Raw genomic sequence first — 53,608 nt, forward strand, 5'->3', positions numbered from 1 at the left:
GCGCGCGCAATGTCGAATTCGGCGGCGTCGGCCACGTGGCGCTCGGCAGCCATCCGGGCGTGCTGGCCGAGGTGATGGGCGAGATCGGCGCGCTCGCCCGCACCGGCGAGCCCGAGCCCGGGCCGTGATACAGTCGCGGTTTGCCGATTCCCGGGGGGCGCAGTGGCCGCACGCATTCTCATCATCGACGACGATACTGACCAAGCCGCGCAGATGGAGGCGCTGCTGCGCAATGCCGGCCACGCGGTGTGCCGCGCACGCGACCTGACCGGCGCGCTGCAGGCGGCGCGCGAGCAGGCGCCGGACCTGGTCGTGTGCGATCCCGTCCCCGTCGCTGGCCTGGCCGTGCCGCTGCGTGCGAGCGCGGCGCTGTCCGGCGTGCCGCTGCTGGCAGCTCCCGGCCCCGGCAGCGCGTCCACCGCATTGCTGGCCGCAGGCTTTGACGGTTATATCGCCAAGCCGATCGAGCCTGACAGCTTTGTGGCCGAGATCGAGGCGTTCCTGCCGCCGGCGCCAACGCTGCTGGTGGTCGATGACGACCGCTTCATGCTCGACCTGCTGGCCGACATGCTGGCGTCGACCGGTTGGCGTATCCTGCTCGCGCAATCGGGCGACGAGGCGCTGGCCCGGCTGGCCGGCAACGACGTGCAGGTCATGCTGTCCGACCAGTGCATGCCGGGCATGAGCGGGGACGAGCTGGCCGCGCATGTGCGACGCCAGTATCCGCACATTTGGCGCATCATCCTGTCCGCTCAGAAGGAGGAGGGGGCGATCGGGGCGGCATTGGCGAGCGGCGCGGCCGACCAGTACCTGGCCAAGCCATGGAACGCCGCCGCGCTGCGCGCTGCGCTGCACTCGGCGTTCCGGCAACAGCGCCTGCGCTCAGGTTCCGGACCGGCTGTTTAGCGGCGCGATACGCTGCCAGCCGCGTTGGCGGGCCGCCCCTGCCGGTGTCGCCAAAGGAGTGTTGGTGTTATGCTTGAGGATGACCAGATAACCGCCGTCATCCATGCTACAAAAAGCTCCCCGCCGAACCCGTGAACGCATCCTTGAACTGTCGCTCCGGCTGTTCAACGAATTCGGCGAGCCGAACATCACGACGACCGTCATCGCGGAAGAGATGAACATCTCGCCCGGGAACCTGTACTACCACTTCCGCAACAAGGACGACATCGTCAATTCGCTGTTCGCCCAGTTCGAGGCGGAGATCGAACGCATGCTGACCGTGCCGGCCGGGCGCCGCTCGAACATGGAAGACGTGTGGCTGTACCTGCACCTGATGTTCGAGCTGATCTGGCGCTACCGCTTTTTCTACCGCGACCTGAACGACCTGCTGTCGCGTAACCGCAAGCTCGAACTGCACTTCAAGGCCATCCTCGCCCACAAGATCAAGGTCGCGCGCCAGCTGTGCGAGGACCTGCGCAGCGAGCAGTCGCTCGAGGCCACCGACCAGCAGATCGGCGCGATGGCCACCAACATGGTGGTGGTCGCGACCTATTGGCTGTCGTATGAATACGTGCGCAATCCGCGCCGCTACAGCGAGCAGCAGGCGATCGCCGATGCGCTGGCGCGCGGCTGCTACCAGGTGCTGTCGATGCTCGGTCCCTACCTGCGCGGCGACACCCGCGTGCTGTTCGAGAAGCTGTCCGGCGAGTTCCTGAAAAAGCTCTCCGACGAAGGGCGCGGCGCCCTCGAGTTCCTGTAACGTCATTTTCCAAGGATTTCATGAAATCGATCGCAGTCTATTGCGGCGCCTCGCTGGGCGCCAAACCCCTGTACGCAGAAGGCGCGCGCCTGCTGGCGCGTGCCCTGGTCGAACATAACATCGGTCTGGTCTACGGCGGCGGCAAGGTCGGCCTGATGGGCGTGATCGCGGACGAAGTCCTGCGCCTGGGCGGCGAGGCCACCGGCGTGATTCCGCGCGCGCTGCTCGAACGCGAGGTCGGGCACGAAGGCCTGACCCGGATGTTCGTGGTCAAGGATATGCACGAGCGTAAGGCGATGATGTCGGACCTGGCCGAAGGCTTCATCGCTATGCCGGGCGGGATGGGCACGCTCGAGGAGCTGTTCGAGATGGTGACCTGGTCGCAGCTGGGCATCCATGCCAAGCCGATTGGCCTGTTCAACGTGAACGGCTTTTACGAGGGCCTGGTGTCCTTCGTGGGCCACCTGCAAGAGGAAGGTTTCGTGCGGCCGCAGCACGCGGCCATGCTGCATGTGGAGCGCGATCCCGACGTGCTGGTACGGCGCCTGGTCGATGCCGCGGTGCCGGTGCTCGATGCCGGCTTGAGGCCCTGATCCCGACGTTGTCGCGCCAAAGCGACATTGTTAGCGCAACCGTGTCTGCTATTTCTCAACCTCATCCACATTCTCTTGTGCCAAGATAACAGGTCAGTACGCCCTCGCTGGGTGCAGATGAGGACCAGACGAATGGAAAGACGGACCTGTCATGGATGTATCGACCATCCCCCTGCCGCCGGTGCGCACCGATGAGCGTCTGGTCGTGCGTGATCGGCAGACGGATGAGCCGCTGCCGAACGTGCGGTATGTAGCCCACTTGAACGATGGCCGCAGGTTCGATGGCGTCACCGACGAACATGGCTGCACGGCGCTGATCGTGAGCGACAAGGAGGAGCCGGTGTATTTCGTCTTCTTTCATGATGGCCAGTTGGACTGAGCGCACCCCGCCGGCTACTTCAGTCTGGGCGCAAAAAAACGGGCCTGAGCATGCGCCCGGCCCGCGCTGAACTGGTAGAAGGTTTTGCTTATTGGGTGACAGGGGAAAATGCCGGATGATGGCGCCAGCACGGCCTTATTCTTCCTTGCCGCCCTGGCGGCTGCCCTTGGCCGCCGCTGCAGCCGCTGCTGCGGCCCGGTGAGCCGACTGCCGGCTCTCGCCGCCTTTGCGGCCGATGTCGGCCATGTGTGCACGGTTGCGGCTGACTGCCTCGCCGCCTTTTTGTCCCGCACGGCGTGCTTCTTCCGAATCGAATTCGTGTGCCGTTCCTTTTTGGTGTGCAGCCTGGCCGCCCTTGCTGGCGATCTCGCGCTGCTGGTTCTGGTCCATCGCAGCGAAGCCGCGCTTGGCCGGAGTCTTTTGTGCGGGGCCGCCCGGACCGGCCGCGCCGGCCGCGCCTTTGCCGCTTTCCTTACCTGTCGCCATATCGATCTCCTTGTGTGCCCATGGTGTCAAAGTTGGACGCTGCGAGCGCAGCACTAATGCGCTCGTGGGTTAGAGAGGCCGCCATTTCAATAGTTCCGCCGCCTAGTTGGGCGGGCGCGGCGAGCGCCGCGAGCCGCCGTGCGGTTCGAACGTCTCGATCGAGGCGGGCGAGGACAGGTCTTCCTCCAGCTGCTCGCGGCGCGCCGTGAGCAGCAACGCGAGGGCCGCCAGGTCGATGCCCGCGGCACGTGCCGCCGCGAACATCTCGCCTTCCTCCTTGTCGATGTGGTGGGCGATTTCCTCGCCCAGCACAACCACGGTGGCGTCGAAGTGATCGTCGCCCGGGTACATCACTTCGAGCTGGCTGATCAGCTCGCGCGCGCCCGCATGCTCGACGTCGGCCTCGTCCATCATGTCGGCATCCAATTGCGCCGCGCGCAGCGCCGGATAAAAGATTTCTTCTTCCAGCATCGTGTGCAGCGTCAGCTCGTAACAGATTTCATCCACCAGCTCAGCCTTGCGTTCGTCCTCGTCCTCGATGGCGCGCAGTTCCTCGAATTGGCGCAACAGGGCGCGCACCTTCTCGTGTTCGGTCCGCAGCAGCTCGAGCGCGTCCATGGCGCTACGGCGCCGTTCGGGTCTGACCATCGGCGCCCCCTGTCAACCGGCGTTGCGCGCGGCGCTGCCGGCGGCGTTTTCGGCCGCGGTGGCCGAGGCGGAGGCGCTGCGCACCATCTGGTCGGCCATGGCGCTGGCGCTGCGGCTCGCTTCCGAAATGCTGGTCTCGGCACTCCTGGTCAAGTCCACCTGCGCGCCCGCCAGCACGCCCATGAGCTGCTGCTGGTAGGTGCGCAGGTGTTCGGTCGCCGGCTGCAGCCCGTTCATCGCCGTCGAGGTCATCTGGAACGGGTCGGAGCACTGCATCATCGAGCGCCCCATGTTCATCGAGTCTTCGATCATCTGCTGGGCCAGGTGCATGTTCAGTTCGCTCAACTTGCGCATCGAGTCGTAAGTTTTTTGCGTCAGCTCGGACAGGAAATTGACCTGTGATTCGAGGTGCCCCCTCAGGGCAGGGTTGTTCGGGTAGGCTTGCATGTTTTCCTCTAGGTAAAATTCATTGGACACCCCTTTCTGCGGCCTGCGCTCGCGAAAGAGCTTGCGATAGGACGTTGTTTGATGCCCCAAGTTCGCCGAATTTGCGGGGTACGCAGGTTCAGTCAAGTGGCAGGGGCGCCGCCTGGCGGGCGGGCCAGCCGGTGACCCGTTGGTATGAATGGATGATTTCGCCATCCCGTGCGACAATAGCCGGCTAGCCCGACCAACCACCTGAGTGATCCATGACGTATCCGGAGTACATCCTGACCCTGTCGTGCCTGGACCGGCGCGGTATCGTCCATCGCGTGTCCGGCTTTTTGGCCGAACACGGCTGCAACATCATCGATTCGGCGCAGTTCGGCGACAGCGAAACCGGCATGTTCTTCATGCGGGTGCATTTCGCGCTCGAACACGAGGCGATCGGCGACGCTGTGTTGCGCGCCGGTTTTGCCGCACTGTGCCGCGAGGCGGGGATGCAGGGCCAGCTGCACGACGCGCATAAAAAGCCGCGCGTGCTGATCATGGTCTCGAAGATCGGCCACTGCCTGAACGACCTGCTGTTTCGGTACAAGAGTGGCCTGCTGCCGGTCGAGATACCGGCGATCGTGTCGAACCACATGGATTTCTACCAGCTCGCGGCAAGCTACAACATTCCGTTCCACCACCTGCCGCTGGCCAGCGGCGCAAGCGAAGAAGCCAAGCTGGCCCAGGAGGCGCGCTTGCTGGAGCTGCTCGACACCCACCAGGTCGACCTGGTGGTGCTGGCGCGCTACATGCAAATCCTGTCGCCACAGCTGTGCGAAGCGCTCAAGGGCAGGGCGATCAACATCCACCACTCGTTCCTGCCCAGCTTCAAGGGTGCGCGTCCCTACGCACAGGCGCACCGGCGCGGCGTCAAGCTGATCGGCGCCACCGCGCACTTCGTGACCGGCGACCTGGACGAAGGGCCGATCATCGAACAGGACGTCGAACGGGTCGACCACGCGATGGAGGTCGAGGAACTGACCGCCATCGGGCGCGACGTCGAGTGCGTGGTGCTGGCGCGCGCGGTCAAGTGGTTCGTCGAGCACCGCATCCTGCAAAACGGCGACAAGACCGTCGTCTTCAAGTAACCAAGGAAAGCAGCATCAATGGCCCTCAAGGCAACCATCTACAAGGCAGACCTGCAGATCGCGGACATGGACCGCAACTACTACCAGGAACACGCGCTGACGATCGCGCGCCATCCGTCGGAAACCGACGAGCGCGTGATGATCCGCGTGCTCGCGTTCGCATTGCACGCCGACCCGGCGCTGACCTACACCAAGGACCTGTTCGACGTCGACGAGCCGGCCCTGTGGCAGAAGGACCTGACCGGCGCGATCCAAACCTGGATCGAGGTCGGCCAGCCGGACGACAAGCGCCTCATGAAAGCCTGCGGGCGCTCCGAACATGTGTTCGTGTACAGCTACAGCGCCACCAGCCACATCTGGTTCAAGCAGCTCGCCGGCAAGGTCGATCGCGCGAAAAACCTGACCATCGTGAACATCCCGTCCGAAGCAAGCCAGCAGCTGGAGAAGATGGCCAAGCGCACAATGCAGCTACAATGCACAATCCAGGACGGCCAGGTATGGCTGACCGACGGCACGGAAACGGTATTAATCGAACGCGAAATCCTCAAGGGCGGCAAGTAGGAGGCTATAATCAAAAACATGAAACCGACGAAGATTGTTGCGCTGGCTGCGGCCGCGCTGTTTTCAAGCGCCGCACTGGCCCAGGTTGTGGTGACCGACCCCTGGGTGCGCGCGACGGTGCCGGCCCAAAAGGTCTCGGGTGCCTTCATGCAGTTGCGCTCGCCTACCGACGCGCGCGTGGTGGGCGTGCGCTCGCCGGTGGCGGGCAACGCCGAGCTGCACAAGATGGAGATGCAGGGGCAGTCGATGAAGATGCGCGCCGTGGACGCGATCGACCTGCCTGCCGGGCAGACCGTGACCCTGGGACCGGGCGGCTACCACGTGATGCTGTTCGACCTGAAGCAGCAGCTCAAGGAAGGCGAGACGGTACCGCTCACGCTGGTGGTGGAAGACCGCCAGCACAAGCGGCAGGAGGTGCAAGTCGAGGCGCCGGTCAAGCCGCTGGGATACGTTGCGCCGGGGGGGCGCTAGTAGTACTGAACCGTAGGGTGTGCAGCTTTGCTGCGCACGCGGATTGCGAGCACCGCCAACGGTTCAGCCGACAGGCTCCCGAGACGTGATCGCCGAGCGCATGCGCACACGGTTCGCGAGCGCCGCGTAACGAAGCTGCAACCGCAGGTCAGCACGCGGTGACCGCGTGCGCAGCAAAGCTGCACACCCTACGGTGTACGCTGGCGCCTGCGTTTTTCCTTTTACCGCGGCGCGTCGCCGAGCCGCTTCACATCCCCCGACCCCGCCACCGACCTGCTCAGCGCCGGATCGCCGTAGTACTTGATGTCGCCCGATCCGGCGATTTTCACCGCCAGCGTCTTGGTCGCCCACGCCGTGGTGTCGCCCGAACCGGCTACCTTGACGCTGACGTCTTCCGCCTTCACCCGGCCCACGTCCACATTGCCCGATCCGGCAATCTTCACCGACACTTGCCGTGCGTTGCCGCTGCCGGTCACTAGCGCGCCGCTGCCACCCAGGTTGATCACCAGCGCGTCAGTGTCCACGCCCTTGACACTGATGTTGCCCGAGCCGCCGATGTGAAGGTCCAACTTGGGCGCGCGCAGCGCGTCCGCACTGACCGAGCCCGAACCGGCCACGTTGAGACGGTCGATCGTGCGCGCCTGCACCACGATCCTGAGCGTGCGCGTGTTCAGGTTCAGGTTGCGCCGCGACGGGCGGATCTTCAGCATGCCGTCCTCGACCACCGTTTCCACCAGCGGCTGCAGGTTGTCGTCGGTCTCGACGGTCACGCTTTCCGAATTCCCGATGCGCAGCTCGACATTGCCCGGCACGTCCAGCGACAGGCCCTGGAAGTGGCCGACCTCGCGCGCTTGCGTGATCACGCGGCCGCTGCCCTGGACTTTTTCGCCCCAAAACGAGAACGCCAGCGCTTGCGGCACCGGCGCGGCGAGGGCGACGGCGCAGGCGGCCAGCAGCAGGCTGCGGCGTCGTTGGGTGAAAGTATTGTTCATGTTGTTCTCCCCTGTACGAAATGAATGGATCAGCAAGTGCTGGTAGCAACATCTTAGCCAAAGCGATCCCGGCAGTGCCGCCAAATTGCGACAAATTGCAGCAATGGCGCGCCAGGATGCGCATTGGCGGGGTTGTTTGGTGCTGCCTGTTTCATTTGCCTTCCTGCATCATTGTGCTGCTTGTACTACAATCCTCCACTTTTTTTGGGTGAAAGCTCGGTTCTGCCGAGCCAAGAAAGTGCAATGAATCTGGTTTTGTTGTTGATGGCGTTTTGTGTGGGTGTCGCGTTTTCGGTGCAGGCAGCGGTGAACAGCCAGCTGGCCATGGCGATCGGCGCCAACTCGGTAGGTGCGGCGCTGGTGTCGTTTTTGTGTGGGACGGTGGTGCTGGCGGCGGTGGCGACCGCGCGCGGCGGTGTGGGCGAGGCCGTCTCGGCAGCGTTCAGCCAGCCGTTCTGGAAGCTGTGCGGTGGTTTTCTCGGCGCGTCGTTCGTGTTTGGTACGGTTTTCCTGGCCCCACGCATCGGCATGCTCAATTTGGTGGTGCTGGTGATCGCCGGCCAGCTCCTCATGTCGATGGCCATCGATAACTTCGGCCTGGTCAGCATGGCCGTGCGCAAGGTGTCGGGCTTGCGCATGCTGGGGGCGCTGGTGATGGTGGGCGGCGTCGCGCTGACCCTGTTCGGCGACCGGATCAGCGCCGCGCTGTCGCGCTGACCGGCGTTTGCCCGCCGGCGATGCGCACCGGCTGGTTGTCGACCAGCGAGTCAGGCGGATTGACGATGATCTCGTCGCCCGGACTGACCCCGCTTACTACCTCGATCTCGGTCCCGAAGTCGCGTCCCGGCTGGATCGGGCGCAGCCTGGCGCGGTTGTCCGCGCCGACGGTGGCGACGAACAGTCCGCTCCCGCGAAAAATGAACGCACTGGACGGAATCCGCGGTGTTCCCGATACGCCCGGCAGGCTGAAGTGGACATCTGCATAGGAACCAGGCAGCAGTTCACCCTGCGCATTGTCGACCTGTAGCTCGGTTTGCAGGGTGCGCGTGGCCGGGTCGAGCGCGTCGGCCGTGCGCACCACGGTGGCGGGCCAGCGGCCAGGCTTGTCGGCAAACTGCATTTCGCCCATCAGGCCCGGCTGCATGCTGCGGGCGAACGGCTGCGGCACCTGCACATAGATGCGCAGCCGGCGCGCATCGGCGATGCTGAACAGCGGCGCATTACTGGTGATGAGGTGGCCGATATCGGTGCTGCGCGCCGTGATCGTGCCGTCGAACGGCGCCACCACGCGCTGGAAGTCGCGCAGGTCGCGCAGCCGCAGCAGGTTGGCCCTGGCCGACGCGGTGAGCGCGTGCTTAGCCGCGAAGTCGCCCGCCTTTTCGTCGGCGTCCTGGCGCGAGACGGCCTGGGTCGCCAGCAGGCTGCGCCAGCGCTCGTTGGTGGTGTGGGCCAGGCGCTCGTTGGCCTCGGCGGTGGCCAGGTCTGCCTGCGCCTGCCTCAGCTCCTGGTCCACTTCCGGCGTGTCGATCTCGGCCAGCAGCTGTCCTTCCCTTACCCTGGCGCCGATGTCGACGTACCAGCGTTTGAGATAACCAGTGGTGCGCGCATAGACCGGCGCGTCGGCATACGCCTGCACGGTCCCCGGCAGCACCAGGTTATCGCCGCCGGTGCCGGCACGCACCCGGGTCACGGCGACCAGCGTCACGCCGGTCTCTTGCGCCCGCTTTTCCAATGCGGCGCGCGCGTGCAGCCGGACCGCGATGCCCCATGCGGCAATCACGGCAAACAGCAGCACCAATGCGGCGAGGAGCCGCTTGAGTCCCTTCGGCACATGCTTTGCACTCGTCTGCGCCGGGTTATCCACGGGCGTCTCCCGCGCCGCCGCGGCGCTTGGCGCGCCAGCCGTGGATGATGGCGAACACGGCGGGGACGAACAGCAGCGTGGACACGGTGGCGAACAGCAGCCCGCCGATGACGGCGCGGCCGAGCGGCGCGTTTTGTTCGCCGCCTTCGCCCAGGCCCAGCGCGAGCGGGAACATCCCGATGATCATCGCCAGCGCCGTCATCAGCACGGGCCGAAAGCGCGTGTAGCCGGCGCTGTGGGCGGCAGTGACGGGGTCAATGCCGTGCTCCATGCGCTCGCGCGCAAAGCTCACCAGCAGGATGCTGTTGGCGGTGGCCACACCCATGCACATGATGGCGCCGGTCAGCGCCGGCACGCTGATCGGCGTGCCGGTTGCGAACAGCATCCAGACGATGCCGGCCAGCGCCGCCGGCAGCACGGTAATGATAATCAAGGGATCGAGCCAGGACTGGAAGTTCACCACGATCAGCAGGTAGATCAGCACCACCGCGGCCGCGAGCCCCAGCTGCAGGCCGGTGAACGAGGCGTTCATCGTCTCGACCTGGCCACGCACCACCAGCTCGCTGCCGCGCGGCAGGCCCTTGCGCGACTGGTCGACCACCTGCTGCACCGCGTTTGCCACCGAACCCAGGTCGCTGTCCTCGACCCGGGCGAAGAGGTCGATGGTCGGCTTGACGTTGTAGTGGCTGATCACCGCCGGCCCGACGCCGCGCGACACGGTGGACAGGTTGGCCAGCAGTTGCGAGGTGCCCGAGCCGGGATCAAGGGAGGTGATCGGCGTCGAGCGCAGGTCCTGCAGCGTGGTCAGCCGATACTGCGGGGCCTGGACCGCGACGTTGTACTGCACGCCGGTCTTGGGATCGGCCCAGAAGCTGGGCGAAGTCTGGAAGCTGCCGGACAGCGAGACCAGCAAGTCGGTCGCCACGTCGCGCTGGGTCAGCCCCACTTCGGCCGCCTTGCTGCGGTTGACCTCGACGTCCAGCTCGGGGTAGTCGAGCGCCTGCTGGATGCGCAGGTCGGCCAGTCCCGGTATCTTGCGCAGCTGCTGGTACAGCCGGTTCGCGAACGCGCGGTTCGCCTCTTGGTCGAAGCCGACCACCTGCACGTCGATCGGGGAGGGCAGGCCGAAGTTCAGGATCTGGGTCACGATGTCGGCCGGCAGGAAGGCGAAGGTCACCGAGGGAAAGGACTCGTTCAGTTTGCGGCGCAGCAGGCGTTCGTAGTCGTGCGTGCTGTGGTGGTCAGCGCTCAGCGAGATCAGGACGTCCGCGTCGCCCGGCCCGACCGGCGCTGAATTACTGGAGGCGAGGTTGATCGCACTGTTCGGCAGGCCGATGTTGTCGACCATGTTGGCCAGTTCGTTGGCGGGAATGACCTGGCGGATCACTCGCTCGACCCGGTCGCACAGCGCGGCGGTTTCTTCGATCCGGGTGCCGGTGGGCGCGCGCAGGTGCAGCTTGATCTGGCCGGCGTCCACCGACGGGAAAAAGTCGCGCCCGAGCCAGGGCAGCAGCAGGAACGAGAGCGCCACAAAGCCGAGAAAGGCAAGCACGAAGCCCCGGCGCCACGCCAGCACCAGTCCCAGCGTGTTCTGATAGCGATCGCGCAGCGATTCGAAGCCGTGTCCGATGCGCTCTTGAGCCCGCGCGAACACGTTCCCGCGCGGCGCAGCCTGCTCCTGCGGCTTGTGCGCGCGCAGCCAGTATTTGGCGAGCGTTGGCACCAGCGTGCGCGACAGCCCGTACGACGCGAGCATGGCGAAGATCACGGCTTCGGCCATCGGCACGAACAAAAAGCGCGGCACGCCCTTCAGGAAGAACATCGGCACGAACACGATGCAGATCGCCAGCGTCGCCACCAGCGCCGGCACAGCGATCTGCTGCGCGCCGTCCAGGATCGCCTGCTCGACCTCCTTGCCCTGTTCCAGGTTCCAGTTGATGTTCTCAATCGCGACCGTCGCGTCGTCGACCAGCACCCCGACCGCCAGCGCCAGGCCGCCCAGCGTCATCAGGTTGATGGTCTCGCCCAGCGCCGACAGGCAGATGAGCGAGACCAGCACCGACAGCGGAATCGAGATCGTGATGATCAGGGCGCTGCGCCAGGACGCCAGGAGCAGCAGGATCATGAGCCCGGTGAGGGCGGCGGCGATAGTCGCCTCGCGCACCAGGCTGCTCACCGCGGCGCGCACGAACAGCGACTGGTCGCCGGTGGTGGTGATGTTCAGCGCCGGCGGCATGCTGGCCCGGATGCCTGGCAGCAGCCGATGGATGCTGTCGACCACGTCGAGGGTGGACGCGGTGCCGGTCTTGACCACGCTCATCAGCACCGCGCGCTGGCCGTTCACGCGCACCATGTTGGTCTGGGGCGCCGATCCGTCGTGCACATGCGCCACGTCGCGCACAAAAGTGATGGCGTTGCCGCTGGAGCGCACCGGCAGATTGTTCAGTTCCTCGATCTGGAGCGGGCTCGAATTGAGCTTGATGTTGTATTCGAAGTCGCCAATTTTCTGGGTCCCGGCCGGCACGATCAGGTTCTGCGCATTGATCGCGGCCACCACGTCCTGCGCCGACAGGTTCCTGGCGCGCAGGGCTGGCGGATCCAGGTCGACCTGGACCTGGCGCTGGCGGCCGCCGTACGGAAACGGCAGCGAGGCGCCCTGCACGGTCGAGAGGGCCGTGCGGATGAAGGTGTTCCCAAGGTCGAACATCTGCGCCTCGGACAGCTCGCCGCTGGTCAGCGCGAGCTGGAGGATGGGTACGCTCGACGCGTTATACGTGATGATGATCGGCGGGTTGGTGCCGGGAGGCGTAAAGCGCAGCTGGGTCTGCGAGATTCCGGTGATCTGCGACAGGGCGAGGTCGAGGTTGACGTTGGGCCGGAAGTAGTACTTCACCAGCGCCGTGCCGGACAGGTTTTGCGACTCCGTGCGCTCGACGTCATTGACCACCGTTTGCGCGCCGCGCTCCGAGAACGAGACGATGCGGTTGGCCATGTCTTCCGGCGGCAGGCCGGTGTAGGTCCAGATCACGTTGACGATCGGGATCCGGATCTCGGGAAAGATATCGGTCGCGGTGCGCAGGATGGCGAAGGTGCCAGCCAACACGATCAGCAGCGCAAGCACGATGAACGTGTACGGCCGGCGCAGCGCAACCCGAACAATCCACATGGCCTTTCTCCTGGCCCGGCTGGCGGGCCGAACCGGCATCACTCAGGCTGGCCCTCGCGCCATCCGTCAGGGTATTGTAGTTTTTTGCGCGAGTTCGACGCGTGCTTCACGCGCGGTGGGCCGGGACTGCTGGCCGATGCAGAGCAAAAATTATCTTGCGGATATGCAATTTTAGGCGATGCAGGTCTTATAATGCTGACATCAATCGCTCATCGCCAGAGAACAGATGGAATATCACCAGTCCTCGCAGATCCGTACCCTGTCGTACATCGAAAATGAAGACCACCCGGTGTTTGGCACCCTGGTCGAGCAGATCCTGCACCTGCTCAATTCGCGGCTGGTGTTCTCGGACATCATCATCCACCAGAACAGTCCGCTCATGCTGCGCCAGCCGAAGGGGCTGGTGGCGGTGACCGATTCGCCGATCACCAAGGAAGAACTGGAAGAATTCTTCGACGTCATCGAGCCGAACTGGGCCGAGCGCATCGCCCTGCGCGCGTTCGACCGTTCGATCGACCTGCACACCGCGCGCATCCGCGCCAACTGCTTCAGCTTCCAGGGCAAGAAGCGGCTCGGTTGCGTGATCCGGCGCTTTCCCAAGGAGCCGCTGCCGCTGGCCGACCTGGGGCTGCACCCGGACGAGCAAGACTTCGCGCGCCTGACCAGCGGGCTGGTGCTGATCCTCGGCGACACCTGCCACGGCAAGTCGACCACGATCGCGTCGATGATCGATGAGATCAACAAACACCGCTCGGGCCACATCATCACGATCGAAGACCCGGTCGAGACCCTGATCCCGCAGCGCATGTCGATCATCACCCAGCGCGAGGTGGGCGAGGACGGCGACGTTGAAAGCTACTACCGCGGCGCGCTGGACGCGCTGCGCGAGCGGCCGGACGTGATCGTGATCGGCGAAATCCGCGACGCCCAGACCGCGCAGGAGGCGCTGGCGCTGGCCGAGTCGGGGCCGCTGGTGCTGGCCTCGCTGCACGCGCGCTCGACCGAGCTTGGCTTGCAGAAGATGCTGCGCCTGCTTGGTAATTCGGAGGCGCAGGCGCAAGCCCTGGCGCACGCGCTGCGCGGGGTGCTGTGCCAGGCGCTGCTCCCATCGCTGGAAGGTAACCGCTACCACCTGGCCACCGAGTGCCTGACGCCGAGCCCGGCGGTGATGCGTATGCTCGAGGCGGGCGATATCGGGGCGATCCGCGCGCACATGAATAGCGGGCGCGATGCGGGTTGCCATACCATGAATCAGATGCTCGAATCGTTGCTGGCGGCGCACAAGGTCAGCGTGGACGATGCGCGCAATGCGTCGACCGACCGGGTCGGGTTTGCGGAGATGGTGTGAAGCGGTTGCGTTCGCTGCAAGCGGGACGGTAAAAGTCAACGCCAACACTGCGCGAATGTCCGCGTGCGCACGGGTGCGCACCCTACGGCACCTGCCGAAGCCATTGTAGGGTGCGCACCTGTGCGCACGCGGAACTTTGATCTGTGGCGGCGCCGCCGCAAATCGGACCGGCTCCGTTATCGGTTGCCTTTCTTTGAGGACTGCTTGCTTGCGCCGTGATGCGCGGACTGCTTGGTCTCCCCATGCTGCGCGCGCTGCTTGTTCACGATCCGCGCCGCGACTTCTTTCTCGCGGCCGGGGTAGCGATGTTCCTTCTCGAACTTGTTTTCCAGTTCCTTGTACTCGCGTTCACGTTTGGGGCTGGCTCCTGTTGGCATGGCAGTCTCCTTGTTCCAACTGAGAAAAGCCAAGCTTAGTCCTTCGCACCGCGCGGATTCCGTTAAACAACGCACGGTCCGCAATCATCTGCTCAGCCTTCCGGCACGTCCCGGTAACGGTTGACCTGCGTCGCCGACACAGCGCCGGCCTGGTGGCCCCAACTGGTGCGCAGATAGGTGACCACCGCCGCCACTTCGTCGTCATTCATCAGATGCCGATACGGCGGCATGCCATACGGCCGCGGATTGCCTTGCGTGCCGGGCGGAAAACCGCCGTTGAGCACCATGCGGATCGCGTTCACCGGCGAGTCCATCGCCAGCGCGCGGTTGCCGGCCAGCGGCGGGTAGCTTGGCGCCGCGCCCTTGCCATCGTCACCGTGGCAATCGGCGCAGTGCTGGCGGTACAGCTTGTGTCCGCGCTCGGCGACCTGTTTCGTGTTGTCGTCAAGCGGCGCCGGGCGCCGGGCGGCCGGCGCGGCGGGCAATGATTTCAGGTAGTCCGCCATCGCCGCCACGTCGTCGTCCGACAGGTGCTGCAGGCTGCGCGACACCACCTCGGCCATCGGCCCGAACACGGCCGCGCGCGGCGACACACCGGTCTTGAGCAACTGGACCAAATGCGCCTTTTCCCAATCGTCCAGGCCCGCTGGCGCGCCGGACGTGAGCGGCGGCGCGTACCAGCCGAGCATCGGTATCGTGCCGCCCGCCAGTTGCCCTTCGGTCGCGCCCAGCCCGTTGCGGCTGCTGTGGCAGGCGCTGCAGTGGCCGAGCCCCTCGACCAGGTAGGCGCCACGGTTCCACGCCGCATCGCGCCGCGTGTCGGGCGCATGCACGCCCGGCTTGAAGTACAGCAGCCGCCAGCCGGCCAGCATCACCTGCTGGTTGTACGGAAAGCGCAGCGCGTGCGGCCGGTTTTGCTGCCGGTGCGCGGGCAGGCTGCGCAGGTAGGCGAACAGGGCGTCGGCGTCCTCGCGCGTGACCCGGGTGTAGTTGGGGTAGGGGAAGGCAGGGTAGAGCAGGCGGCCGTCGCGCGACTTGCCGTTGTGCAGCGCGCGCCAGAAATCGTCCGCATTCCATTGGCCGATGCCGGTGTCCGGATCCGGCGTGATGTTCGGTGCGTACACCCGGCCAAAGGGCGTGTCGAGCGCCCGTCCGCCGGCGTAGGCGACGCCGCCGCGTTCGGTGTGGCAGGCCATGCAGTCGCCGGCGCGGGCCAGGTAGGCGCCGCGCGCGATGTTATCGGGCGTGATGGCGAATGCCTGCGGCGAGGTTGCAGCCACAAACTGTTCGCGTGGCCAGGCAACCAGCAGCAGGGCGAGCAGGAGGGCGGCAGCGGCCGCGAGCGGGTACAGGAGCGCTTTTTTCATGGCTGGTCCGGGAAGCTGCCGCAGGACAGGGGGAGCGGGCGGGCAATGGTGTCAAGGGGGCGCGGGTCGGCCGGCATCGGCTGGGATGCGATCCAGTTCGAGATTGCCGACACGTCGGCCAGGCTCAGGCGCGCGGAGATTGCCGCCATGCAGTCGGGAGCGTGGGCGCGGCGCTGCTGATTGCGCCAGGCGCCGAACTGGGCGTTGATGTAGTCGCGCGGCAGGCCGGCCAGGCCCGGAATCGTCGGCAGGACGCCGGTCAGCTTCTCGCCATGGCAGGCAATGCAGGCTGGCACCTTGAGGCTCGGATCGCCGCGCGTGACCAACTGGCGGCCGCGATCGAGCACGGCTTGCGGCACGCTGGCTGGCGCCGGGGCCGGCGCGGGCAAATGCTCGGCAGCAAAGTAACCCGCGATCTCGTGCAGGTAGGCATCCGGCAGGTGGCTGACCATGTAGTTCATCATCGGGTACTGGCGCCTCCCGTCGCGGAAATTGACGAGCTGGTTGTACAGGTAGCCGGCCGGCTTGCCGGAGATGCGCGGGAAGTACTGGTCGTTGATGGCGACGCCCTGCGCATCCTTACGTGCGTGGCACGCGGTGCAGGCGACCAGGCGTTGGGCGAGGGTATCGGGTACAGCTTGTGGGCCGGCGCTGGCGGACAGGGTGGCGGCGCAGCTGAGTGCGAACAACGCGATACGGTGGAACTTTACGAAAAGCGGCATGGATGATTTCGAAAGTAAGTTCAACTCGAAATCATAACTTGTTCTGTTGGAAATTGTTCGTAGGGTGCTCAGGGGCGCCGAGGACCAGCTTTGTAGGGTGCGCACCTGTGCGCACGCGGTACGTTCGAATGCCGTTGGCTCCTGCACACGCACGTACCGCGTGCGCACGGGGTGCGCACCCTACGACGCCTCCGATACGCCGTGTGACTCGAGCCAATGGCGATAGATGCGCAGCGCCACATGCGCATCGTCAGCCGCGTACAGGATCTGCTTTTCGGTCAGCTTTGGCAGCGACCAGTTGGTGGTGGTGATGCGTTTGGATTTTTGCAGGTGCCGGCCAAAAAAGCGCGCCACCGCGGCTTTCGCGCCCACGGTGTTGCGCTCGCCTCGGCGCAGCGCGCGCGACAGGTCAAGCACGTTTTGCGGTTCGATGCCGAGCTTGGCGCGAATCCGCTTGAGGTCGTCGGACAGCCCGAACCCGACCTTCAAGATCTGCTGCGATTCGAGCACGGTCCTGAGCACCTCCAGCCCGGGCACGGCCTGCCGCATGGCGCCGATCTGGAACAGGTAGGCCAGTTCGTCGGTCGCGAGCTGCACCAGGTGCGGCCCGGTCGACACCTCACCTTTGGCAAAGGTCGGCTTCGATTCGGTGTCGAAGCCCAGCACGTCGGCCGCGGAAAGGGCGGCCAGCGCGCTGGCCGCCTCGATTTCGGTGGTGACGATGCGTACGTCGGCCAGCAGGATGCCGTCGTAGGGCGGCAGCTCCGGTGCCGGCGCCGATGGCATCGGGCTCAGTTGCGCGAGAACTTGGATGCCAGCTGCTGCAGCTTTTGCTGGCGCACGCGTGCGGCTTCCTCGGCGGCGGCGGCCTCGCGCTCGGCCTTCTTGCGTTCGGCTTCCTTCTTGAAACGCTGCTGCAGCATTTCCTTGGCGTGCTTGCGGTGGGTGTCGGTCACCTCGGCGCCGGGGTTGCCGTCCAGGTCGTAGCGCACGGTCGCTTTTTCCATCGCGCGCAGGTAGCGCAGCGAGCCGGTGTGGATGCCCAGGGCGGCGCGCATGGTCTTGCGGTCCAGGCCCGGCATGCGCGCGAGCAGTTGCTTGTCGATGCCGATCGCCAGCGGCAGGCAGTTGCCGAAGGCCGGATACTGTTGCTGCAATTGCTTGAGCAGCGCGCGTGCCGACAGCGGCTGGACGGTGCCCGCAGGCGCCGGCGTTTGCGCAGCGTTTGCGGCCTCGGCAGGGGCCTGGTCGGGATTGGCGACGGGAATGTCGGCGGACTCAACGACAGAACTGGTGGTATTCATTGACTTCATAGTAAGAACAGGAACCCGAAGGATAGCATGGCGGCCCGCTCAACGTGTGCGTGTAAAGGCTTGACATGTTGTTTTGCCATGGTTGTGACCGAAACTCGCCAGCAGGCACGGCAGGCGCGGCGCCGAGAAATCGTGTATGATCCGCCCCTTGCCTTGCGTACGGCTTGCGCCTGCGCAGATGGGCGGAAGGGTGGAAAGCCAGGAGATTACCCCTACTATGCGCGATGCTTATATCCAGTATTGGATATTTGAATTATCGCCAACACTTGCTTTGGGGTATTATCCGGCCTGTCTCCTCTATTCTTCCTTTGAAAAATAGATTCAAGCCCGTTTTCATCCGACGGGCTTTTTTTCGTTCCGACATGCACACCGCGATTTCAATGCCAGACCGTCCCATTTCTGCCAGCCGCCTGCGCCTCGATGCGCGGCCGAGCCAGACCAGGAGCCCCGGCGCTTGATTTCCGGCCAGTCTGCCCCTAGCTAGGGCCACTTGTCATCCCCCAAACCCACGGAGCCCGACTCGCCGGCTCAGGTGGATTTTTGACTTCGCAGGCGCGCAACTCGCCTCGATTGGAGAGTTATTTATGAAAAACACCGCCAAGACATTGACACTGACAGCGAAGAAGGCGCCGGCAAAAAGCGCCGCCGCGCTGACGGTGCCGAAAACTGCGACCGCCTACTATCTCGAGACGGAAGCTGCGGCAAAGGTGACGGTGGTCAAGAGGGGTTCGCGCCTGGCGGCCTTGAAGGCGCAGGCGGAACAGCAGTCCGAACCGGCTGGGCAGGCGACGGTGGAAACGGCCGCCGAACCGGCAGCGCCGGTACAGCAGGCCGCGCCGGGTGAGGCTCATACCGAGGCCCAGGCGCCCCAGGCTGAGTCGCCGGCGGAGGAAATTGTAGCTGCAAACCCGACAAGCGTGGCGCCCGCTCCGGTAATCGTGCGCAAGCGTGTGTCGAAACTGGCGGCGTTGAAAGCAGAGCAAGAGCAGCAGGCGCCGGCGGCGCCGGAACCGGTCGCACAGGCAGAAGCGGCAGCGCCGGTCGCGCGCGTGGTGCGCACCCGCACCGCGGCGCGCCGCATCGAGCCGCAAGTGCCTGTCGCGGCGACCGCGGCCGGCGCCGTCAGCAAGACCACCGATGCCGCCGTGCTCGCTTCGATCGATACCTCGGGCTACCAGCTGCCGGGCGTGAAAGTGCCGGGCCGCCGCGGCCGCAAGCCGAGCGAGTTCGTGCCCGAGAATGATGAGATCGCGGCGCTGAACGCGGTCGAGCGCGCCGAACTGAAGGCGGTGTCGAAGGCGCGCGAGCGCAAGGCCAAGGGCCTGCCGGGCGTGCTGGGCAGCGAGACCGGCTTTTCGGAAGCGGAGCTGGAAAAGCGCCGCCAGCAGCTCAAGAGCCTGATCAACATGGGCAAGGAGCGCGGCTACCTGACCCATGCCGAGATCAATGACCACCTGCCGGAAAACATCATCGATCCGGAAGCGATCGAGGGCATCATCCAGACCTTCAACGACATGGGCATCGCGGTCTACGAGCGCGCCCCGGCCGAGGAAATGATGCTGCTGTCGGACAACGTGGTCACGGCGACCAGCGAGGACGAGGTCGAGGCCGCCGCCGCAACCGCGCTCTCGACCGTCGATTCCGACTTCGGCCGCACCACCGACCCGGTGCGTATGTACATGCGCGAGATGGGCGCGGTATCGCTGCTCACCCGCGAAGGCGAGATCGAGATTGCCAAGCGCATCGAGGAAGGCCTGAAAGACATGGTGCAGGCGATCTCGGCCTGCCCGACCACGATCTCCGAGATTATCGCGCTGTCGCACAAGATCGCGAACGACGAGATGAAGATCGACGACGTGGTGGACGGCCTGATCGATCCGGACGAAGCTTCGGCGGCGCCGGCCAGCCCGGCAGCGGCGGCTGACGAGGACGAGATTGATGACATCGAGGACGTCGAGGAAGGGGAAGAAGGCGACGCCGGCGGCGGCGCGGCCGGCTACTCGGCCGAGCAGCTGGCGCAGCTCAAGAAAGGTTCGCTCGACAAGTTCGGCGTGATCGAAAAGCAGTTCGACCTGATGGGCCACGCGTTCAAGACCGACGGCTACGGTTCGCCGGCCTACGAGAAGGCGCAGGAAATCATCTCGAACGAACTGCTGGGCATCCGCTTCACCGCCAAGGTGGTCGAGAAGCTGTGCGACACGCTGCGCGGCCAGATGGACGAAGTGCGCTCGATCGAGCGCGCGGTGCTGGACATCTGCGTGAACCGCTGCGGCATGCCGCGCGCGCACTTCATCAAGGTCTTCCCTGGCAACGAGACCGACCTGGAATGGGGCGACCGCGAAGTGGACTGCGCGTATCCGTACAGCGCAGTGCTGAGCCGTAACCTGCCGGCGATCAAGGAGCTGCAGCAGCGCATGATCGACCTGCAGGCACGCGTGGCGCTGCCGCTGGCCGACCTGCGCAAGATCAACCGCCAGATGTCGGCCGGCGAAAAGCGCGCCCGCCACGCCAAGCGCGAAATGACGGTGGCCAACCTGCGCCTGGTGATCTCGATCGCGAAGAAGTACATCAACCGCGGCCTGCAGTTCCTCGACCTGATCCAGGAGGGCAACATCGGCCTGCTGAAGGCGGTGGACAAGTTCGAATACCGTCGCGGCTACAAGTTCTCGACCTATGCAACGTGGTGGATCCGCCAGGCGATCACGCGCTCGATCGCGGACATGGCGCGCACTATCCGCGTGCCGGTGCACATGATCGAGACGATCAACAAGATGAACCGCATCTCGCGCCAGATCATGCAGGAAACCGGCAGCGAGCCGGACATGGCGACGCTGGCAGCGAAGATGGACATGCCGGAATCGAAGGTGCGCGAGATCATGAAGATCGCGAAAGAGCCGATCTCGATGGAAACGCCGATGGGCGAGGACGGCGATTCGCAGCTGGGCGACTTCATCGAGGACAACACGACGCTGGCGCCGCTGGATGCCGCGCTGCACGCGTCGATGCGCAACGTGATCAAGGAAGTGCTGGACTCGCTGACCCCGCGCGAAGCGAAGGTGTTGCGCATGCGTTACGGCGTCGAGATGTCGAACGACCACACGCTGGAAGAAGTGGGCAAGCAGTTCGACGTGACGCGCGAGCGCATCCGCCAGATCGAAGCCAAGGCCATGAGCAAACTGCGCCAGCCTTCGCGTTCGGACAAGCTCAAGACCTTCCTGCAGAACCAGTAAGGCGCGCGACCCCGACAAAAAAACTCCCCGGACCGGAAACGGCCGGGGAGTTTTTTTTAGGCTATGTCACCGGTAAGTATGGGCTCACGCGCGCCGTAGGGTGCGCACCTGTGCGCACGCGGTACGTGTGTGTACCGGAGCCAACGGCGTGCAACTGTACCGCGTGCGCACTGGTGCGCACCCTACGCCTTAGCTAAGCACGGTTCCACACTTAATGGGGACATAGCTTTTTTTATGCGCTGTCACCGTTCTTCGTCGTTCCCGCCTGCGCGGGAACGACGGTTTTTTCGCGCATCGCCTGTGCCGGCGAGGCGTTTGCATGATGTCATGCCGGCCGGACTTGGTGCGCGCACGCTTGGACGGGTCATGTTCTCCATCTTGGCTTGATCGTTCTAGAATGCTGTAAATTGAGGCAGTCAGCCATCCGTTGCGAATCAAGGTGCCTGCAAATAAGGCCCGGATACAACAGTCGCTGGCGCTGATGCGCACTCGCGGACGAATCCGCGCGGAGGTGGGCGCACATGACACTACTACAGGCAATCAATGATCCGGCCGAACTTCGCCGGCTCAAGCCGGAGCAGTTGAATTTGCTGGCAGAGGAGTTGCGCCAGTTCCTGCTCGAGTCGGTCTCGCGCAGTGGCGGGCACTTGTCGTCGAACCTGGGCACGGTGGAACTGACGATCGCGCTGCATTACGTGTTCGATACGCCGCGCGACCGGCTGGTCTGGGATGTGGGACACCAGACCTACGGCCACAAGGTGCTGACCGGGCGGCGCGAGCGCATGCACACGCTGCGCCAGTGGCAGGGCATCTCGGGCTTTCCGCGACGCTCGGAAAGCCCGTACGACACGTTCGGCACGGCGCACTCGTCGACCTCGATTTCGGCGGCGCTGGGCATGGCCCGGGCGGCCAGGCTCAAGGGCGAAAACTGGCGCACGATCGCGGTGATCGGCGACGGCGCGATGAGCGCCGGCATGGCGTTCGAAGCGTTGAACAATGCGGGAGTGCAGCAGGACGTCAACCTGCTGGTGATCCTGAACGACAACGACATGTCGATCTCGCCGCCGGTCGGCGCGCTCAACCGCTACCTGGCGCGCTTGATGTCCGGGCGCTTTTATGCCGCCGCCAAGGACGTCGGCAATTCGATGCTGCCCGGCCCTGTGCGCGCGCTGGCGCGGCGCCTGACCGAGCACGCCAAGGGCTTCGTGGTGCCGCCGGCGACCATGTTCGAGGAGTTTGGATTTAACTACGTCGGCCCGATCGACGGCCACGATCTCGACTCGCTGATCCCGACGCTGGAGAACCTGCGCGAGCTCAAGGGCCCGCAGTTCCTGCATGTGGTGACCAGGAAGGGCCAGGGCTACAAGCTGGCCGAGGCCGATCCCATCCTGTACCACGGCACCGGCAAGTTCGATCCGGCCGAAGGCATCCTGCCGGCCGTGGCCAAGACCACTTACACCGAGGTATTCGGCAACTGGCTGTGCGACATGGCGGCGATCGACGAGCGCCTGGTCGGTATTACGCCAGCGATGCGCGAAGGCTCGGGCCTGGTGCGCTTCGAGCAGATGTTCCCGGAGCGCTATTTCGACGTCGGCATCGCCGAGCAGCATGCGGTGACCTTCGGGGCCGGGCTCGCCACCGAGGGGATGAAGCCGGTGGTGGCGATCTATTCCACCTTTTTGCAGCGCGCCTACGACCAGTTGATCCACGACGTGGCGCTGCAGAACCTGGACGTGACGTTTGCGCTCGACCGTGCCGGGCTGGTGGGCGCGGATGGCGCGACCCACGCGGGCAATTACGACATCGCGTTCGTGCGCTGCATTCCGAACATGGTGCTGATGGCGGCCTCGGACGAAAACGAATGCCGCCGCATGCTCACCACCGCCTACCGCTATCCGGGGCCGGCGGCGGTGCGCTATCCGCGTGGCGCGGGTCCCGGCGTGGCGATCGAGCCGGCCCTTTCCACGGTTCCGTTCGGCAAGGGCGAGATCAGGCGCCAGGGCAAGGGTCTGGCGATCCTGGCGTTCGGCCCGATGGTTGCGCCCAGCGTGGCGGCGGGGGCCGAACTGGGGGCGACCGTGGCGAACATGCGCTTTATCAAGCCGCTCGACGTCGAGCTGGTGACGCAGCTCGCACGCGAGCACGACCAGCTGGTTACAGTGGAAGAGGGCAGCGTGATGGGCGGTGCCGGGGCGGCCGTGGCCGAAGCGCTGGCCGCGGCCGGGATCGTCAAGCCGCTGCTGATGCTCGGCCTGCCCGACGTGTTCATCCAGCATGGCGACCCGGCCCTGCTGCTGTCTTCCGTGGGCCTGGACGCCAAGGGCATTGCGGCCTCGATCCGCCGCTGCTTCGGCGCCGCCGAGCCGCGCCTGGTCGTCAACAACAGCTAGATTGAAACCGCTCACCACAAACAGCAAGGTGGTTGCGATGTGTTCCGACACCCTTATCTCGCCTGACACCGTTCCCGCTGCCGCGCATCCGGCGTCCCGCAGCTCGTTCTACGTGGCGATGCGCGTGCTGCCCGCGGCGCAGCGCGCGGCGATGTTCGGCATTTACGCGTTTTGCCGCGCAGTCGACGACATCGCCGACAGCGACGCGCCAGCGCGCGAACGGCGCGCCGGCCTCGAAAGGTGGCGGCGCGCCGTCGACGCCTGCTACGACGGGCAAGACCTGGCCAGGCTCCCGGACCTGCGGCGGCATATCGAGGCGTTTGGCCTGGCGCGCGCCGACTTCCATTCGGTCATCGACGGCATGATGATGGACGCGGGAACCAGCGCCCTGTGCGCGCCGGATGCCGCCACCCTCGACCTGTATTGCGACCGGGTGGCAAGCAGCGTGGGGCGGCTGTCGGTGCGCGTGTTCGGCATGGAGCGCGACGATGGCCTCGCGCTTGCGCATCACCTGGGCCGCGCGCTGCAGCTGACGAACATCCTGCGCGACATCGATGACGATGCGGAGAATGGCCGCATGTACCTGCCGCGCGAGGCGTTGCAGGATGCCGGAGTTGAACTTGGCAGTACTGCTTCAATCGCGGCCCATCCAGCATTGCCGCGCGCCTGTGACGGCGTCGCTGCGCAAGCGCACGCGCATTTTGACCAGGCCGAGGCCATCGCCCGCCGCAGCCGGGCGCGGGCGGTGCGCGCGCCGCGCATCATGAGTGCGGCGTACCAGGCGCTGCTCGCGCGGCTGGCAGCACGCGGCTGGAATTATCCGCGCCAGCCGGTAACGGTACCCACGCTGCAGCGTGCCGCAATCCTGCTGCGCCACGCCTTCCTCTGACTAGCCGGCGCCTGCCGCGCCTGAACGATCATGGGACATTCCAACTTCTCATGCCTGCCAAACGCACCGGCTGACCTGCCGCCGTCGCTGGTGGAAGAGGCCATCGGCCGCGCGATGGACGCGGTGCTGGCCGAACAGCGGCCGGACGGGCACTGGGTGTACGAGCTGGAGGCCGACGCCACCATCCCCGCCGAATACGTGCTGATGGTGCACTACCTGGGCGAGCCGGCCGACCTGCTGCTTGAAGCCGGAATCGGGCGCTACCTGCGCCGCATCCAGGGCCAGGACGGAGGCTGGCCGCTGTTCCATGGCGGCGCGCTTGATGTCAGCGCCAGCGTGAAGGCCTATTTTGCGCTGAAGATGATCGGCGATGCGCCCCACGCGCCGCACATGGCCCGGGCGCGCGCGGCGATCCTGGCGCACGGCGGGGCCGAGTGCAGCAACGTGTTCACGCGCCTGCTGCTGGCGCTGTTCGGCCAGGTGCCTTGGTGCGCGGTCCCGCACATGCCGGCGGAGATCGCACTGCTGCCGTACTGGTCGCCGTTCCACCTGTCGAAGGTCTCATATTGGACCCGCACGGTGGTGATGCCGCTGCTGGTGCTGACCACGCTCAAGCCGCGCGCCAAAAATCCGCGCGGGGTACGGATCGACGAGCTGTTCATCGAGGCGCCCGGCCGGCTTGGCATGGCGACCAAGGCGCCGCACCAGAGCGCCGCCTGGTTCGCGCTGTTTCGCTCGCTCGACGCCCACCTGCGCACATTCGATAAGCGCACTCCCAGGTCGCTGCGCCGGCGCGCGATCGAGCGCGCGGCAAGCTTCGTGCGCGAACGGCTCAACGGCGAGGACGGGCTGGGCGCGATCTTTCCCGCCATGGTCAACGCGGTGCAGATGCTCGATGCGCTCGGTGTGCCGCGCGACAGCCAGGAAGCCATGACCGCGCGGCGCGCGATCGACAAGCTGCTCGTGCGCAGGCTTGATGAGTGCTACTGCCAGCCCTGCCTGTCGCCCGTATGGGATACCGCGCTGATGTGCCACGCGCTGCTCGAGTGCGGCCAGCCGGCGGCACTGGAGGCGACGTGCCGCGCGCTGAACTGGCTCAAGCCGCTGCAGGTCCTCGATATCCGCGGCGACTGGTGCGTGCGGCGGCCGACGCTGCGCCCCGGCGGCTGGGCCTTCCAGTACGCTAATCCGCACTATCCGGACGTGGACGACACGGCGGTCGTGGCCATGGCCATGCATCGCGCCGGCATGCTGGCGCCAATGCTCGATTTCGGCGACGCGCTGGCACGCGCGACCGAATGGGTGGTCGGGATGCAGGGCCGCGGCGGCGGGTGGGGCGCGTTCGAACCCGAGAACACCCACCTATACCTGAACAATATCCCGTTCTCCGACCATGGCGCGCTGCTCGACCCGCCGACCGCCGACGTGTCCGCGCGCTGCCTGTCGATGCTGGCCCAGTTGCAGGGAAAGCCCGGCAAGCATTCCCCGGCGGCGCGCGCGCTGGGCTACCTGCTGCGCGAGCAGGAGAAGGACGGCAGCTGGTACGGCCGCTGGGGCATGAACTACATCTACGGCACCTGGAGCGCGCTGTGCGCCCTGAACGCTGCCGGCGTGGCCCACGATGCCGCGCCGGTCAGCCGCGCTTGCGCATGGCTGGCCGGGGTCCAGAACCTGGACGGCGGCTGGGGCGAGGACGGCACCAGCTACCGGCTCGGGTATGACGGTTACGAACCGGCGGCCAGCACGCCGTCGCAAACGGCCTGGGCGCTGCTGGGACTGATGGCGGCGGGCGCGACCGGGCATCCGGCGGTGGCGCGAGGAATACGGTGGCTGGTCGAGCGGCAGCGGCCGGACGGGCTGTGGGATGAAGCGCATTACACCGCCACCGGCTTTCCGCGCGTGTTCTACCTGCGCTACCACGGCTACGCGCGCTACTTCCCGCTGTGGGCGCTGGCGCGTTACCGCAACCTCCGGGGCCAGGGCAGCCGCAGGGTGGCCTTTGGGATGTGATGGATCACCGGCCGCTGATCGCGGTGTGCGGCCTGCCGTTCGAGGCGGCGATCGCGCACGGGCCGGGCGTGGTGACGGTGTGCGCGACCGGCGGGGCAGTGGCTGCGAGGCTCGCGGCGCTGCTCGATGATGCGCCGGGTTGTTGCGGCATCATCAGCTTCGGCTGCGCGGGCGGGCTCGACCCGGCGTTGCGGCCGGGTGACTGCGTGTTGGCGGAAGCGGTGGTGACGGAGACCGGGAGCATGCACGCACATCGCGGCTGGGTGGACGCGCTGCAGGCCCGCCTGCCACGCGCACGGCGCGGCGTGCTCGCTGGCGCGACCGCGCCGGTGGCCGACGCGGCGGCAAAGGCCCGGCTGTGGCGGGACGATGGCATGTGCGCGGTGGACATGGAGTCGCACCATGCGGCGCTGGCGGCGCAAGCGCATGGGGTGCCGTTTGCGGCGTGCCGGGTGGTGCTCGATCCCGCGCATCGTGCGCTGCCTTGCTGCGCCACGGCGGGGCTGCGCGAGGATGGGACGACGGCGCTGCTGCCGCTGCTGCGGGCACTGGCGTCGTTACCTGGCGAGGTGCCTGCGCTGGCCATGCTGGCGGCCGACCTATGGTCAGCCCGGCGCGCGTTACGCGGCGTGCGTGATGACGCCGGACCGCTGTTCGGTGTTCAGGACATTAGCGGAGGATCGTAGGGTGCGCACCTGTGCGCACGCGGTCATCACATGCTGACTTGCGGCTACTGCTTCGCTACGCGACGTTCGCGAACCGCGTGCGCACAGGTGCGCACCCTACGATCCTCCGCTAATGTCCTGAACACCGAACAGCGGTCCGGCGTCATCACGCACGCCGCGTAACGCGCGCCGGGCTGACCATAGGTCGGCCGCCAGCATGGCCAGCGCAGGCACCTCGCCAGGTAACGACGCCAGTGCCCGCAGCAGCGGCAGCAGCGCCGTCGTCCCATCCTCGCGCAGCCCCGCCGTGGCGCAGCAAGGCAGCGCACGATGCGCGGGATCGAGCACCACCCGGCACGCCGCAAACGGCACCCCATGCGCTTGCGCCGCCAGCGCCGCATGGTGCGACTCCATGTCCACCGCGCACATGCCATCGTCCCGCCACAGCCGGGCCTTTGCCGCCGCGTCGGCCACCGGCGCGGTCGCGCCAGCGAGCACGCCGCGCCGTGCGCGTGGCAGGCGGGCCTGCAGCGCGTCCACCCAGCCGCGATGTGCGTGCATGCTCCCGGTCTCCGTCACCACCGCTTCCGCCAACACGCAGTCACCCGGCCGCAACGCCGGGTCGAGCCCGCCCGCGCAGCCGAAGCTGATGATGCCGCAACAACCCGGCGCATCATCGAGCAGCGCCGCGAGCCTCGCAGCCACTGCCCCGCCGGTCGCGCACACCGTCACCACGCCCGGCCCGTGCGCGATCGCCGCCTCGAACGGCAGGCCGCACACCGCGATCAGCGGCCGGTGATCCATCACATCCCAAAGGCCACCCTGCGGCTGCCCTGGCCCCGGAGGTTGCGGTAACGCGCCAGCGCCCACAGCGGGAAGTAGCGCGCGTAGCCGTGGTAGCGCAGGTAGAACACGCGCGGAAAGCCGGTGGCGGTGTAATGCGCTTCATCCCACAGCCCGTCCGGCCGCTGCCGCTCGACCAGCCACCGTATTCCTCGCGCCACCGCCGGATGCCCGGTCGCGCCCGCCGCCATCAGTCCCAGCAGCGCCCAGGCCGTTTGCGACGGCGTGCTGGCCGCCGGTTCGTAACCGTCATACCCGAGCCGGTAGCTGGTGCCGTCCTCGCCCCAGCCGCCGTCCAGGTTCTGGACCCCGGCCAGCCATGCGCAAGCGCGGCTGACCGGCGCGGCATCGTGGGCCACGCCGGCAGCGTTCAGGGCGCACAGCGCGCTCCAGGTGCCGTAGATGTAGTTCATGCCCCAGCGGCCGTACCAGCTGCCGTCCTTCTCCTGCTCGCGCAGCAGGTAGCCCAGCGCGCGCGCCGCCGGGGAATGCTTGCCGGGCTTTCCCTGCAACTGGGCCAGCATCGACAGGCAGCGCGCGGACACGTCGGCGGTCGGCGGGTCGAGCAGCGCGCCATGGTCGGAGAACGGGATATTGTTCAGGTATAGGTGGGTGTTCTCGGGTTCGAACGCGCCCCACCCGCCGCCGCGGCCCTGCATCCCGACCACCCATTCGGTCGCGCGTGCCAGCGCGTCGCCGAAATCGAGCATTGGCGCCAGCATGCCGGCGCGATGCATGGCCATGGCCACGACCGCCGTGTCGTCCACGTCCGGATAGTGCGGATTAGCGTACTGGAAGGCCCAGCCGCCGGGGCGCAGCGTCGGCCGCCGCACGCACCAGTCGCCGCGGATATCGAGGACCTGCAGCGGCTTGAGCCAGTTCAGCGCGCGGCACGTCGCCTCCAGTGCCGCCGGCTGGCCGCACTCGAGCAGCGCGTGGCACATCAGCGCGGTATCCCATACGGGCGACAGGCAGGGCTGGCAGTAGCACTCATCAAGCCTGCGCACGAGCAGCTTGTCGATCGCGCGCCGCGCGGTCATGGCTTCCTGGCTGTCGCGCGGCACACCGAGCGCATCGAGCATCTGCACCGCGTTGACCATGGCGGGAAAGATCGCGCCCAGCCCGTCCTCGCCGTTGAGCCGTTCGCGCACGAAGCTTGCCGCGCGCTCGATCGCGCGCCGGCGCAGCGACCTGGGAGTGCGCTTATCGAATGTGCGCAGGTGGGCGTCGAGCGAGCGAAACAGCGCGAACCAGGCGGCGCTCTGGTGCGGCGCCTTGGTCGCCATGCCAAGCCGGCCGGGCGCCTCGATGAACAGCTCGTCGATCCGTACCCCGCGCGGATTTTTGGCGCGCGGCTTGAGCGTGGTCAGCACCAGCAGCGGCATCACCACCGTGCGGGTCCAATATGAGACCTTCGACAGGTGGAACGGCGACCAGTACGGCAGCAGTGCGATCTCCGCCGGCATGTGCGGGACCGCGCACCAAGGCACCTGGCCGAACAGCGCCAGCAGCAGGCGCGTGAACACGTTGCTGCACTCGGCCCCGCCGTGCGCCAGGATCGCCGCGCGCGCCCGGGCCATGTGCGGCGCGTGGGGCGCATCGCCGATCATCTTCAGCGCAAAATAGGCCTTCACGCTGGCGCTGACATCAAGCGCGCCGCCATGGAACAGCGGCCAGCCTCCGTCCTGGCCCTGGATGCGGCGCAGGTAGCGCCCGATTCCGGCTTCAAGCAGCAGGTCGGCCGGCTCGCCCAGGTAGTGCACCATCAGCACGTATTCGGCGGGGATGGTGGCGTCGGCCTCCAGCTCGTACACCCAGTGCCCGTCCGGCCGCTGTTCGGCCAGCACCGCGTCCATCGCGCGGCCGATGGCCTCTTCCACCAGCGACGGCGGCAGGTCAGCCGGTGCGTTTGGCAGGCATGAGAAGTTGGAATGTCCCATGATCGTTCAGGCGCGGCAGGCGCCGGCTAGTCAGAGGAAGGCGTGGCGCAGCAGGATTGCGGCACGCTGCAGCGTGGGTACCGTTACCGGCTGGCGCGGATAATTCCAGCCGCGTGCTGCCAGCCGCGCGAGCAGCGCCTGGTACGCCGCACTCATGATGCGCGGCGCGCGCACCGCCCGCGCCCGGCTGCGGCGGGCGATGGCCTCGGCCTGGTCAAAATGCGCGTGCGCTTGCGCAGCGACGCCGTCACAGGCGCGCGGCAATGCTGGATGGGCCGCGATTGAAGCAGTACTGCCAAGTTCAACTCCGGCATCCTGCAACGCCTCGCGCGGCAGGTACATGCGGCCATTCTCCGCATCGTCATCGATGTCGCGCAGGATGTTCGTCAGCTGCAGCGCGCGGCCCAGGTGATGCGCAAGCGCGAGGCCATCGTCGCGCTCCATGCCGAACACGCGCACCGACAGCCGCCCCACGCTGCTTGCCACCCGGTCGCAATACAGGTCGAGGGTGGCGGCATCCGGCGCGCACAGGGCGCTGGTTCCCGCGTCCATCATCATGCCGTCGATGACCGAATGGAAGTCGGCGCGCGCCAGGCCAAACGCCTCGATATGCCGCCGCAGGTCCGGGAGCCTGGCCAGGTCTTGCCCGTCGTAGCAGGCGTCGACGGCGCGCCGCCACCTTTCGAGGCCGGCGCGCCGTTCGCGCGCTGGCGCGTCGCTGTCGGCGATGTCGTCGACTGCGCGGCAAAACGCGTAAATGCCGAACATCGCCGCGCGCTGCGCCGCGGGCAGCACGCGCATCGCCACGTAGAACGAGCTGCGGGACGCCGGATGCGCGGCAGCGGGAACGGTGTCAGGCGAGATAAGGGTGTCGGAACACATCGCAACCACCTTGCTGTTTGTGGTGAGCGGTTTCAATCTAGCTGTTGTTGACGACCAGGCGCGGCTCGGCGGCGCCGAAGCAGCGGCGGATCGAGGCCGCAATGCCCTTGGCGTCCAGGCCCACGGAAGACAGCAGCAGGGCCGGGTCGCCATGCTGGATGAACACGTCGGGCAGGCCGAGCATCAGCAGCGGCTTGACGATCCCGGCCGCGGCCAGCGCTTCGGCCACGGCCGCCCCGGCACCGCCCATCACGCTGCCCTCTTCCACTGTAACCAGCTGGTCGTGCTCGCGTGCGAGCTGCGTCACCAGCTCGACGTCGAGCGGCTTGATAAAGCGCATGTTCGCCACGGTCGCCCCCAGTTCGGCCCCCGCCGCCACGCTGGGCGCAACCATCGGGCCGAACGCCAGGATCGCCAGACCCTTGCCCTGGCGCCTGATCTCGCCCTTGCCGAACGGAACCGTGGAAAGGGCCGGCTCGATCGCCACGCCGGGACCCGCGCCACGCGGATAGCGCACCGCCGCCGGCCCCGGATAGCGGTAGGCGGTGGTGAGCATGCGGCGGCATTCGTTTTCGTCCGAGGCCGCCATCAGCACCATGTTCGGAATGCAGCGCACGAACGCGATGTCGTAATTGCCCGCGTGGGTCGCGCCATCCGCGCCCACCAGCCCGGCACGGTCGAGCGCAAACGTCACGTCCAGGTTCTGCAGCGCCACGTCGTGGATCAACTGGTCGTAGGCGCGCTGCAAAAAGGTGGAATAGATCGCCACCACCGGCTTCATCCCCTCGGTGGCGAGCCCGGCCCCGAAGGTCACCGCATGCTGCTCGGCGATGCCGACGTCGAAATAGCGCTCCGGGAACATCTGCTCGAAGCGCACCAGGCCCGAGCCTTCGCGCATCGCTGGCGTAATACCGACCAGGCGCTCGTCGATCGCCGCCATGTCGCACAGCCAGTTGCCGAATACCTCGGTGTAAGTGGTCTTGGCCACGGCCGGCAGGATGCCTTCGGCCGGATCGAACTTGCCGGTGCCGTGGTACAGGATGGGATCGGCCTCGGCCAGCTTGTAGCCCTGGCCCTTCCTGGTCACCACATGCAGGAACTGCGGGCCCTTGAGCTCGCGCAGGTTCTCCAGCGTCGGGATCAGCGAGTCGAGATCGTGGCCGTCGATCGGGCCGACGTAGTTAAATCCAAACTCCTCGAACATGGTCGCCGGCGGCACCACGAAGCCCTTGGCGTGCTCGGTCAGGCGCCGCGCCAGCGCGCGCACAGGGCCGGGCAGCATCGAATTGCCGACGTCCTTGGCGGCGGCATAAAAGCGCCCGGACATCAAGCGCGCCAGGTAGCGGTTGAGCGCGCCGACCGGCGGCGAGATCGACATGTCGTTGTCGTTCAGGATCACCAGCAGGTTGACGTCCTGCTGCACTCCCGCATTGTTCAACGCTTCGAACGCCATGCCGGCGCTCATCGCGCCGTCGCCGATCACCGCGATCGTGCGCCAGTTTTCGCCCTTGAGCCTGGCCGCCCGGGCCATGCCCAGCGCCGCCGAAATCGAGGTCGACGAGTGCGCCGTGCCGAACGTGTCGTACGGGCTTTCCGAGCGTCGCGGAAAGCCCGAGATGCCCTGCCACTGGCGCAGCGTGTGCATGCGCTCGCGCCGCCCGGTCAGCACCTTGTGGCCGTAGGTCTGGTGTCCCACATCCCAGACCAGCCGGTCGCGCGGCGTATCGAACACGTAATGCAGCGCGATCGTCAGTTCCACCGTGCCCAGGTTCGACGACAAGTGCCCGCCACTGCGCGAGACCGACTCGAGCAGGAACTGGCGCAACTCCTCTGCCAGCAAATTCAACTGCTCCGGCTTGAGCCGGCGAAGTTCGGCCGGATCATTGATTGCCTGTAGTAGTGTCATGTGCGCCCACCTCCGCGCGGATTCGTCCGCGAGTGCGCATCAGCGCCAGCGACTGTTGTATCCGGGCCTTATTTGCAGGCACCTTGATTCGCAACGGATGGCTGACTGCCTCAATTTACAGCATTCTAGAACGATCAAGCCAAGATGGAGAACATGACCCGTCCAAGCGTGCGCGCACCAAGTCCGGCCGGCATGACATCATGCAAACGCCTCGCCGGCACAGGCGATGCGCGAAAAAACCGTCGTTCCCGCGCAGGCGGGAACGACGAAGAACGGTGACAGCGCATAAAAAAAGCTATGTCCCCATTAAGTGTGGAACCGTGCTTAGCTAAGGCGTAGGGTGCGCACCAGTGCGCACGCGGTACAGTTGCACGCCGTTGGCTCCGGTACACACACGTACCGCGTGCGCACAGGTGCGCACCCTACGGCGCGCGTGAGCCCATACTTACCGGTGACATAGCCTAAAAAAAACTCCCCGGCCGTTTCCGGTCCGGGGAGTTTTTTTGTCGGGGTCGCGCGCCTTACTGGTTCTGCAGGAAGGTCTTGAGCTTGTCCGAACGCGAAGGCTGGCGCAGTTTGCTCATGGCCTTGGCTTCGATCTGGCGGATGCGCTCGCGCGTCACGTCGAACTGCTTGCCCACTTCTTCCAGCGTGTGGTCGTTCGACATCTCGACGCCGTAACGCATGCGCAACACCTTCGCTTCGCGCGGGGTCAGCGAGTCCAGCACTTCCTTGATCACGTTGCGCATCGACGCGTGCAGCGCGGCATCCAGCGGCGCCAGCGTCGTGTTGTCCTCGATGAAGTCGCCCAGCTGCGAATCGCCGTCCTCGCCCATCGGCGTTTCCATCGAGATCGGCTCTTTCGCGATCTTCATGATCTCGCGCACCTTCGATTCCGGCATGTCCATCTTCGCTGCCAGCGTCGCCATGTCCGGCTCGCTGCCGGTTTCCTGCATGATCTGGCGCGAGATGCGGTTCATCTTGTTGATCGTCTCGATCATGTGCACCGGCACGCGGATAGTGCGCGCCATGTCCGCGATCGAGCGCGTGATCGCCTGGCGGATCCACCACGTTGCATAGGTCGAGAACTTGTAGCCGCGACGGTATTCGAACTTGTCCACCGCCTTCAGCAGGCCGATGTTGCCCTCCTGGATCAGGTCGAGGAACTGCAGGCCGCGGTTGATGTACTTCTTCGCGATCGAGATCACCAGGCGCAGGTTGGCCACCGTCATTTCGCGCTTGGCGTGGCGGGCGCGCTTTTCGCCGGCCGACATCTGGCGGTTGATCTTGCGCAGGTCGGCCAGCGGCAGCGCCACGCGTGCCTGCAGGTCGATCATGCGCTGCTGCAGCTCCTTGATCGCCGGCAGGTTACGGCTCAGCACTGCGCTGTACGGATACGCGCAGTCCACTTCGCGGTCGCCCCATTCCAGGTCGGTCTCGTTGCCAGGGAAGACCTTGATGAAGTGCGCGCGCGGCATGCCGCAGCGGTTCACGCAGATGTCCAGCACCGCGCGCTCGATCGAGCGCACTTCGTCCATCTGGCCGCGCAGCGTGTCGCACAGCTTCTCGACCACCTTGGCGGTGAAGCGGATGCCCAGCAGTTCGTTCGAGATGATTTCCTGCGCCTTCTCGTAGGCCGGCGAACCGTAGCCGTCGGTCTTGAACGCGTGGCCCATCAGGTCGAACTGCTTTTCGATCACGCCGAACTTGTCGAGCGAACCTTTCTTGAGCTGCGCCAGCTGCTCGGCCGAGTAGCCGGCCGCGCCGCCGCCGGCGTCGCCTTCTTCCCCTTCCTCGACGTCCTCGATGTCATCAATCTCGTCCTCGTCAGCCGCCGCTGCCGGGCTGGCCGGCGCCGCCGAAGCTTCGTCCGGATCGATCAGGCCGTCCACCACGTCGTCGATCTTCATCTCGTCGTTCGCGATCTTGTGCGACAGCGCGATAATCTCGGAGATCGTGGTCGGGCAGGCCGAGATCGCCTGCACCATGTCTTTCAGGCCTTCCTCGATGCGCTTGGCAATCTCGATCTCGCCTTCGCGGGTGAGCAGCGATACCGCGCCCATCTCGCGCATGTACATACGCACCGGGTCGGTGGTGCGGCCGAAGTCGGAATCGACGGTCGAGAGCGCGGTTGCGGCGGCGGCCTCGACCTCGTCCTCGCTGGTCGCCGTGACCACGTTGTCCGACAGCAGCATCATTTCCTCGGCCGGGGCGCGCTCGTAGACCGCGATGCCCATGTCGTTGAAGGTCTGGATGATGCCCTCGATCGCTTCCGGATCGATGATGTTTTCCGGCAGGTGGTCATTGATCTCGGCATGGGTCAGGTAGCCGCGCTCCTTGCCCATGTTGATCAGGCTCTTGAGCTGCTGGCGGCGCTTTTCCAGCTCCGCTTCCGAAAAGCCGGTCTCGCTGCCCAGCACGCCCGGCAGGCCCTTGGCCTTGCGCTCGCGCGCCTTCGACACCGCCTTCAGTTCGGCGCGCTCGACCGCGTTCAGCGCCGCGATCTCATCATTCTCGGGCACGAACTCGCTCGGCTTGCGGCCGCGGCGGCCCGGCACTTTCACGCCCGGCAGCTGGTAGCCCGAGGTATCGATCGAAGCGAGCACGGCGGCATCGGTGGTCTTGCTGACGGCGCCGGCCGCGGTCGCCGCGACAGGCACTTGCGGCTCGATGCGGCGCGCCGCGGTGCGGGTGCGCACCACGCGCGCGACCGGCGCTGCCGCTTCTGCCTGTGCGACCGGTTCCGGCGCCGCCGGCGCCTGCTGCTCTTGCTCTGCTTTCAACGCCGCCAGTTTCGACACACGCTTGCGCACGATTACCGGAGCGGGCGCCACGCTTGTCGGGTTTGCAGCTACAATTTCCTCCGCCGGCGACTCAGCCTGGGGCGCCTGGGCCTCGGTATGAGCCTCACCCGGCGCGGCCTGCTGTACCGGCGCTGCCGGTTCGGCGGCCGTTTCCACCGTCGCCTGCCCAGCCGGTTCGGACTGCTGTTCCGCCTGCGCCTTCAAGGCCGCCAGGCGCGAACCCCTCTTGACCACCGTCACCTTTGCCGCAGCTTCCGTCTCGAGATAGTAGGCGGTCGCAGTTTTCGGCACCGTCAGCGCGGCGGCGCTTTTTGCCGGCGCCTTCTTCGCTGTCAGTGTCAATGTCTTGGCGGTGTTTTTCATAAATAACTCTCCAATCGAGGCGAGTTGCGCGCCTGCGAAGTCAAAAATCCACCTGAGCCGGCGAGTCGGGCTCCGTGGGTTTGGGGGATGACAAGTGGCCCTAGCTAGGGGCAGACTGGCCGGAAATCAAGCGCCGGGGCTCCTGGTCTGGCTCGGCCGCGCATCGAGGCGCAGGCGGCTGGCAGAAATGGGACGGTCTGGCATTGAAATCGCGGTGTGCATGTCGGAACGAAAAAAAGCCCGTCGGATGAAAACGGGCTTGAATCTATTTTTCAAAGGAAGAATAGAGGAGACAGGCCGGATAATACCCCAAAGCAAGTGTTGGCGATAATTCAAATATCCAATACTGGATATAAGCATCGCGCATAGTAGGGGTAATCTCCTGGCTTTCCACCCTTCCGCCCATCTGCGCAGGCGCAAGCCGTACGCAAGGCAAGGGGCGGATCATACACGATTTCTCGGCGCCGCGCCTGCCGTGCCTGCTGGCGAGTTTCGGTCACAACCATGGCAAAACAACATGTCAAGCCTTTACACGCACACGTTGAGCGGGCCGCCATGCTATCCTTCGGGTTCCTGTTCTTACTATGAAGTCAATGAATACCACCAGTTCTGTCGTTGAGTCCGCCGACATTCCCGTCGCCAATCCCGACCAGGCCCCTGCCGAGGCCGCAAACGCTGCGCAAACGCCGGCGCCTGCGGGCACCGTCCAGCCGCTGTCGGCACGCGCGCTGCTCAAGCAATTGCAGCAACAGTATCCGGCCTTCGGCAACTGCCTGCCGCTGGCGATCGGCATCGACAAGCAACTGCTCGCGCGCATGCCGGGCCTGGACCGCAAGACCATGCGCGCCGCCCTGGGCATCCACACCGGCTCGCTGCGCTACCTGCGCGCGATGGAAAAAGCGACCGTGCGCTACGACCTGGACGGCAACCCCGGCGCCGAGGTGACCGACACCCACCGCAAGCACGCCAAGGAAATGCTGCAGCAGCGTTTCAAGAAGGAAGCCGAACGCAAGAAGGCCGAGCGCGAGGCCGCCGCCGCCGAGGAAGCCGCACGCGTGCGCCAGCAAAAGCTGCAGCAGCTGGCATCCAAGTTCTCGCGCAACTGAGCCCGATGCCATCGGCGCCGGCACCGGAGCTGCCGCCCTACGACGGCATCCTGCTGGCCGACGTACGCATCGTCACCACCGAAATCGAGGCGGCCAGCGCGCTGGCCGCCCTTTCCGCGGCCGACGTGCTGGGCTTCGACACCGAATCGAAGCCGACCTTTGCCAAAGGTGAGGTGTCGACCGGGCCGCACCTGGTGCAGCTCGCGACCGACGAACTGGCCTACCTGTTCCAGATCGGCGCCATGCGGCAGGCCGTGCCCGGGCTGGAGGTGCTCAGGACCGTGCTCGAATCGCAGCAGATCTTGAAGGTCGGGTTCGGGCTGTCCGACGACCTCAAGCGGATTCGCGCCAAGCTCGGCATCGAACCGCAAAACGTGCTTGACCTGTCGCGCGCGCTGCGCCGAGGCGAGCGCAACACCGTGGGCGCGAAAGCCGCGGTGGCGCGCTTTTTTGGCCGGCACCTGCAAAAATCCAAACGCATCACCACCACCAACTGGTCGCTGCCAAAGCTGACCGAAAAGCAGATCCTGTACGCGGCTGACGATGCGCATGTGGCGCTGCGCATCTATCGCCATTGGCTCGAGTCACACGGCGTATCGGAGGCGTCGTAGGGTGCGCACCCCGTGCGCACGCGGTACGTGCGTGTGCAGGAGCCAACGGCATTCGAACGTACCGCGTGCGCACAGGTGCGCACCCTACAAAGCTGGTCCTCGGCGCCCCTGAGCACCCTACGAACAATTTCCAACAGAACAAGTTATGATTTCGAGTTGAACTTACTTTCGAAATCATCCATGCCGCTTTTCGTAAAGTTCCACCGTATCGCGTTGTTCGCACTCAGCTGCGCCGCCACCCTGTCCGCCAGCGCCGGCCCACAAGCTGTACCCGATACCCTCGCCCAACGCCTGGTCGCCTGCACCGCGTGCCACGCACGTAAGGATGCGCAGGGCGTCGCCATCAACGACCAGTACTTCCCGCGCATCTCCGGCAAGCCGGCCGGCTACCTGTACAACCAGCTCGTCAATTTCCGCGACGGGAGGCGCCAGTACCCGATGATGAACTACATGGTCAGCCACCTGCCGGATGCCTACCTGCACGAGATCGCGGGTTACTTTGCTGCCGAGCATTTGCCCGCGCCGGCCCCGGCGCCAGCCAGCGTGCCGCAAGCCGTGCTCGATCGCGGCCGCCAGTTGGTCACGCGCGGCGATCCGAGCCTCAAGGTGCCAGCCTGCATTGCCTGCCATGGCGAGAAGCTGACCGGCGTCCTGCCGACGATTCCGGGCCTGGCCGGCCTGCCGCGCGACTACATCAACGCCCAGTTCGGCGCCTGGCGCAATCAGCAGCGCCGCGCCCACGCTCCCGACTGCATGGCGGCAATCTCCGCGCGCCTGAGCCTGGCCGACGTGTCGGCAATCTCGAACTGGATCGCATCCCAGCCGATGCCGGCCGACCCGCGCCCCCTTGACACCATTGCCCGCCCGCTCCCCCTGTCCTGCGGCAGCTTCCCGGACCAGCCATGAAAAAAGCGCTCCTGTACCCGCTCGCGGCCGCTGCCGCCCTCCTGCTCGCCCTGCTGCTGGTTGCCTGGCCACGCGAACAGTTTGTGGCTGCAACCTCGCCGCAGGCATTCGCCATCACGCCCGATAACATCGCGCGCGGCGCCTACCTGGCCCGCGCCGGCGACTGCATGGCCTGCCACACCGAACGCGGCGGCGTCGCCTACGCCGGCGGACGGGCGCTCGACACGCCCTTTGGCCGGGTGTACGCACCGAACATCACGCCGGATCCGGACACCGGCATCGGCCAATGGAATGCGGACGATTTCTGGCGCGCGCTGCACAACGGCAAGTCGCGCGACGGCCGCCTGCTCTACCCTGCCTTCCCCTACCCCAACTACACCCGGGTCACGCGCGAGGACGCCGACGCCCTGTTCGCCTACCTGCGCAGCCTGCCCGCGCACCGGCAGCAAAACCGGCCGCACGCGCTGCGCTTTCCGTACAACCAGCAGGTGATGCTGGCCGGCTGGCGGCTGCTGTACTTCAAGCCGGGCGTGCATGCGCCCGACACGCGGCGCGATGCGGCGTGGAACCGTGGCGCCTACCTGGTCGAGGGGCTCGGCCACTGCAGCGCCTGCCACAGCAGCCGCAACGGGCTGGGCGCGACCGAAGGGCAACTGGCGGGCGGCACGATACCGATGCTCGGCTGGTACGCGCCGCCGCTCACGTCCGGCGCGCCAGCGGGCCTGGACGATTGGGAAAAGGCGCATTTGGTCCAGTTGCTCAAGACCGGTGTGTCGCCGCGCGCGGCCGTGTTCGGGCCGATGGCCGAGGTGGTGTCGCGCAGCCTGCAGCACCTGTCGGACGACGACGTGGCGGCGATGGCGGACTACCTGAAATCATTGCCCGCCGCGCCGGCCGCCCGGCGCCCGGCGCCGCTTGACGACAACACGAAACAGGTCGCCGAGCGCGGACACAAGCTGTACCGCCAGCACTGCGCCGATTGCCACGGTGACGATGGCAAGGGCGCGGCGCCAAGCTACCCGCCGCTGGCCGGCAACCGCGCGCTGGCGATGGACTCGCCGGTGAACGCGATCCGCATGGTGCTCAACGGCGGTTTTCCGCCCGGCACGCAAGGCAATCCGCGGCCGTATGGCATGCCGCCGTATCGGCATCTGATGAATGACGACGAAGTGGCGGCGGTGGTCACCTATCTGCGCACCAGTTGGGGCCACCAGGCCGGCGCTGTGTCGGCGACGCAGGTCAACCGTTACCGGGACGTGCCGGAAGGCTGAGCAGATGATTGCGGACCGTGCGTTGTTTAACGGAATCCGCGCGGTGCGAAGGACTAAGCTTGGCTTTTCTCAGTTGGAACAAGGAGACTGCCATGCCAACAGGAGCCAGCCCCAAACGTGAACGCGAGTACAAGGAACTGGAAAACAAGTTCGAGAAGGAACATCGCTACCCCGGCCGCGAGAAAGAAGTCGCGGCGCGGATCGTGAACAAGCAGCGCGCGCAGCATGGGGAGACCAAGCAGTCCGCGCATCACGGCGCAAGCAAGCAGTCCTCAAAGAAAGGCAACCGATAACGGAGCCGGTCCGATTTGCGGCGGCGCCGCCACAGATCAAAGTTCCGCGTGCGCACAGGTGCGCACCCTACAATGGCTTCGGCAGGTGCCGTAGGGTGCGCACCCGTGCGCACGCGGACATTCGCGCAGTGTTGGCGTTGACTTTTACCGTCCCGCTTGCAGCGAACGCAACCGCTTCACACCATCTCCGCAAACCCGACCCGGTCGGTCGACGCATTGCGCGCATCGTCCACGCTGACCTTGTGCGCCGCCAGCAACGATTCGAGCATCTGATTCATGGTATGGCAACCCGCATCGCGCCCGCTATTCATGTGCGCGCGGATCGCCCCGATATCGCCCGCCTCGAGCATACGCATCACCGCCGGGCTCGGCGTCAGGCACTCGGTGGCCAGGTGGTAGCGGTTACCTTCCAGCGATGGGAGCAGCGCCTGGCACAGCACCCCGCGCAGCGCGTGCGCCAGGGCTTGCGCCTGCGCCTCCGAATTACCAAGCAGGCGCAGCATCTTCTGCAAGCCAAGCTCGGTCGAGCGCGCGTGCAGCGAGGCCAGCACCAGCGGCCCCGACTCGGCCAGCGCCAGCGCCTCCTGCGCGGTCTGGGCGTCGCGGATTTCGCCGATCACGATCACGTCCGGCCGCTCGCGCAGCGCGTCCAGCGCGCCGCGGTAGTAGCTTTCAACGTCGCCGTCCTCGCCCACCTCGCGCTGGGTGATGATCGACATGCGCTGCGGGATCAGGGTCTCGACCGGGTCTTCGATCGTGATGATGTGGCCCGAGCGGTGTTTGTTGATCTCATCGATCATCGACGCGATCGTGGTCGACTTGCCGTGGCAGGTGTCGCCGAGGATCAGCACCAGCCCGCTGGTCAGGCGCGCGAAGTCTTGCTCGTCCGGGTGCAGCCCCAGGTCGGCCAGCGGCAGCGGCTCCTTGGGAAAGCGCCGGATCACGCAACCGAGCCGCTTCTTGCCCTGGAAGCTGAAGCAGTTGGCGCGGATGCGCGCGGTGTGCAGGTCGATCGAACGGTCGAACGCGCGCAGGGCGATGCGCTCGGCCCAGTTCGGCTCGATGACGTCGAAGAATTCTTCCAGTTCTTCCTTGGTGATCGGCGAATCGGTCACCGCCACCAGCCCCTTCGGCTGGCGCAGCATGAGCGGACTGTTCTGGTGGATGATGATGTCCGAGAACACCAGCCGCGAATTGAGCAGGTGCAGGATCTGCTCGACCAGGGTGCCAAACACCGGGTGGTCTTCATTTTCGATGTACGACAGGGTACGGATCTGCGAGGACTGGTGATATTCCATCTGTTCTCTGGCGATGAGCGATTGATGTCAGCATTATAAGACCTGCATCGCCTAAAATTGCATATCCGCAAGATAATTTTTGCTCTGCATCGGCCAGCAGTCCCGGCCCACCGCGCGTGAAGCACGCGTCGAACTCGCGCAAAAAACTACAATACCCTGACGGATGGCGCGAGGGCCAGCCTGAGTGATGCCGGTTCGGCCCGCCAGCCGGGCCAGGAGAAAGGCCATGTGGATTGTTCGGGTTGCGCTGCGCCGGCCGTACACGTTCATCGTGCTTGCGCTGCTGATCGTGTTGGCTGGCACCTTCGCCATCCTGCGCACCGCGACCGATATCTTTCCCGAGATCCGGATCCCGATCGTCAACGTGATCTGGACCTACACCGGCCTGCCGCCGGAAGACATGGCCAACCGCATCGTCTCGTTCTCGGAGCGCGGCGCGCAAACGGTGGTCAATGACGTCGAGCGCACGGAGTCGCAAAACCTGTCCGGCACGGCGCTGGTGAAGTACTACTTCCGGCCCAACGTCAACCTCGACCTCGCCCTGTCGCAGATCACCGGAATCTCGCAGACCCAGCTGCGCTTTACGCCTCCCGGCACCAACCCGCCGATCATCATCACGTATAACGCGTCGAGCGTACCCATCCTCCAGCTCGCGCTGACCAGCGGCGAGCTGTCCGAGGCGCAGATGTTCGACCTTGGGAACACCTTCATCCGCACGGCCCTCTCGACCGTGCAGGGCGCCTCGCTGCCGTTTCCGTACGGCGGCCGCCAGCGCCAGGTCCAGGTCGACCTGGATCCGCCAGCCCTGCGCGCCAGGAACCTGTCGGCGCAGGACGTGGTGGCCGCGATCAATGCGCAGAACCTGATCGTGCCGGCCGGGACCCAGAAAATTGGCGACTTCGAATACAACATCAAGCTCAATTCGAGCCCGCTCCAGATCGAGGAACTGAACAATCTGCCGGTGCGCTCCAGCGGCAACGCCATCACTTTTGTGCGCGACGTGGCGCATGTGCACGACGGATCGGCGCCCCAGACCAACATGGTGCGCGTGAACGGCCAGCGCGCGGTGCTGATGAGCGTGGTCAAGACCGGCACCGCGTCCACCCTCGACGTGGTCGACAGCATCCATCGGCTGCTGCCAGGCATCCGGGCCAGCATGCCGCCGGCGCTGAACATCACCACCACCGGCGACCAGTCGCTGTTCGTGCGCGCCGCGGTGAGCAGCCTGGTGCGCGAGGCGACTATCGCCGCCGCCCTCACCGGGCTCATGATCCTGCTGCTCCTGGCGTCCTGGCGCAGCGCCCTGATCATCACGATCTCGATTCCGCTGTCGGTGCTGGTCTCGCTCATCTGCCTGTCGGCGCTGGGCGAGACCATCAACCTGATGACGCTGGGCGGCCTGGCGCTGGCGGTCGGGGTGCTGGTCGACGACGCGACGGTCGCGATTGAGAACATCAACTGGAACCTGGAACAGGGCAAGGAGGTCGAGCAGGCGATCCTGGACGGCGCGCAGCAGATCGCTGTGCCGGCGCTGGTGGCGACGCTGGCGATCTGCATCGTGTTCGTGCCGATGTTCTTCCTGAAGGGCGTGCCGCGCTTTTTGTTCGTGCCGATGGCCGAAGCCGTGATCTTCGCCATGCTCGCGTCGTACGGGCTGTCGCGCACGCTGGTGCCAACGCTCGCCAAATACTGGCTGCGCGCGCACAAGCCGCAGGAGCAGGCTGCGCCGCGCGGGAACGTGTTCGCGCGGGCTCAAGAGCGCATCGGACACGGCTTCGAATCGCTGCGCGATCGCTATCAGAACACGCTGGGACTGGTGCTGGCGTGGCGCCGGGGCTTCGTGCTTGCCTTTCTCGGCTTTGTGGCGCTCTCGTTCCTGCTGCTGCCCTGGCTCGGGCGCGACTTTTTCCCGTCGGTGGACGCCGGCCAGATCAAGCTGCACCTGCGCGCGCCCACCGGCACCCGGATCGAAGAAACCGCCGCGCTGTGCGACCGGGTCGAGCGAGTGATCCGCCAGGTCATTCCCGCCAACGAACTGGCCAACATGGTCGACAACATCGGCCTGCCGAACAGTGCGATCAACCTCGCCTCCAGTAATTCAGCGCCGGTCGGGCCGGGCGACGCGGACGTCCTGATCTCGCTGAGCGCTGACCACCACAGCACGCACGACTACGAACGCCTGCTGCGCCGCAAACTGAACGAGTCCTTTCCCTCGGTGACCTTCGCCTTCCTGCCGGCCGACATCGTGACCCAGATCCTGAACTTCGGCCTGCCCTCCCCGATCGACGTGCAGGTGGTCGGCTTCGACCAAGAGGCGAACCGCGCGTTCGCGAACCGGCTGTACCAGCAGCTGCGCAAGATACCGGGACTGGCCGACCTGCGCATCCAGCAGGCGCTCGACTACCCCGAGCTGGACGTCGAGGTCAACCGCAGCAAGGCGGCCGAAGTGGGGCTGACCCAGCGCGACGTGGCGACCGACTTGCTGGTCTCGCTGTCCGGCAGCTTCCAGACTTCGCCCAGCTTCTGGGCCGATCCCAAGACCGGCGTGCAGTACAACGTCGCGGTCCAGGCCCCGCAGTATCGGCTGACCACGCTGCAGGACCTGCGCTCGACGCCGATCACCTCCCTTGATCCCGGCTCGGGCACCTCGCAACTGCTGGCCAACCTGTCCACCGTGTCGCGCGGCGTCGGGCCGGCGGTGATCAGCCACTACAACGTCAAGCCGACCATCGACCTCTTCGCCCGGGTCGAGGACAGCGACCTGGGTTCGGTGGCAAACGCGGTGCAGCAGGTGGTCGACCAGTCGCGCAAGGGCCTGCCGCGCGGCAGCGAGCTGGTGGTGCGTGGCCAGGTCGAGACGATGAACGCCTCGTTCACCGGCCTGCAGCTGGGGCTCGCGGCCGCGGTGGTGCTGATCTACCTGCTGATCGTGGTGAACTTCCAGTCCTGGCTCGATCCCTTGATTATCATTACCGTGCTGCCGGCGGCGCTGGCCGGCATCGTCTGGATGCTGTTCGCAACCGGCACGCCGATCAGCGTGCCGGCGCTGACCGGCGCCATCATGTGCATGGGTGTGGCCACCGCCAACAGCATCCTGCTGGTGAGCTTTGCGCGCGAGCGCATGGAGCACGGCATTGACCCCGTCACTGCCGCCCACAGCGCCGGCTACACGCGCTTTCGGCCCGTGCTGATGACGGCGCTGGCGATGATCATCGGGATGTTCCCGCTCGCGCTGGGCCTGGGCGAAGGCGGCGAACAAAACGCGCCGCTCGGCCGCGCCGTCATCGGCGGGCTGCTGTTCGCCACCGTGTCCACGCTGCTGTTCGTCCCCGCCGTGTTCGCCATCATCCACGGCTGGCGCGCCAAGCGCCGCGGCGGCGCGGGAGACGCCCGTGGATAACCCGGCGCAGACGAGTGCAAAGCATGTGCCGAAGGGACTCAAGCGGCTCCTCGCCGCATTGGTGCTGCTGTTTGCCGTGATTGCCGCATGGGGCATCGCGGTCCGGCTGCACGCGCGCGCCGCATTGGAAAAGCGGGCGCAAGAGACCGGCGTGACGCTGGTCGCCGTGACCCGGGTGCGTGCCGGCACCGGCGGCGATAACCTGGTGCTGCCGGGGACCGTGCAGGCGTATGCCGACGCGCCGGTCTATGCGCGCACCACTGGTTATCTCAAACGCTGGTACGTCGACATCGGCGCCAGGGTAAGGGAAGGACAGCTGCTGGCCGAGATCGACACGCCGGAAGTGGACCAGGAGCTGAGGCAGGCGCAGGCAGACCTGGCCACCGCCGAGGCCAACGAGCGCCTGGCCCACACCACCAACGAGCGCTGGCGCAGCCTGCTGGCGACCCAGGCCGTCTCGCGCCAGGACGCCGACGAAAAGGCGGGCGACTTCGCGGCTAAGCACGCGCTCACCGCGTCGGCCAGGGCCAACCTGCTGCGGCTGCGCGACCTGCGCGACTTCCAGCGCGTGGTGGCGCCGTTCGACGGCACGATCACGGCGCGCAGCACCGATATCGGCCACCTCATCACCAGTAATGCGCCGCTGTTCAGCATCGCCGATGCGCGCCGGCTGCGCATCTATGTGCAGGTGCCGCAGCCGTTCGCCCGCAGCATGCAGCCGGGCCTGATGGGCGAAATGCAGTTTGCCGACAAGCCTGGCCGCTGGCCCGCCACCGTGGTGCGCACGGCCGACGCGCTCGACCCGGCCACGCGCACCCTGCAAACCGAGCTACAGGTCGACAATGCGCAGGGTGAACTGCTGCCTGGTTCCTATGCAGATGTCCACTTCAGCCTGCCGGGCGTATCGGGAACACCGCGGATTCCGTCCAGTGCGTTCATTTTTCGCGGGAGCGGACTGTTCGTCGCCACCGTCGGCGCGGACAACCGCGCCAGGCTGCGCCCGATCCAGCCGGGACGCGACTTCGGGACCGAGATCGAGGTAGTAAGCGGGGTCAGTCCGGGCGACGAGATCATCGTCAATCCGCCTGACTCGCTGGTCGACAACCAGCCGGTGCGCATCGCCGGCGGGCAAACGCCGGTCAGCGCGACAGCGCGGCGCTGATCCGGTCGCCGAACAGGGTCAGCGCGACGCCGCCCACCATCACCAGCGCCCCCAGCATGCGCAAGCCCGACACCTTGCGCACGGCCATGCTGACCAGGCCGAAGTTATCGATGGCCATCGACATGAGGAGCTGGCCGGCGATCACCAGCACCACCAAATTGAGCATGCCGATGCGTGGGGCCAGGAAAACCGTACCAAACACGAACGACGCGCCGAGAAAACCACCGCACAGCTTCCAGAACGGCTGGCTGAACGCTGCCGAGACGGCCTCGCCCACACCGCCGCGCGCGGTCGCCACCGCCGCCAGCACCACCGTCCCACACAAAAACGACACCAGCGCCGCACCTACCGAGTTGGCGCCGATCGCCATGGCCAGCTGGCTGTTCACCGCTGCCTGCACCGAAAACGCGACACCCACACAAAACGCCATCAACAACAAAACCAGATTCATTGCACTTTCTTGGCTCGGCAGAACCGAGCTTTCACCCAAAAAAAGTGGAGGATTGTAGTACAAGCAGCACAATGATGCAGGAAGGCAAATGAAACAGGCAGCACCAAACAACCCCGCCAATGCGCATCCTGGCGCGCCATTGCTGCAATTTGTCGCAATTTGGCGGCACTGCCGGGATCGCTTTGGCTAAGATGTTGCTACCAGCACTTGCTGATCCATTCATTTCGTACAGGGGAGAACAACATGAACAATACTTTCACCCAACGACGCCGCAGCCTGCTGCTGGCCGCCTGCGCCGTCGCCCTCGCCGCGCCGGTGCCGCAAGCGCTGGCGTTCTCGTTTTGGGGCGAAAAAGTCCAGGGCAGCGGCCGCGTGATCACGCAAGCGCGCGAGGTCGGCCACTTCCAGGGCCTGTCGCTGGACGTGCCGGGCAATGTCGAGCTGCGCATCGGGAATTCGGAAAGCGTGACCGTCGAGACCGACGACAACCTGCAGCCGCTGGTGGAAACGGTGGTCGAGGACGGCATGCTGAAGATCCGCCCGTCGCGGCGCAACCTGAACCTGAACACGCGCACGCTCAGGATCGTGGTGCAGGCGCGCACGATCGACCGTCTCAACGTGGCCGGTTCGGGCTCGGTCAGTGCGGACGCGCTGCGCGCGCCCAAGTTGGACCTTCACATCGGCGGCTCGGGCAACATCAGTGTCAAGGGCGTGGACACTGACGCGCTGGTGATCAACCTGGGTGGCAGCGGCGCGCTAGTGACCGGCAGCGGCAACGCACGGCAAGTGTCGGTGAAGATTGCCGGATCGGGCAATGTGGACGTGGGCCGGGTGAAGGCGGAAGACGTCAGCGTCAAGGTAGCCGGTTCGGGCGACACCACGGCGTGGGCGACCAAGACGCTGGCGGTGAAAATCGCCGGATCGGGCGACATCAAGTACTACGGCGATCCGGCGCTGAGCAGGTCGGTGGCGGGGTCGGGGGATGTGAAGCGGCTCGGCGACGCGCCGCGGTAAAAGGAAAAACGCAGGCGCCAGCGTACACCGTAGGGTGTGCAGCTTTGCTGCGCACGCGGTCACCGCGTGCTGACCTGCGGTTGCAGCTTCGTTACGCGGCGCTCGCGAACCGTGTGCGCATGCGCTCGGCGATCACGTCTCGGGAGCCTGTCGGCTGAACCGTTGGCGGTGCTCGCAATCCGCGTGCGCAGCAAAGCTGCACACCCTACGGTTCAGTACTACTAGCGCCCCCCCGGCGCAACGTATCCCAGCGGCTTGACCGGCGCCTCGACTTGCACCTCCTGCCGCTTGTGCTGGCGGTCTTCCACCACCAGCGTGAGCGGTACCGTCTCGCCTTCCTTGAGCTGCTGCTTCAGGTCGAACAGCATCACGTGGTAGCCGCCCGGTCCCAGGGTCACGGTCTGCCCGGCAGGCAGGTCGATCGCGTCCACGGCGCGCATCTTCATCGACTGCCCCTGCATCTCCATCTTGTGCAGCTCGGCGTTGCCCGCCACCGGCGAGCGCACGCCCACCACGCGCGCGTCGGTAGGCGAGCGCAACTGCATGAAGGCACCCGAGACCTTTTGGGCCGGCACCGTCGCGCGCACCCAGGGGTCGGTCACCACAACCTGGGCCAGTGCGGCGCTTGAAAACAGCGCGGCCGCAGCCAGCGCAACAATCTTCGTCGGTTTCATGTTTTTGATTATAGCCTCCTACTTGCCGCCCTTGAGGATTTCGCGTTCGATTAATACCGTTTCCGTGCCGTCGGTCAGCCATACCTGGCCGTCCTGGATTGTGCATTGTAGCTGCATTGTGCGCTTGGCCATCTTCTCCAGCTGCTGGCTTGCTTCGGACGGGATGTTCACGATGGTCAGGTTTTTCGCGCGATCGACCTTGCCGGCGAGCTGCTTGAACCAGATGTGGCTGGTGGCGCTGTAGCTGTACACGAACACATGTTCGGAGCGCCCGCAGGCTTTCATGAGGCGCTTGTCGTCCGGCTGGCCGACCTCGATCCAGGTTTGGATCGCGCCGGTCAGGTCCTTCTGCCACAGGGCCGGCTCGTCGACGTCGAACAGGTCCTTGGTGTAGGTCAGCGCCGGGTCGGCGTGCAATGCGAACGCGAGCACGCGGATCATCACGCGCTCGTCGGTTTCCGACGGATGGCGCGCGATCGTCAGCGCGTGTTCCTGGTAGTAGTTGCGGTCCATGTCCGCGATCTGCAGGTCTGCCTTGTAGATGGTTGCCTTGAGGGCCATTGATGCTGCTTTCCTTGGTTACTTGAAGACGACGGTCTTGTCGCCGTTTTGCAGGATGCGGTGCTCGACGAACCACTTGACCGCGCGCGCCAGCACCACGCACTCGACGTCGCGCCCGATGGCGGTCAGTTCCTCGACCTCCATCGCGTGGTCGACCCGTTCGACGTCCTGTTCGATGATCGGCCCTTCGTCCAGGTCGCCGGTCACGAAGTGCGCGGTGGCGCCGATCAGCTTGACGCCGCGCCGGTGCGCCTGTGCGTAGGGACGCGCACCCTTGAAGCTGGGCAGGAACGAGTGGTGGATGTTGATCGCCCTGCCCTTGAGCGCTTCGCACAGCTGTGGCGACAGGATTTGCATGTAGCGCGCCAGCACCACCAGGTCGACCTGGTGGGTGTCGAGCAGCTCCAGCAAGCGCGCCTCCTGGGCCAGCTTGGCTTCTTCGCTTGCGCCGCTGGCCAGCGGCAGGTGGTGGAACGGAATGTTGTAGCTTGCCGCGAGCTGGTAGAAATCCATGTGGTTCGACACGATCGCCGGTATCTCGACCGGCAGCAGGCCACTCTTGTACCGAAACAGCAGGTCGTTCAGGCAGTGGCCGATCTTCGAGACCATGATCAGCACGCGCGGCTTTTTATGCGCGTCGTGCAGCTGGCCCTGCATCCCCGCCTCGCGGCACAGTGCGGCAAAACCGGCGCGCAACACAGCGTCGCCGATCGCCTCGTGTTCGAGCGCGAAATGCACCCGCATGAAGAACATGCCGGTTTCGCTGTCGCCGAACTGCGCCGAATCGATGATGTTGCAGCCGTGTTCGGCCAAAAAGCCGGACACGCGATGGACGATACCGCGCCGGTCCAGGCACGACAGGGTCAGGATGTACTCCGGATACGTCATGGATCACTCAGGTGGTTGGTCGGGCTAGCCGGCTATTGTCGCACGGGATGGCGAAATCATCCATTCATACCAACGGGTCACCGGCTGGCCCGCCCGCCAGGCGGCGCCCCTGCCACTTGACTGAACCTGCGTACCCCGCAAATTCGGCGAACTTGGGGCATCAAACAACGTCCTATCGCAAGCTCTTTCGCGAGCGCAGGCCGCAGAAAGGGGTGTCCAATGAATTTTACCTAGAGGAAAACATGCAAGCCTACCCGAACAACCCTGCCCTGAGGGGGCACCTCGAATCACAGGTCAATTTCCTGTCCGAGCTGACGCAAAAAACTTACGACTCGATGCGCAAGTTGAGCGAACTGAACATGCACCTGGCCCAGCAGATGATCGAAGACTCGATGAACATGGGGCGCTCGATGATGCAGTGCTCCGACCCGTTCCAGATGACCTCGACGGCGATGAACGGGCTGCAGCCGGCGACCGAACACCTGCGCACCTACCAGCAGCAGCTCATGGGCGTGCTGGCGGGCGCGCAGGTGGACTTGACCAGGAGTGCCGAGACCAGCATTTCGGAAGCGAGCCGCAGCGCCAGCGCCATGGCCGACCAGATGGTGCGCAGCGCCTCCGCCTCGGCCACCGCGGCCGAAAACGCCGCCGGCAGCGCCGCGCGCAACGCCGGTTGACAGGGGGCGCCGATGGTCAGACCCGAACGGCGCCGTAGCGCCATGGACGCGCTCGAGCTGCTGCGGACCGAACACGAGAAGGTGCGCGCCCTGTTGCGCCAATTCGAGGAACTGCGCGCCATCGAGGACGAGGACGAACGCAAGGCTGAGCTGGTGGATGAAATCTGTTACGAGCTGACGCTGCACACGATGCTGGAAGAAGAAATCTTTTATCCGGCGCTGCGCGCGGCGCAATTGGATGCCGACATGATGGACGAGGCCGACGTCGAGCATGCGGGCGCGCGCGAGCTGATCAGCCAGCTCGAAGTGATGTACCCGGGCGACGATCACTTCGACGCCACCGTGGTTGTGCTGGGCGAGGAAATCGCCCACCACATCGACAAGGAGGAAGGCGAGATGTTCGCGGCGGCACGTGCCGCGGGCATCGACCTGGCGGCCCTCGCGTTGCTGCTCACGGCGCGCCGCGAGCAGCTGGAGGAAGACCTGTCCTCGCCCGCCTCGATCGAGACGTTCGAACCGCACGGCGGCTCGCGGCGCTCGCCGCGCCCGCCCAACTAGGCGGCGGAACTATTGAAATGGCGGCCTCTCTAACCCACGAGCGCATTAGTGCTGCGCTCGCAGCGTCCAACTTTGACACCATGGGCACACAAGGAGATCGATATGGCGACAGGTAAGGAAAGCGGCAAAGGCGCGGCCGGCGCGGCCGGTCCGGGCGGCCCCGCACAAAAGACTCCGGCCAAGCGCGGCTTCGCTGCGATGGACCAGAACCAGCAGCGCGAGATCGCCAGCAAGGGCGGCCAGGCTGCACACCAAAAAGGAACGGCACACGAATTCGATTCGGAAGAAGCACGCCGTGCGGGACAAAAAGGCGGCGAGGCAGTCAGCCGCAACCGTGCACACATGGCCGACATCGGCCGCAAAGGCGGCGAGAGCCGGCAGTCGGCTCACCGGGCCGCAGCAGCGGCTGCAGCGGCGGCCAAGGGCAGCCGCCAGGGCGGCAAGGAAGAATAAGGCCGTGCTGGCGCCATCATCCGGCATTTTCCCCTGTCACCCAATAAGCAAAACCTTCTACCAGTTCAGCGCGGGCCGGGCGCATGCTCAGGCCCGTTTTTTTGCGCCCAGACTGAAGTAGCCGGCGGGGTGCGCTCAGTCCAACTGGCCATCATGAAAGAAGACGAAATACACCGGCTCCTCCTTGTCGCTCACGATCAGCGCCGTGCAGCCATGTTCGTCGGTGACGCCATCGAACCTGCGGCCATCGTTCAAGTGGGCTACATACCGCACGTTCGGCAGCGGCTCATCCGTCTGCCGATCACGCACGACCAGACGCTCATCGGTGCGCACCGGCGGCAGGGGGATGGTCGATACATCCATGACAGGTCCGTCTTTCCATTCGTCTGGTCCTCATCTGCACCCAGCGAGGGCGTACTGACCTGTTATCTTGGCACAAGAGAATGTGGATGAGGTTGAGAAATAGCAGACACGGTTGCGCTAACAATGTCGCTTTGGCGCGACAACGTCGGGATCAGGGCCTCAAGCCGGCATCGAGCACCGGCACCGCGGCATCGACCAGGCGCCGTACCAGCACGTCGGGATCGCGCTCCACATGCAGCATGGCCGCGTGCTGCGGCCGCACGAAACCTTCCTCTTGCAGGTGGCCCACGAAGGACACCAGGCCCTCGTAAAAGCCGTTCACGTTGAACAGGCCAATCGGCTTGGCATGGATGCCCAGCTGCGACCAGGTCACCATCTCGAACAGCTCCTCGAGCGTGCCCATCCCGCCCGGCATAGCGATGAAGCCTTCGGCCAGGTCCGACATCATCGCCTTACGCTCGTGCATATCCTTGACCACGAACATCCGGGTCAGGCCTTCGTGCCCGACCTCGCGTTCGAGCAGCGCGCGCGGAATCACGCCGGTGGCCTCGCCGCCCAGGCGCAGGACTTCGTCCGCGATCACGCCCATCAGGCCGACCTTGCCGCCGCCGTAGACCAGACCGATGTTATGTTCGACCAGGGCACGCGCCAGCAGGCGCGCGCCTTCTGCGTACAGGGGTTTGGCGCCCAGCGAGGCGCCGCAATAGACTGCGATCGATTTCATGAAATCCTTGGAAAATGACGTTACAGGAACTCGAGGGCGCCGCGCCCTTCGTCGGAGAGCTTTTTCAGGAACTCGCCGGACAGCTTCTCGAACAGCACGCGGGTGTCGCCGCGCAGGTAGGGACCGAGCATCGACAGCACCTGGTAGCAGCCGCGCGCCAGCGCATCGGCGATCGCCTGCTGCTCGCTGTAGCGGCGCGGATTGCGCACGTATTCATACGACAGCCAATAGGTCGCGACCACCACCATGTTGGTGGCCATCGCGCCGATCTGCTGGTCGGTGGCCTCGAGCGACTGCTCGCTGCGCAGGTCCTCGCACAGCTGGCGCGCGACCTTGATCTTGTGGGCGAGGATGGCCTTGAAGTGCAGTTCGAGCTTGCGGTTACGCGACAGCAGGTCGTTCAGGTCGCGGTAGAAAAAGCGGTAGCGCCAGATCAGCTCGAACATCAGGTGCAGGTACAGCCACACGTCTTCCATGTTCGAGCGGCGCCCGGCCGGCACGGTCAGCATGCGTTCGATCTCCGCCTCGAACTGGGCGAACAGCGAATTGACGATGTCGTCCTTGTTGCGGAAGTGGTAGTACAGGTTCCCGGGCGAGATGTTCATCTCTTCCGCGATGACGGTCGTCGTGATGTTCGGCTCGCCGAATTCGTTGAACAGCCGGAGCGACAGTTCAAGGATGCGTTCACGGGTTCGGCGGGGAGCTTTTTGTAGCATGGATGACGGCGGTTATCTGGTCATCCTCAAGCATAACACCAACACTCCTTTGGCGACACCGGCAGGGGCGGCCCGCCAACGCGGCTGGCAGCGTATCGCGCCGCTAAACAGCCGGTCCGGAACCTGAGCGCAGGCGCTGTTGCCGGAACGCCGAGTGCAGCGCAGCGCGCAGCGCGGCGGCGTTCCATGGCTTGGCCAGGTACTGGTCGGCCGCGCCGCTCGCCAATGCCGCCCCGATCGCCCCCTCCTCCTTCTGAGCGGACAGGATGATGCGCCAAATGTGCGGATACTGGCGTCGCACATGCGCGGCCAGCTCGTCCCCGCTCATGCCCGGCATGCACTGGTCGGACAGCATGACCTGCACGTCGTTGCCGGCCAGCCGGGCCAGCGCCTCGTCGCCCGATTGCGCGAGCAGGATACGCCAACCGGTCGACGCCAGCATGTCGGCCAGCAGGTCGAGCATGAAGCGGTCGTCATCGACCACCAGCAGCGTTGGCGCCGGCGGCAGGAACGCCTCGATCTCGGCCACAAAGCTGTCAGGCTCGATCGGCTTGGCGATATAACCGTCAAAGCCTGCGGCCAGCAATGCGGTGGACGCGCTGCCGGGGCCGGGAGCTGCCAGCAGCGGCACGCCGGACAGCGCCGCGCTCGCACGCAGCGGCACGGCCAGGCCAGCGACGGGGACGGGATCGCACACGACCAGGTCCGGCGCCTGCTCGCGCGCCGCCTGCAGCGCGCCGGTCAGGTCGCGTGCGCGGCACACCGCGTGGCCGGCATTGCGCAGCAGCGCCTCCATCTGCGCGGCTTGGTCAGTATCGTCGTCGATGATGAGAATGCGTGCGGCCACTGCGCCCCCCGGGAATCGGCAAACCGCGACTGTATCACGGCCCGGGCTCGGGCTCGCCGGTGCGGGCGAGCGCGCCGATCTCGCCCATCACCTCGGCCAGCACGCCCGGATGGCTGCCGAGCGCCACGTGGCCGACGCCGCCGAATTCGACATTGCGCGCGC

Annotated in this window: 50 protein-coding genes; 25 read left to right on the plus strand and 25 right to left on the minus strand. The window is 65.9% G+C overall.

Annotated elements, in window-relative coordinates; genetic code table 11:
* Window positions 1–162: 162 nt before the first annotated feature.
* The 4 genes from E4O92_RS13115 (at window position 163) to E4O92_RS13130 (ending at window position 2,677) form a co-directional block, all read left to right on the plus strand.
* Complete coding sequence (locus E4O92_RS13115; RefSeq protein WP_135190224.1) at window positions 163–906, plus strand: response regulator transcription factor; 744 nt, start codon at window positions 163–165, stop codon at window positions 904–906.
* A 103-nt stretch (window positions 907–1,009) separates the two neighbouring features.
* On the plus strand, window positions 1,010–1,705 hold the full coding sequence (locus E4O92_RS13120; protein ID WP_135190225.1) for a TetR/AcrR family transcriptional regulator: 696 nt from the start codon (window positions 1,010–1,012) through the stop codon (window positions 1,703–1,705).
* Between the two features lie 20 nt (window positions 1,706–1,725).
* The gene (locus tag E4O92_RS13125) at window positions 1,726–2,298 is read left to right on the plus strand and encodes an LOG family protein (protein WP_135190226.1); all 573 of its coding nucleotides are present in this window, start codon (window positions 1,726–1,728) and stop codon (window positions 2,296–2,298) included.
* A 151-nt stretch (window positions 2,299–2,449) separates the two neighbouring features.
* Entirely contained in the window at window positions 2,450–2,677 is a 228-nt protein-coding gene (locus E4O92_RS13130) for a hypothetical protein (RefSeq protein WP_135190227.1), read from the plus strand.
* Window positions 2,678–2,812: 135 nt separating this feature from the next.
* On the opposite strand, the gene E4O92_RS13135 is transcribed toward E4O92_RS13130, so the two are convergent.
* The 3 genes from E4O92_RS13135 to E4O92_RS13145 form a co-directional block, all read right to left on the minus strand.
* Window positions 2,813–3,163: a KGG domain-containing protein gene (locus tag E4O92_RS13135; protein WP_135190228.1), complete on the minus strand. Its 351-nt coding sequence runs from the start codon at window positions 3,161–3,163 to the stop codon at window positions 2,813–2,815.
* A 102-nt stretch (window positions 3,164–3,265) separates the two neighbouring features.
* A complete protein-coding gene (locus E4O92_RS13140) occupies window positions 3,266–3,811 on the minus strand; it encodes a hemerythrin domain-containing protein (RefSeq protein WP_229483335.1) in 546 nt (181 codons plus the stop codon).
* A 12-nt stretch (window positions 3,812–3,823) separates the two neighbouring features.
* A complete protein-coding gene (locus E4O92_RS13145; protein WP_167759781.1) occupies window positions 3,824–4,258 on the minus strand; it encodes a phasin family protein in 435 nt (144 codons plus the stop codon).
* 242 nt (window positions 4,259–4,500) lie between these two features.
* Between E4O92_RS13145 and purU (E4O92_RS13150) the strand changes: the two genes are divergently transcribed.
* The 3 genes from purU (E4O92_RS13150) to E4O92_RS13160 are packed head-to-tail and all read left to right on the plus strand — an operon-like array spanning window position 4,501 to window position 6,402.
* Window positions 4,501–5,370, plus strand: coding sequence for a formyltetrahydrofolate deformylase (purU, locus tag E4O92_RS13150; protein ID WP_135190230.1), 870 nt, complete (start codon window positions 4,501–4,503; stop codon window positions 5,368–5,370).
* Window positions 5,371–5,388: 18 nt separating this feature from the next.
* Window positions 5,389–5,931, plus strand: a complete 543-nt coding sequence (locus E4O92_RS13155) for a YaeQ family protein (protein WP_135190231.1) — start codon at window positions 5,389–5,391, stop codon at window positions 5,929–5,931.
* 18 nt (window positions 5,932–5,949) lie between these two features.
* The gene (locus E4O92_RS13160) at window positions 5,950–6,402 is read left to right on the plus strand and encodes a copper chaperone PCu(A)C (RefSeq protein WP_206076864.1); all 453 of its coding nucleotides are present in this window, start codon (window positions 5,950–5,952) and stop codon (window positions 6,400–6,402) included.
* A gap of 221 nt (window positions 6,403–6,623) precedes the next feature.
* Here the strand turns inward: E4O92_RS13160 and E4O92_RS13165 are convergent, their stop codons facing one another.
* The gene (locus E4O92_RS13165; RefSeq protein WP_135190233.1) at window positions 6,624–7,394 is read right to left on the minus strand and encodes a head GIN domain-containing protein; all 771 of its coding nucleotides are present in this window, start codon (window positions 7,392–7,394) and stop codon (window positions 6,624–6,626) included.
* A gap of 243 nt (window positions 7,395–7,637) precedes the next feature.
* On the opposite strand from E4O92_RS13165, the gene E4O92_RS13170 reads away from it, so the two are divergent.
* Window positions 7,638–8,111: a DMT family transporter gene (locus E4O92_RS13170; protein ID WP_135190234.1), complete on the plus strand. Its 474-nt coding sequence runs from the start codon at window positions 7,638–7,640 to the stop codon at window positions 8,109–8,111.
* Here the strand turns inward: E4O92_RS13170 and E4O92_RS13175 are convergent.
* On the minus strand, window positions 8,089–9,258 hold the full coding sequence (locus tag E4O92_RS13175; protein ID WP_206076865.1) for an efflux RND transporter periplasmic adaptor subunit: 1,170 nt from the start codon (window positions 9,256–9,258) through the stop codon (window positions 8,089–8,091). The genes E4O92_RS13170 and E4O92_RS13175 overlap by 23 nt on opposite strands.
* The gene (locus E4O92_RS13180; protein WP_135190235.1) at window positions 9,251–12,424 is read right to left on the minus strand and encodes an efflux RND transporter permease subunit; all 3,174 of its coding nucleotides are present in this window, start codon (window positions 12,422–12,424) and stop codon (window positions 9,251–9,253) included. The genes E4O92_RS13175 and E4O92_RS13180 overlap by 8 nt, the downstream gene beginning before the upstream one ends.
* A 226-nt stretch (window positions 12,425–12,650) precedes the next feature.
* Here E4O92_RS13180 and E4O92_RS13185 point away from each other — a divergent pair, with 226 nt between their 5' ends.
* The gene (locus E4O92_RS13185) at window positions 12,651–13,772 is read left to right on the plus strand and encodes a type IV pilus twitching motility protein PilT (protein ID WP_135190236.1); all 1,122 of its coding nucleotides are present in this window, start codon (window positions 12,651–12,653) and stop codon (window positions 13,770–13,772) included.
* 176 nt (window positions 13,773–13,948) lie between these two features.
* On the opposite strand, the gene E4O92_RS13190 is transcribed toward E4O92_RS13185, so the two are convergent.
* From E4O92_RS13190 to E4O92_RS13210, 5 genes are all read right to left on the minus strand, one after another.
* Window positions 13,949–14,149, minus strand: coding sequence for a hypothetical protein (locus E4O92_RS13190; RefSeq protein WP_135190237.1), 201 nt, complete (start codon window positions 14,147–14,149; stop codon window positions 13,949–13,951).
* Window positions 14,150–14,241: 92 nt separating this feature from the next.
* The gene (locus E4O92_RS13195; RefSeq protein ID WP_135190238.1) at window positions 14,242–15,516 is read right to left on the minus strand and encodes a c-type cytochrome; all 1,275 of its coding nucleotides are present in this window, start codon (window positions 15,514–15,516) and stop codon (window positions 14,242–14,244) included.
* The gene (locus E4O92_RS13200; protein ID WP_229483337.1) at window positions 15,513–16,238 is read right to left on the minus strand and encodes a c-type cytochrome; all 726 of its coding nucleotides are present in this window, start codon (window positions 16,236–16,238) and stop codon (window positions 15,513–15,515) included. Before E4O92_RS13200 ends, E4O92_RS13195 begins: the two co-directional genes overlap by 4 nt.
* 180 nt (window positions 16,239–16,418) lie before the next feature.
* Window positions 16,419–17,024, minus strand: a complete 606-nt coding sequence (locus E4O92_RS13205) for a 3'-5' exonuclease (RefSeq protein WP_135190239.1) — start codon at window positions 17,022–17,024, stop codon at window positions 16,419–16,421.
* Between the two features lie 5 nt (window positions 17,025–17,029).
* Window positions 17,030–17,551, minus strand: coding sequence for a ProQ/FINO family protein (locus E4O92_RS13210; RefSeq protein WP_370660008.1), 522 nt, complete (start codon window positions 17,549–17,551; stop codon window positions 17,030–17,032).
* 584 nt (window positions 17,552–18,135) lie between these two features.
* Here E4O92_RS13210 and rpoD (E4O92_RS13215) point away from each other — a divergent pair.
* The 5 genes from rpoD (E4O92_RS13215) (at window position 18,136) to E4O92_RS13235 (ending at window position 26,756) form a co-directional block, all read left to right on the plus strand.
* A complete protein-coding gene (gene rpoD / locus E4O92_RS13215; RefSeq protein WP_135190241.1) occupies window positions 18,136–20,781 on the plus strand; it encodes an RNA polymerase sigma factor RpoD in 2,646 nt (881 codons plus the stop codon).
* A 521-nt stretch (window positions 20,782–21,302) separates the two neighbouring features.
* Complete coding sequence (dxs, locus tag E4O92_RS13220) at window positions 21,303–23,171, plus strand: 1-deoxy-D-xylulose-5-phosphate synthase (protein ID WP_135190242.1); 1,869 nt, start codon at window positions 21,303–21,305, stop codon at window positions 23,169–23,171.
* A gap of 37 nt (window positions 23,172–23,208) precedes the next feature.
* Window positions 23,209–24,060 carry a presqualene diphosphate synthase HpnD gene (hpnD, locus tag E4O92_RS13225; protein WP_135190243.1) on the plus strand — a complete coding sequence of 284 codons (852 nt, stop codon included), beginning with the start codon at window positions 23,209–23,211 and terminating at the stop codon, window positions 24,058–24,060.
* Window positions 24,061–24,090: 30 nt separating this feature from the next.
* Complete coding sequence (gene shc / locus E4O92_RS13230) at window positions 24,091–26,070, plus strand: squalene--hopene cyclase (RefSeq protein WP_135190244.1); 1,980 nt, start codon at window positions 24,091–24,093, stop codon at window positions 26,068–26,070.
* Complete coding sequence (locus E4O92_RS13235) at window positions 26,070–26,756, plus strand: phosphorylase (protein ID WP_135190245.1); 687 nt, start codon at window positions 26,070–26,072, stop codon at window positions 26,754–26,756. The genes shc (E4O92_RS13230) and E4O92_RS13235 overlap by 1 nt, the downstream gene beginning before the upstream one ends.
* Before the next feature lie 96 nt (window positions 26,757–26,852).
* On the opposite strand, the gene E4O92_RS13240 is transcribed toward E4O92_RS13235, so the two are convergent.
* The 5 genes from E4O92_RS13240 to rpoD (E4O92_RS13260) all read right to left on the minus strand — a co-directional run bounded on the left by E4O92_RS13240 (window position 26,853) and on the right by rpoD (E4O92_RS13260) (window position 35,473).
* A complete protein-coding gene (locus E4O92_RS13240) occupies window positions 26,853–27,539 on the minus strand; it encodes a phosphorylase (protein WP_135190245.1) in 687 nt (228 codons plus the stop codon).
* Window positions 27,539–29,518, minus strand: a complete 1,980-nt coding sequence (shc, locus tag E4O92_RS13245) for a squalene--hopene cyclase (RefSeq protein ID WP_135190244.1) — start codon at window positions 29,516–29,518, stop codon at window positions 27,539–27,541. The genes E4O92_RS13240 and shc (E4O92_RS13245) overlap by 1 nt, the downstream gene beginning before the upstream one ends.
* Before the next feature lie 30 nt (window positions 29,519–29,548).
* Complete coding sequence (gene hpnD, locus E4O92_RS13250) at window positions 29,549–30,400, minus strand: presqualene diphosphate synthase HpnD (protein ID WP_135190243.1); 852 nt, start codon at window positions 30,398–30,400, stop codon at window positions 29,549–29,551.
* 37 nt (window positions 30,401–30,437) lie between these two features.
* Window positions 30,438–32,306 carry a 1-deoxy-D-xylulose-5-phosphate synthase gene (gene dxs, locus E4O92_RS13255; RefSeq protein WP_135190242.1) on the minus strand — a complete coding sequence of 623 codons (1,869 nt, stop codon included), beginning with the start codon at window positions 32,304–32,306 and terminating at the stop codon, window positions 30,438–30,440.
* A gap of 521 nt (window positions 32,307–32,827) precedes the next feature.
* Complete coding sequence (gene rpoD, locus E4O92_RS13260) at window positions 32,828–35,473, minus strand: RNA polymerase sigma factor RpoD (RefSeq protein WP_135190241.1); 2,646 nt, start codon at window positions 35,471–35,473, stop codon at window positions 32,828–32,830.
* 584 nt (window positions 35,474–36,057) lie between these two features.
* On the opposite strand from rpoD (E4O92_RS13260), the gene E4O92_RS13265 reads away from it, so the two are divergent.
* From E4O92_RS13265 to E4O92_RS13285, 5 genes are all read left to right on the plus strand, one after another.
* Entirely contained in the window at window positions 36,058–36,579 is a 522-nt protein-coding gene (locus tag E4O92_RS13265) for a ProQ/FINO family protein (protein WP_370660008.1), read from the plus strand.
* Window positions 36,580–36,584: 5 nt separating this feature from the next.
* Window positions 36,585–37,190, plus strand: coding sequence for a 3'-5' exonuclease (locus tag E4O92_RS13270; protein ID WP_135190239.1), 606 nt, complete (start codon window positions 36,585–36,587; stop codon window positions 37,188–37,190).
* A gap of 180 nt (window positions 37,191–37,370) precedes the next feature.
* Window positions 37,371–38,096, plus strand: coding sequence for a c-type cytochrome (locus E4O92_RS13275; RefSeq protein ID WP_229483337.1), 726 nt, complete (start codon window positions 37,371–37,373; stop codon window positions 38,094–38,096).
* Window positions 38,093–39,367: a c-type cytochrome gene (locus tag E4O92_RS13280; protein WP_135190238.1), complete on the plus strand. Its 1,275-nt coding sequence runs from the start codon at window positions 38,093–38,095 to the stop codon at window positions 39,365–39,367. Before E4O92_RS13275 ends, E4O92_RS13280 begins: the two co-directional genes overlap by 4 nt.
* Before the next feature lie 92 nt (window positions 39,368–39,459).
* Window positions 39,460–39,660: a hypothetical protein gene (locus E4O92_RS13285; RefSeq protein ID WP_135190237.1), complete on the plus strand. Its 201-nt coding sequence runs from the start codon at window positions 39,460–39,462 to the stop codon at window positions 39,658–39,660.
* A gap of 176 nt (window positions 39,661–39,836) precedes the next feature.
* Here E4O92_RS13285 and E4O92_RS13290 read toward each other — a convergent pair whose 3' ends face one another.
* On the minus strand, window positions 39,837–40,958 hold the full coding sequence (locus E4O92_RS13290; RefSeq protein WP_135190236.1) for a type IV pilus twitching motility protein PilT: 1,122 nt from the start codon (window positions 40,956–40,958) through the stop codon (window positions 39,837–39,839).
* Between the two features lie 226 nt (window positions 40,959–41,184).
* On the opposite strand from E4O92_RS13290, the gene E4O92_RS13295 reads away from it, so the two are divergent.
* Both E4O92_RS13295 and E4O92_RS13300 read left to right on the plus strand, forming a co-directional pair.
* On the plus strand, window positions 41,185–44,358 hold the full coding sequence (locus E4O92_RS13295) for an efflux RND transporter permease subunit (RefSeq protein ID WP_135190235.1): 3,174 nt from the start codon (window positions 41,185–41,187) through the stop codon (window positions 44,356–44,358).
* A complete protein-coding gene (locus E4O92_RS13300) occupies window positions 44,351–45,520 on the plus strand; it encodes an efflux RND transporter periplasmic adaptor subunit (RefSeq protein ID WP_206076865.1) in 1,170 nt (389 codons plus the stop codon). The genes E4O92_RS13295 and E4O92_RS13300 overlap by 8 nt, the downstream gene beginning before the upstream one ends.
* Here E4O92_RS13300 and E4O92_RS13305 read toward each other — a convergent pair.
* On the minus strand, window positions 45,498–45,971 hold the full coding sequence (locus E4O92_RS13305) for a DMT family transporter (RefSeq protein WP_135190234.1): 474 nt from the start codon (window positions 45,969–45,971) through the stop codon (window positions 45,498–45,500). The two genes, E4O92_RS13300 and E4O92_RS13305, sit on opposite strands and share 23 nt — an antisense overlap.
* A gap of 243 nt (window positions 45,972–46,214) precedes the next feature.
* Between E4O92_RS13305 and E4O92_RS13310 the strand changes: the two genes are divergently transcribed.
* Entirely contained in the window at window positions 46,215–46,985 is a 771-nt protein-coding gene (locus E4O92_RS13310) for a head GIN domain-containing protein (RefSeq protein ID WP_135190233.1), read from the plus strand.
* A 221-nt stretch (window positions 46,986–47,206) separates the two neighbouring features.
* Here E4O92_RS13310 and E4O92_RS13315 read toward each other — a convergent pair whose 3' ends face one another.
* The 3 genes from E4O92_RS13315 to purU (E4O92_RS13325) are packed head-to-tail and all read right to left on the minus strand — an operon-like array spanning window position 47,207 to window position 49,108.
* Window positions 47,207–47,659 (minus strand): copper chaperone PCu(A)C, encoded by a 453-nt coding sequence (locus E4O92_RS13315; protein WP_206076864.1) that lies wholly within the window; start codon window positions 47,657–47,659, stop codon window positions 47,207–47,209.
* Between the two features lie 18 nt (window positions 47,660–47,677).
* On the minus strand, window positions 47,678–48,220 hold the full coding sequence (locus E4O92_RS13320) for a YaeQ family protein (RefSeq protein WP_135190231.1): 543 nt from the start codon (window positions 48,218–48,220) through the stop codon (window positions 47,678–47,680).
* Between the two features lie 18 nt (window positions 48,221–48,238).
* A complete protein-coding gene (purU, locus tag E4O92_RS13325; RefSeq protein WP_135190230.1) occupies window positions 48,239–49,108 on the minus strand; it encodes a formyltetrahydrofolate deformylase in 870 nt (289 codons plus the stop codon).
* Window positions 49,109–49,350: 242 nt separating this feature from the next.
* Between purU (E4O92_RS13325) and E4O92_RS13330 the strand changes: the two genes are divergently transcribed.
* From E4O92_RS13330 to E4O92_RS13340, 3 genes are all read left to right on the plus strand, one after another.
* On the plus strand, window positions 49,351–49,785 hold the full coding sequence (locus E4O92_RS13330) for a phasin family protein (protein WP_167759781.1): 435 nt from the start codon (window positions 49,351–49,353) through the stop codon (window positions 49,783–49,785).
* A 12-nt stretch (window positions 49,786–49,797) separates the two neighbouring features.
* Complete coding sequence (locus E4O92_RS13335; RefSeq protein ID WP_229483335.1) at window positions 49,798–50,343, plus strand: hemerythrin domain-containing protein; 546 nt, start codon at window positions 49,798–49,800, stop codon at window positions 50,341–50,343.
* 102 nt (window positions 50,344–50,445) lie between these two features.
* Window positions 50,446–50,796, plus strand: a complete 351-nt coding sequence (locus tag E4O92_RS13340) for a KGG domain-containing protein (protein ID WP_135190228.1) — start codon at window positions 50,446–50,448, stop codon at window positions 50,794–50,796.
* A gap of 135 nt (window positions 50,797–50,931) precedes the next feature.
* Here the strand turns inward: E4O92_RS13340 and E4O92_RS13345 are convergent, their stop codons facing one another.
* The 4 genes from E4O92_RS13345 to E4O92_RS13360 all read right to left on the minus strand — a co-directional run bounded on the left by E4O92_RS13345 (window position 50,932) and on the right by E4O92_RS13360 (window position 53,446).
* Window positions 50,932–51,159 carry a hypothetical protein gene (locus tag E4O92_RS13345; RefSeq protein WP_135190227.1) on the minus strand — a complete coding sequence of 76 codons (228 nt, stop codon included), beginning with the start codon at window positions 51,157–51,159 and terminating at the stop codon, window positions 50,932–50,934.
* Window positions 51,160–51,310: 151 nt separating this feature from the next.
* Window positions 51,311–51,883 carry an LOG family protein gene (locus E4O92_RS13350; protein ID WP_135190226.1) on the minus strand — a complete coding sequence of 191 codons (573 nt, stop codon included), beginning with the start codon at window positions 51,881–51,883 and terminating at the stop codon, window positions 51,311–51,313.
* Between the two features lie 20 nt (window positions 51,884–51,903).
* On the minus strand, window positions 51,904–52,599 hold the full coding sequence (locus E4O92_RS13355) for a TetR/AcrR family transcriptional regulator (RefSeq protein ID WP_135190225.1): 696 nt from the start codon (window positions 52,597–52,599) through the stop codon (window positions 51,904–51,906).
* A gap of 103 nt (window positions 52,600–52,702) precedes the next feature.
* Window positions 52,703–53,446, minus strand: a complete 744-nt coding sequence (locus tag E4O92_RS13360) for a response regulator transcription factor (RefSeq protein WP_135190224.1) — start codon at window positions 53,444–53,446, stop codon at window positions 52,703–52,705.
* Window positions 53,447–53,608: the final 162 nt, after the last annotated feature.

The sequence above is a fragment of the Massilia horti genome, from assembly GCF_004614195.1.
GTDB lineage: Bacteria > Pseudomonadota > Gammaproteobacteria > Burkholderiales > Burkholderiaceae_D > Telluria > Telluria horti.

Coding starts and splice junctions, on each gene's coding strand:
- E4O92_RS13320 (WP_135190231.1), bottom strand. CDS start 48,220: ATGGCCCTCAAGGCAACCATCTACAAGGCAGACCTGCAGATCGCGGAC.
- E4O92_RS13275 (WP_229483337.1), top strand. CDS start 37,371: ATGCCGCTTTTCGTAAAGTTCCACCGTATCGCGTTGTTCGCACTCAGC.
- shc (WP_135190244.1), top strand. CDS start 24,091: ATGGGACATTCCAACTTCTCATGCCTGCCAAACGCACCGGCTGACCTG.
- E4O92_RS13120 (WP_135190225.1), top strand. CDS start 1,010: ATGCTACAAAAAGCTCCCCGCCGAACCCGTGAACGCATCCTTGAACTG.
- hpnD (WP_135190243.1), top strand. CDS start 23,209: ATGTGTTCCGACACCCTTATCTCGCCTGACACCGTTCCCGCTGCCGCG.
- E4O92_RS13170 (WP_135190234.1), top strand. CDS start 7,638: ATGAATCTGGTTTTGTTGTTGATGGCGTTTTGTGTGGGTGTCGCGTTT.
- E4O92_RS13130 (WP_135190227.1), top strand. CDS start 2,450: ATGGATGTATCGACCATCCCCCTGCCGCCGGTGCGCACCGATGAGCGT.
- E4O92_RS13295 (WP_135190235.1), top strand. CDS start 41,185: ATGTGGATTGTTCGGGTTGCGCTGCGCCGGCCGTACACGTTCATCGTG.
- E4O92_RS13270 (WP_135190239.1), top strand. CDS start 36,585: ATGCCATCGGCGCCGGCACCGGAGCTGCCGCCCTACGACGGCATCCTG.
- shc (WP_135190244.1), bottom strand. CDS start 29,518: ATGGGACATTCCAACTTCTCATGCCTGCCAAACGCACCGGCTGACCTG.
- E4O92_RS13185 (WP_135190236.1), top strand. CDS start 12,651: ATGGAATATCACCAGTCCTCGCAGATCCGTACCCTGTCGTACATCGAA.
- hpnD (WP_135190243.1), bottom strand. CDS start 30,400: ATGTGTTCCGACACCCTTATCTCGCCTGACACCGTTCCCGCTGCCGCG.
- E4O92_RS13135 (WP_135190228.1), bottom strand. CDS start 3,163: ATGGCGACAGGTAAGGAAAGCGGCAAAGGCGCGGCCGGCGCGGCCGGT.
- E4O92_RS13285 (WP_135190237.1), top strand. CDS start 39,460: ATGCCAACAGGAGCCAGCCCCAAACGTGAACGCGAGTACAAGGAACTG.
- purU (WP_135190230.1), bottom strand. CDS start 49,108: ATGACGTATCCGGAGTACATCCTGACCCTGTCGTGCCTGGACCGGCGC.
- rpoD (WP_135190241.1), bottom strand. CDS start 35,473: ATGAAAAACACCGCCAAGACATTGACACTGACAGCGAAGAAGGCGCCG.
- dxs (WP_135190242.1), bottom strand. CDS start 32,306: ATGACACTACTACAGGCAATCAATGATCCGGCCGAACTTCGCCGGCTC.
- E4O92_RS13345 (WP_135190227.1), bottom strand. CDS start 51,159: ATGGATGTATCGACCATCCCCCTGCCGCCGGTGCGCACCGATGAGCGT.
- E4O92_RS13355 (WP_135190225.1), bottom strand. CDS start 52,599: ATGCTACAAAAAGCTCCCCGCCGAACCCGTGAACGCATCCTTGAACTG.
- E4O92_RS13335 (WP_229483335.1), top strand. CDS start 49,798: ATGGTCAGACCCGAACGGCGCCGTAGCGCCATGGACGCGCTCGAGCTG.
- E4O92_RS13165 (WP_135190233.1), bottom strand. CDS start 7,394: ATGAACAATACTTTCACCCAACGACGCCGCAGCCTGCTGCTGGCCGCC.
- E4O92_RS13210 (WP_370660008.1), bottom strand. CDS start 17,551: ATGAAGTCAATGAATACCACCAGTTCTGTCGTTGAGTCCGCCGACATT.
- E4O92_RS13125 (WP_135190226.1), top strand. CDS start 1,726: ATGAAATCGATCGCAGTCTATTGCGGCGCCTCGCTGGGCGCCAAACCC.
- E4O92_RS13205 (WP_135190239.1), bottom strand. CDS start 17,024: ATGCCATCGGCGCCGGCACCGGAGCTGCCGCCCTACGACGGCATCCTG.
- E4O92_RS13140 (WP_229483335.1), bottom strand. CDS start 3,811: ATGGTCAGACCCGAACGGCGCCGTAGCGCCATGGACGCGCTCGAGCTG.
- E4O92_RS13180 (WP_135190235.1), bottom strand. CDS start 12,424: ATGTGGATTGTTCGGGTTGCGCTGCGCCGGCCGTACACGTTCATCGTG.
- E4O92_RS13145 (WP_167759781.1), bottom strand. CDS start 4,258: ATGCAAGCCTACCCGAACAACCCTGCCCTGAGGGGGCACCTCGAATCA.
- dxs (WP_135190242.1), top strand. CDS start 21,303: ATGACACTACTACAGGCAATCAATGATCCGGCCGAACTTCGCCGGCTC.
- E4O92_RS13280 (WP_135190238.1), top strand. CDS start 38,093: ATGAAAAAAGCGCTCCTGTACCCGCTCGCGGCCGCTGCCGCCCTCCTG.
- E4O92_RS13290 (WP_135190236.1), bottom strand. CDS start 40,958: ATGGAATATCACCAGTCCTCGCAGATCCGTACCCTGTCGTACATCGAA.
- E4O92_RS13340 (WP_135190228.1), top strand. CDS start 50,446: ATGGCGACAGGTAAGGAAAGCGGCAAAGGCGCGGCCGGCGCGGCCGGT.
- E4O92_RS13190 (WP_135190237.1), bottom strand. CDS start 14,149: ATGCCAACAGGAGCCAGCCCCAAACGTGAACGCGAGTACAAGGAACTG.
- E4O92_RS13235 (WP_135190245.1), top strand. CDS start 26,070: ATGGATCACCGGCCGCTGATCGCGGTGTGCGGCCTGCCGTTCGAGGCG.
- E4O92_RS13240 (WP_135190245.1), bottom strand. CDS start 27,539: ATGGATCACCGGCCGCTGATCGCGGTGTGCGGCCTGCCGTTCGAGGCG.
- E4O92_RS13195 (WP_135190238.1), bottom strand. CDS start 15,516: ATGAAAAAAGCGCTCCTGTACCCGCTCGCGGCCGCTGCCGCCCTCCTG.
- E4O92_RS13160 (WP_206076864.1), top strand. CDS start 5,950: ATGAAACCGACGAAGATTGTTGCGCTGGCTGCGGCCGCGCTGTTTTCA.
- E4O92_RS13155 (WP_135190231.1), top strand. CDS start 5,389: ATGGCCCTCAAGGCAACCATCTACAAGGCAGACCTGCAGATCGCGGAC.
- rpoD (WP_135190241.1), top strand. CDS start 18,136: ATGAAAAACACCGCCAAGACATTGACACTGACAGCGAAGAAGGCGCCG.
- E4O92_RS13330 (WP_167759781.1), top strand. CDS start 49,351: ATGCAAGCCTACCCGAACAACCCTGCCCTGAGGGGGCACCTCGAATCA.
- E4O92_RS13200 (WP_229483337.1), bottom strand. CDS start 16,238: ATGCCGCTTTTCGTAAAGTTCCACCGTATCGCGTTGTTCGCACTCAGC.
- purU (WP_135190230.1), top strand. CDS start 4,501: ATGACGTATCCGGAGTACATCCTGACCCTGTCGTGCCTGGACCGGCGC.
- E4O92_RS13305 (WP_135190234.1), bottom strand. CDS start 45,971: ATGAATCTGGTTTTGTTGTTGATGGCGTTTTGTGTGGGTGTCGCGTTT.
- E4O92_RS13265 (WP_370660008.1), top strand. CDS start 36,058: ATGAAGTCAATGAATACCACCAGTTCTGTCGTTGAGTCCGCCGACATT.
- E4O92_RS13350 (WP_135190226.1), bottom strand. CDS start 51,883: ATGAAATCGATCGCAGTCTATTGCGGCGCCTCGCTGGGCGCCAAACCC.
- E4O92_RS13310 (WP_135190233.1), top strand. CDS start 46,215: ATGAACAATACTTTCACCCAACGACGCCGCAGCCTGCTGCTGGCCGCC.
- E4O92_RS13315 (WP_206076864.1), bottom strand. CDS start 47,659: ATGAAACCGACGAAGATTGTTGCGCTGGCTGCGGCCGCGCTGTTTTCA.